Consider the following 57,671-nt stretch of genomic DNA (forward strand, 5'->3'; position numbering starts at 1 on the left):
TGTCGACTTTCCCAGCCTCCGGCTGCGCAATCACTCCATGATCACACAGCCTTCGGTGGTGCCGAGCCAACTTCGCGGGACCTCCGAGGCCGGTGGTCCTGGTGCTCAGTTGTCCTGCGGATCCTCGCTGGCGGAGACGCTGGCCTTGAACTCCGAACCGGGCCGGAACTTCGGCACGACCGAGGCGGCGACGTGCACCGGCTCACCCGTCGCGGGGTTACGACCGGTACGAGCCGCCCGCTCGACGCGCTCGAAGACACCGAACCCCGTGATGGTCACCTTCTCACCGGCGGAGACGGCCTCCTGAATCGCGTCGAAGACGGCATCGACGGCCTTGGTCGCGTTCGACCGCCCGCCCTCGATCTGCTGAGCGATTCGATCAACCAACTGGGACTTGTTCACAACAACCTCCGGACGCCCCCCGCGGGCGCGGGGTAGGRAGCAGATCGGGCATCACACTGCGCTGCACCGTAGGCATGTCCACCGGTTAGGGCAATTCCCGTGCGCGTGTCGCGCGACACAAACATGCACGTCAGCGGCCCTTCTAGATCATCCGATGCCATCGGGAGGATGCCGGCGATCCTCCGATGGACTACGTTTCGTAACATTCAATGTTTTTCGCTGACTCCTGCCGGGACCGGTACGGTGGTGGGCARCCAGCCGGGCCGGGTAGCCTCGAAGGCGGTGACGGCGTCCTGGTGGCGCAGTGTCAGGCCCACGTCGTCGAGGCCCTCCAGCAGCCGCCAGCGGGTGAAGTCGTCGATGTCGAAGGCCGCGACGAGCCCGGGCGCGCGCACCTCGCGAGCGCCCAGATCGACGGTGATCTCGATGGTGGGGTCGGCCTCGACCTGGCTGGTCAGCGCCTCGACCGTCGCGGCGGGCAGGGCGACGGCCAACAGCCCGTTACCGAGAGCGTTACCACGGAAGATGTCGGCAAACCTGGCGGAGATCACCGCCTTGAACCCGTAGTCCTGTAGCGCCCACACAGCGTGCTCACGAGACGAGCCGGTACCGARGTCCGGGCCGGCAAGCAGGATCGTGGCACCGGCGTGGACGGGGTTGTTCAGCACGAACGCGGGGTCGGCCCGCCACTCGGAGAACAGCCCGGCACCGAAGCCGGTGCGTTCGATCCGCTTCAGCCACTCGCTGGGGATGATCTGGTCGGTGTCGACGTCGCTGCGCCGCAGCGGCACCGCCCGGCCGGTGTGGGTGGTGAACGCCTCCATCGCGGGTGCGCTCCCTTCGTCGGTGTGAGGTGTCGCGGGGGCCGGCCGGGCTGCCGGTCACGAGGACCGGCCGGGATGGCCGGCCGCGGGGTCAGAGGTCCGCCGGGGCGGTCAGCCGCCCGGTGACGGCGGTGGCCGCGGCGACGGCCGGCGACACCAGGTGAGTACGACCGCCGGGCCCCTGGCGTCCCTCGAAGTTGCGGTTGGACGTGGACGCGCTGCGCTCCCCCGGGCGCAGGGTGTCCGGGTTCATCCCGAGGCACATCGAGCAGCCCGCGCTGCGCCACTGCGCCCCGGCGGCGCGGAAGACCTCGTCGAGCCCTTCCGCCTCGGCATCGGCCTTCACCACCATCGAACCCGGGACGACCAGTACGCGCACCCCGTCGGCGACCCGCCGCCCGCGCAGGACCTCGGCGGCGGCCCGCAGGTCCTCGATGCGCCCGTTGGTGCAGGAGCCGATGAACACCGTGTCCACGGCGACGTCACGCAGCGGCGTGCCCGGGGTGAGCGCCATGTAGGCCAGGGCCCGCTCGACCGAGGCCCGCAGCGCGGGATCGGCGTAGTCGGCCGGGTCGGGGACCCGGGCGGCCAGCGGCGCGCCCTGCCCCGGGTTGGTACCCCAGGTGACGAACGGGCTGAGCTCGGCGGCGTCGATGACGACCTCGCGGTCGAAGGTGGCGTCGTCGTCGGTGGCGAGGGTGCGCCAGTAGGCCACCGCCTCGTCCCAGGCGGCCCCGGCCGGGGCGTGCGGGCGTCCCCGCAGGTGGGCGAAGGTCACCTCGTCCGGAGCGATCATGCCGGCGCGGGCGCCCGCCTCGATGGACATGTTGCAGACCGTCATCCGGCCTTCCATGGACAGCGCCCGGACGGCCTCACCCCGGTATTCGATCACGTGGCCCTGGCCGCCGCCGGTACCGATCCGGGCGATGATCGCGAGGATCAGGTCCTTGGCGGTCACGCCGGCCGGCAGCGCCCCGTCCACGGTGACGGCCATGGTCTTGGGCGGGCGCTGCGGCAGCGTCTGGGTGGCCAGCACGTGCTCGACCTGGCTGGTGCCGATACCGAAGGCGAGCGCGCCGAACGCGCCGTGGGTGGAGGTGTGGCTGTCACCGCAGACGATCGTCATGCCCGGCTGGGTCAGGCCCAACTGCGGGCCCACGACGTGGACGATGCCCTGCCCGGGGTCGTTCATGGGGTGCAGCCGGACGCCGAAGTCGGCGCAGTTCTTGCGCAGGGCCTCGACCTGGGCCGCCGAGACCGGGTCGGCGATCGGCAGCAGCGTGTCGGCGGTCGGGACGTTGTGGTCCTCGGTGGCGATGGTCAGGTCCGGGCGGCGGACGGACCGGCCGGCCAGCCGCAGCGCCTCGAACGCCTGCGGGCTGGTCACCTCGTGGACGAGATGCAGGTCGATGTAGAGCAGGTCGGGTTCGTTGTCGGCACGCCGGACGACGTGGGCGTCCCAGACCTTCCTCGCGAGTGTGCGCCCCATGGCCCACTCCTTCAGGTGGCTTTCTCGGGCCCGTCCGGCAGCGCCGGGCGGGGTGACGAACATGCGGTGCGGATCACTGACCCGGGCCATCCGAAACCTCGTACACCCCCGTGCATCTCATTATTTGGGATGGCAGTATCAATGTGTGGAACAGCTTAGCGGAGTCGGTGTGCTGGACAAGGCGGCCCTTGTGCTGACCGCGGTGGAAACCTCCCCCGCCTCCCTGGGCGACCTGGTCGCCCGCACCGGGCTGACCCGGGCGACCGCCCACCGCCTGGCCGTCGCCCTCGAGGTGCACCGGCTGGTCGGACGCGACCCCAGCGGCCGGTTCGTGCCCGGCCCACGGCTGGCCGCCGGCGGCGCGGCACCGCTGCCGTGGGCCCTGCTGGCCGCCGCCGCGCCGGTACTCGCGCACCTGCGGGACGCCACCGGGGAGAGCACCCAGCTCTACGTACGGCGCGGGGACGTGCGGGTGTGCGTGGCCGCCGCCGAGCGGGCCAGCGGCCTGCGCGACACCGTCCCGGTCGGGACCATGCTGCCGATGACCGCCGGCTCCGGAGCGCAGGTCCTGCTCGCCTTCGGCGCGGACCCGTTCCCGGGCCGGGACGCCCGCGCCCTGCCCACGACCGGGGCCGTGGGCAGGGCCGAGGGCGCGCCGGCGGGGGCTGCGGAACCGCCGGCGGGCGCGGTCTTCGGAGCATCCACCCTGGAACGGGTGCGGCGGCGGGGCTGGGCCGAGAGCGTCGGCGAGCGGGAGGCCGGGCTCGCGTCGGTGTCGGCCCCGGTACGCGACGCCACCGGTCGGGTCGTCGCGGCGCTGTCCCTGTCCGGCCCGGTCGAACGGCTCACCCGCTCCCCCGGCCAGCGTCACGGGGCCGCCGTCGCCGCCGCGGCTGAGCGGCTGAGCGGCTGAGCGGCTGAGCGGCCGGTCCCACCGGTGGCCCTGGGCCCGCTCGTCGAGGCGGGGTAGCGGCCTGCGGCCTTCCAGTACCCGCGGCGGACCCCCTGTACCCGCCGCGGGCTGGCTCCGCCCAACCTGGCGCGGCCGGCGGTGACCCGGCCTCGTCGGGTCACCGGGGGTGAGAACGTCCACGCCTCGTGGGCAGCTCGTGAGCGCCTCGGACGAAGGCGTTCCCGCCCATACCTGTCGTAGTGGGCAGCAGGTGGACCGACGACGTCATCTGTCACATTTGGCGGCCCGTGCTTTCGCCATAAGCGAACGCTCGCAGCGCGGCAACGTTCAGGACGACGAGCGTCCGTCCCCTGTTCGCGATCAGCCCGTCCGACCGGAAGGTCCGCAGGTCCCGGCCGACGGACTCCCGGGACGATCCGATGGCGGCAGCAAGGTCACGCTGTGTCACGCGCAGCGTGATCGCGATACTGCCGTCCGGCTGCCTGTCCCCGTGCCGGTGCGCGAGCTCGAGCAGGTGCCGGGYGAGGCGGATGCCGGTCGGGTACGCGCCCAGTTCCGACCGGCGCCGGTCGGATTCCCGCAGCCGCCGGGTGATCGAGCTGACCAGGGCCCGTACGACCTGGGGATGGGTGGCCACGAACGTCCGGAACGCCTCGGCGGACACGACGACCACCTGCGCGGACTCCACCGCCACGACCGACGCCGACCGGGTCCCGCCGTCGATGACCGCCATCTCACCGATGAGATCACCGGGGCCGCGGTGGGCGAGCAGGGTCTCGTACCCGCTCTCGGCGACGGTCACGACCTTCACGCGCCCGGTCCGCACGATCATCACCAGGTCGGCCCGGTCGCCCTCCCGCAACAGGACGTCGCCCTGCCCGTAGTGTCGGACCGTCCCGAGCGCCTCGAGCGCGAGCCGGTCCCGCGGGCTCATCTGGGCGTGTTCGCGTTCACCGYCGAGCATGCCCACGCCCGTCCGTGTCACCTGCGGTCACGTGTTTCCTTCTGTCACAGAGCTGGTGGCGCAGAGTACCTTTTTGCTCGGGTACAAAAACGGAGGCTGCCACCGGTACAGCGCCGCGACACCGTACCGCCATGATTCTCACACTTTCCGCAATGATCGACGGACTACGCGAGCATCTCCTGCCCGCTAGTGGCGTTTCCGTCATAAGGTCCTGGTCACCGGGCCTGCACCACGGTGTCTGGCCGGGTGTCCCGGCCGGGCATCCCGGCCGGATGTACCACGGCTGATGCGCGCACAGGGGGGAGCACCGGCGATGCGCAGGCTGGGTTCCCGCTACGTTCTGCACCAGCCGCTCGGGAGGGGTGCCAGCGGCGAGGTCTGGCGGGGCGAACGGGTCGACGACGGTACCGGCGACCACGGGCTGGTAGCGGTCAAGATCCTGCGGCCCGAGGTGTCCGACGACCCGGAGATCGTCGACCGCTTCCTGCGCGAGCGCCGGGTCCTGCTGGCCTTCGACGACCCGCACCTGGTGAAGGTCCGCGACATCGTCGCCGAGGGCAGCACCCTCGCGATCGTGATGGACCTCGTGGACGGGACAGACCTGCGCGGCTACCTGCGCGCGCACGGCCGGCTCCCGCCCGCCGAAGCGGTCCGGCTCGTCGGGCAGGTGCTCTCGGCCCTGGCCGTCGTCCACACCGCCGGCGTCGTCCATCGGGACGTCAAGCCGGCGAACATTCTCGTCGACACCAGCGGCGGCGGGCCGGCCCGGGCCATGCTGACCGACTTCGGCATCGCCCGGCTGACCCAGAGCCCGTCCATGACCAGGCTCAGCGTCGCGATCGGCACACCGATGTACATGGCGCCGGAACTCGCCGAGCACACCCGGGCGAGCCCCGCCGCCGACCTCTACGGCGCCGGGGTCGTCCTCTACGAACTGCTGGCCGGACGGCCCCCGTTCGTCGCGCCGAACCCGATCGCCATGATCCGGGCACACGCCTTCGAGGCGCCATCGCCGATCGACGGGATCGACGGGCCGCTGTGGGACGCCGTGTGCCACCTGCTGGCCAAACGCCCCTCGGAGCGGCCCGCCACCGCGGAGGCGGCCCGCCTGGAGCTGCGGGCCGCGCTGGCCGACGGGAAGAAGCGGCACGGCCACGCCTTCGAGGCGGCTGGGCCGCCGGACGGCGGGACCCCGGCGGATCCCGACGCGACAGTCGTGGTCGCCTCGCGGCAGCCGCCCGACGAGGACGACGACCCGGCGACCCTGCTCTCACCGACGGCGGCATCCCCCGCGTACGTGGCGGGCCAAGAGCACGAGGACAAGGACGAGTCGGAGTACACCCGGACCGCCGTCGCCGGGCCGGCCGTCCCACCGGCGGCACGGCCATCGGTCGGGCAGCCACCACCGGGGCAGTCGGCAGCGGCACAGCTGGCCGCGCAGCCGTCGCCGCCGGTGGGGGAACACCCGCGGACGCGGTCCGCCCGCGCCGGTGTCCTGGTCGTGGCCGGTGTCGCGGCCGCCGTACTCGTCGGCGCCGGGTCGTGGGCCCTGGCCGCCGGCCTCGGCGGCGACCGGAGCCCGGACAGTACGACGGCCGCCGTGGCGGGCGGGCCGCTGATCACCACGACGGACGCACCGGACACCGCGGTAGCCACCTCTGGGCCGGGCGCCGCCGGCGGCCCGGCACCGGCGGCGGTTGCCACGGCCGCGGCGGTATCCGCGCTGCCCACCGCGAACCCCACGACGCAGGCCAGCGCCGGGCCAACCAGCGGGCCGGCCGGCCCCGGCGGCGGGCCTGGCGGTGCCCCGAGCACCGCGCCGCCCCCGGCGCCACCGTCATCACCGGCGGATTCCCGGGTGGCGGTGCCGGACGTGCGGGGCATGGTGCTGGGCGACGCGTCCGCGGCCCTGCGCCGGGCCGGCTTCAGCAACATCCCCTACGTGTACGACTGCTACCGCTCCCCCGACACGGGCAATGTGGTGCGCCAGGACCCGGTGGCCGGCACGCGGATCGCGACAACGTCCGCGGTACGCCTGTACCTGCAGGCCAACGACTGCTCGGACGTGCCGAACGTCGTCGGGATGACGCTGGACGACGCCGCGGCGACCCTCAAGAAGGTCGGCTTCACCAACATCCCCTACGTGTACGAGTGCCTGAACTCGAAACAGATCGGGGCCGTCGTCACCCAGTCGGTCGCGCCGGGGACCAGCTACGGCAGAAGCAAGCCGGTGAGCCTGAAGCTGCAGGCGAACAACTGCTGATCACCCAGGCTGGCCGTCACACCGGCCAGCCGTAACGGCCGTCGGTCAGCCGGAACGGTCGATCGGGCGCGGCCGGTTCGACCACAGCGGCGGAGCGGCCCGCAGACCCGACCGGGACTCCTCGGCGGCCCGGGAGCGGGCCTCCTCGTCCGCGCGCGGGCCCGACCGAGCATCGTCCCCCGACGACGACCGCAGGCCCGGCTCGGGGTCCTCGCCCGACCGCAGCCCCGGCCGGACGTTCTCACCGGACCACAGGCCGAGGCGGGCATCCTCACCGGAACGCAGGCCTGGCCGGCCGTTCTCCCCCGGGCGCAGGCCCTGCCGGGTGTGACGGCCGAACTCGCGGGCCAGCGGCAGCGTGGGCCGTTGCGGGACGCGAGCGCCCACCGCGGACCGGTCGAAAGCCGCCCGGACGCCCGCCGAAGGCCGCGGGTCGACCGTGCCCTGACGAGGCACCGCCGCCCACATGTCGACCTCGACGATGATCTCCCCGTCCTCGGAGGCCATCCGCAGCCGCCCGCCGTGGACCTCGACCAGGCGCCGCACGACGTACAGGCCCATGCCCGCGCCGTCGGTCTCCCGGGTGGCCGTCCCGTCCCGCTGGGTGAACGGCTCGAAGAGCTGGCGGATCGTGGCCGGGTCGAGGTCGGGGCCGGGATTGCGCACCCGCAGGATCACCTCGTCGCCCACCCGTCCGGCGATCAGCCGTACCGGCGCTCCCGGCCAGGAGTGCACCAGCGCGTTGTCGACGAGGTTCGCGACGACCTGGTGCAGCGCCTGCCGGGCCATCCGCACGGGCAGGTTGGGCGGGACGTCGACGGTGACGTTGGCGGCCGTCGTCGGCGTGTAGGACAGGGTCGCGAGGACCTCGTTGACGACCTCGGGGAGGTCCGCGACGCTGTTCTCCTCGGTGCCGGTGGCCGTCGCCGCGGTGAGCATGTTCTCCAGCAGCCGGGACAGCCGGTCGGAGTAGCTGACCGCCGAGTCGAGCATGTCGTCGAGCTGCGCCGGGGACATTCTGTCCCGCCGGCGCTTGATGGTGAGCAGGGTCCCACGGATGCCGGTCAGCGGCGTGCGGAACTCGTGGGAGACGGTGGCGACCAGGTCACTGCGGATCCGGTCGGTCTCCTCCAGGCGGGCCATCAGGCTCTGCTGCCCCTCGTAGAGCTGCGCCCGGAAGTGCTCGGCCCGCCGCCGCGCCTGCTCGTTGAAATGCCAGAAGATCACCTGCGCGGCCGCCAGCGCGCAGATGAACGCCGCGCTGACCGCGGCGAACACCCAGGACGACCCGGTGCGCTCGGCCATGACGATCTGGTCGCCCACCACGCCGTTCGCCACGAACACGAACGCGATCGCCAGCAGGTAGACCGTCCAGTCCTCGTACAGGGCGATGAGGGCCACGACCACGAAGAAGTGGAAGTACACCTCGGTCTGCCCGTGCGAGAGGTGGACGAACACCACCGAGCTGCACAGCAGCCCGAGGCTGGTGGCCAGCGCCCGCAGCCGGCGCACACCCGGCATGACGGCCGCGCCCAGCAGCACCGCGGACGGGGCGGTCGAGGCCAGGCCCTGCCAGATCCGGAAATCCTGGTACCAGGCGAAGACAACGATCGCGGGCAGGTGGACGGCCAGGACCCAGACCAGCAGCCGGTGCCGGGCGACCCAGTCCTCGGTGGGCAGGCCGCGCCCGTGCGGCATCCACTCCAGCAGCTCCTCGCCGATCTTACTGGTGACGCTCGCGGGATCCACCGCCGCGGACCGGCTGCCGGAATCCGACAAATCGACACGGCGAACCCGGCCGGCGCGCRCACCACCGTGGCGACGCCGCGCCCGGTCAGGTACAGGGGCCGCGGAGGACATCCGGGCTATCCTGCACCGATCACCATCGGACGCACCATGGCCGTCAAGGATGGTGTGCCATGCCAAGCATGCCTACCTGGGACTAGACCATCTTCACCAGTCCGCAACAGGTTCAAAAGGGGCATGGCGCGGTGCGTGCCCACTTCGACAACCTGTGGGCTGCAAGGTGGCCTTCGGAAGGGCCGCCGTAGGAGGAGGACCCTGTGCTCCCCGTGACCCTGACCGCTGCCAGCCCGACCTGCGCCGCAGCCGCCATGGACCCGACCTGCGCCGGCCCGACGTCCCCGCTCACCCCACTCACTCCGCTGCCCTCGCTCGCCGCGACGACGCAGGCGGTGGCCACGAAGGAGCCGGCCGAGGGCACCGTCCCCCGGCTGCGTCTGATCACTACCGGCCGCCGGACGGGTGAGACCGTCCACGGCCGCGGCGGCCCGAGCTCCTGCGGCTGCCGGGAGTGCGCGATGGCCCGTCATCCCGCCTCCCTCCCCCGTCTCGCGGTAGTCCGATAGCCCCGGTGGTCCGATAGCCCGATCGGGTGGTGCCGTGCCGGCCCGGCTGGCACGGCGGCCCGACAGAGCCGTCTCACAGCGCCACGGATATCGCTTCGCTCACAGCAATCGACCTGATGTCGATGACGACCTGTCAGATCAACAGGTCGTCCCGCGTGAAACCGGGTTCGGCAAGCACCTCGTCGAACAGCACCCGCTCACCTCCCTGCCTGGCCGCACACGTCGTAACGCTGCCCCGTGAGAACGCCTCGCGGAGGCTGCCTCCGGCGCGGCGTTATCGCGAGATCGCGCTGTCGGAGATCAGCGTAACCGCGCACGGATGGGCTCCACCAGAGGTCAACGCCAGAACCTGGCGAGGTATCTGGTGCGGCCGGCCGCCGCACGAGCGGCACAACGGATCGGACGCGGAACAAAGGCCGCCGACCATGATCACTCAGGTCGACGGCCTTTGCCATCCCTATTCCGATGTAGCCCCGACCGGATTCGAACCGGCGCTACCGCCTTGAGAGGGCGGCGTCCTAGGCCACTAGACGACGGGGCCGAACTGTTCTTTTCTCCATCTTCAAACGGCCCTCACTCTACAGCGAGGAACATCTGAAGCTGGGGTACCAGGACTCGAACCTAGACTAACGGAACCAGAATCCGTTGGGCTGCCAATTACCCCATACCCCAAGGCTGCCCTTGCGGGCGAGGCCCACTGTACCGCATCCGCACGGGGAGCAGGGCGGCAACCGCGCCGACGCTCCGTCGGCGCGCCGGCCCGGCTCCCCGGGCCCGCCAGCGCCGCCCGGCATACCGGCCACAGGCCGGCCACACGCCGGCCAAGCCGCTCAGGCCGCTCACCGGTCAGGCCGGTCAGGCCGGTCAGGCCGGTCAGGCCGATGTCAGCGGGCCACGACCGGGTTGGTGAGCGTGCCGATGCCCTCGACCGTGACGGCCACGGTCTGGCCGGGGTTCAGCGGGCCTACGCCGGCCGGGGTCCCGGTCAGCAGCAGGTCGCCGGGCAGCAGCGTCATCGCCGCCGACATGTAGGCGATCAGCGACGGGATGTCGTGCACCAGCAGCTTCGTGCGTGAGTCCTGCCGCAGCTCGCCGTCGACGGTGGTGCGGATCGCCAGGTCGGAGGCGTCCAGATCGGTCTCGATCCAGGGGCCGACCGGGCAGAAGGTGTCATGCCCCTTGGCCCGGGTCCACTGGCCGTCCGCCTGTTGCTGATCACGCGCGGTCACGTCGTTCGCGCAGGTGTACCCCAGGACGACGTCCAGCGCGCGGGCCGCCGGGACGTCCCGGCACAGCCGCCCGACGACGATCGCAAGCTCACCCTCGTAGTCGACCCGGTCGCTGTCGGCGGGCAGCGCGACCGGGTCCCCCGGCCCGACCACGCTCGTCGACGGCTTGAGGAAGAGCACCGGGCGCTGGGGCACGGCGTCCCCGCCCATCTCCCGGACGTGGTCGGCGTAGTTCTTGCCGACGCACAGCACCTTGCTGGGCAGCACCGGCGCGAGTAACCGCACGTCGCCGAGCGCGTGCCGGGCCCCGGTGAAGCTGAACGCGCCGAACGGATGGGGGGTGATCGTGGCCACGGTGGCCTCGCCCGTCTCGACCGAGCCCTCGACGACGCCGAAGGCCGGTTCCGTCCCGTCTGTGAACCTCGCGATACGCACCCTGCCGACGTTAACCGGCCAACCCGCGGCCGGCGAAGCCGGTGGGGCTGCCGAAACGGCCCGTTCGTCATCCAACGGGCGGCGGAGGCCACAATCGCAGGAGGGCGTGGGACCGGTTTCGCATGCCCTCGAATCACGCATACCCTCAGCCGCGCACCCCAGTGCACGCCCGCCCTCAGTGCACGTCCACACAGCGCCAGTCCGGAAGGAGCCAGGTGAGCGAGATCACACCCGTCTACGATGTCGGCGCGCCGGAGCCGAAGCCCATCGACGAGGAACTGAGCGTCAAGCTCGGCCACCTCGCCGAGGACGCCATCCTGCGCGGCAAGCCCAACGGCACCGAGCGGTGCGACAACTGCCTGTACTACCTCGACACCGACAAGGACATCACCTACTGCTGGCACCCCAAGCTGCGCATCCTCGTCGGCGGCGACTGGTGGTGCCAATGGTGGGAGGAGATCGAGGAATAACCCCAAGGGTCCGCGGCCCGTTCCCGACGGGTCCGGTCCGCGGCCTGCTCCCATCCATAGATCGTCCATACGTTGGCGGCCTGTCCCGTCAGCGAGCAGCCCGGCCGGYTGACGAATGTCAGCCCGGTCGGCGGGCGTCAGTCCAGTCCGTCCGCGAACACGGCGAGGGCCGCGGCGAGCGTGTGATCGAGCAGAGCGGCTACCTCCGGCCAGCGGGCTTCCGGCTCGTCGGTGTACACGAACGTCGCGCTCTCCGTTTCGGTGGGCCGTAGGGCCTGTACCGGCAGAACCCGCCCACCCGGACCGGCCTCGTCAACCGGTGCCGGTTCGGCATCCGCGACGATTTCAGCAAGGACGGTGAGCGCAAGCACTCCGGTTTCACCATGCCCGACCTTCTGGATGACGGCGACGAAACGCAGGGTCTGCTTCAGCACCCGCAGGCGAAGGTTCGTCCACCAGGTTCCGTCACGGAGATTGACGAAGAAGTCGGCCTCGCGCGCCGCCCGTATGATCTGCGCCCGCCACCAGTGCGCCTCGGGCTGCGGAGGTGCCCCTGTGTGCACCTTCGCCCGGGTGTCCTCATCAATCGCGGAAAACTCCGTCCGGATGCTTTCACCCAGATCCGTCAGGTAGTTCACGACAAGGTTCTGGAGCCGTCGAGCAAGATCCTCGGCCCGCTCCTTCTTGTTCTGGTCGCTGCCCTGTCGGACGGCTCGCAGCCGTCCGACGTAGGAACGGGCGACGTCCACCGCTCCCGCGCCATCCGTCTCGGGCCGGGCGGGACGCTCGAGCTCCGATCGGAGAGCCACGATCTCCAGCCGGGCGAAGAGGCGCACGAGGTCGCGCAGATCACCGTCGTTGGCGCGGTCGAGCGCGGCGATGTAGTCGGCGCGGGTGAAACGGTCGACGACCAGCGGCGCGTATTTCGACCGCAGCAGCACCAGAAGCGTCAGAGCGCGGGCGACCCTGCCGTTGCCGTCCTCGAACGGATGGATACCGATGAAGGCGTGATGCAGCCAGGCTGCCCGCACGACGGGATGGGTTCCTACCGACTCCCGGTAATAGACCAGCAGCCGGTCCATTTCGCTTTGGACGTGCTCCGGCGGGACGTACTCAAGCGTCGTGTCGTCCGGCCGGCGGACATGATTGGGGTGTTCCTTCCATGCGCCGTGACGCAGGGGTACCTTGACGGGCCGGCCGAACGCCGTCGTCGCGTCGTAGGTCGCCTGCCGGCCGCAGATCGCCGTGTGCACCCGGCGGACCAGCGTGATCGAAAGATCCTCCCCGTCACGCACCGCATCCGCGAGAAAGGTCAGGGCGCCGAACTGGGAGCGGATGATCTCAAGCACATCCTCGTCCACCCCGCCGTTACGGGCCGCCACCTCGGCCGTGAGGCCCTCGGCGACCAGCGCCTCGGTCACGCCCCACTCGACGTCGTACAGACGCTCGATGATGCCGGTCTCGATGGCGTGACGCCGCAGGCTGCGGTACCGGGCCGCGGTGAAGTCCTCGTGGCTCGCGGTGGCCACGGCTTCCTGCCAGGCCCGCTGGAGCGCGTCGACCGTGGCGAGGGCCTGCGCGAGGTCGCCGTTGACCGTCGGCACCGGACGCACCTCACGCCAGGGGATCACACGACTGTCAACCACGATCAAAGTCTACCGGCCCCCAAACGGACCGATCATGACGCATGCACGCCAGTAGGCACCGGGGAAGCCCGGACTCGTCATATCAGCCCACCCGCGATCTCCGGAAAGGCCATCGCCGACGTTGTGGGCTTCTCCCGCTGTGATCGACCTCTTCCGGAGGGCCTATGTCGAGGCCGATTCCACGTGCTACCCGCGCCGCTTCGTCCAGCATCGCACTGCCGCGCTCACGGTCGTCGCTACCGGACAGGAGCTGGCCGAGCTGCATGAGCKAAATCACGAGATCATGCTGCTTGCCGGCATTGACCGGATCCGCCTCCGCCAACCGCCTGGCAATCGCCAGATCCAGTTCATAGTAGGCACGCGCCTGATCGATTTCCCCCGATTTCACGGCCAGCGCCGCAAGCCTGTCGTAGGAGATCGACAGGTCGCGTTGCGCCTGACTATCCGTCGGATCCGCCTCCGCCTCCGCCAACCGCCGGGCGGAGGYGACCATGGTGTCGCCGCGCTCCCACGCCGCCGAGGTGATACCGATGTTCAGCAGCGCGGCGAGTTCCCGATCGACAAGCTCGAGAAATCCCCGGCTGTCCGGCGGTACCATCGGCACGACCTCGCCCAGCAGCGCGGCCACCGACGACTCGCCCGTGAGCATCTCGGCGACGTCCAACGTGAATGCGACGACGTCGTCGAACCTGTGCTGGGCACTGCGGTGGCGGGCGACCTCCACCACGTCGGCGAAATCCCCGCGTCCCGCATCGAGCCGGGCCAGCCGCATGCGCTCTGCCCTACCGTGCCGCTCTGCCCGGGTCTCGGGCTCGACGTCGACGAGCCGGGCGGCGATCCACGGGTGGACGAGCACATCGCCGTCGAGACGTAACAGCAGTGTCCGGTCCGCGAGCCRCATAACCGCCGATGAGACCATCCGACGCCGCTGATCGTCAGGTTCTTCACCCAGCTAGGYGAATGCAAGATCGTCGGCTGACATGGGAACGTTCGACACCGCCGCATGGAGCAGCAGTGAGCGCTCATCGGCGGTCACTGTCGCGAGCAGCAACTCCAGGACGATGTCGCGGCTGCCGAGCAGCAGAGCATCATCCACCGCCCGATCGAAGGTGCGATCCTCGGAGAGATCGACGCCGAGTTCGTCGGCCAGGCCCACGATCCGCTCAGTGACCTACCGTAGGTTCGCGGCGCCGTTGCGCAACAACGCGTCAACGAACTCCACCAGCCGCGGATGCCCGCCGACCGTCCGGGCCAGGGTGCGCCGGTCGGTCTCGTTCAGCGTCCGCAGGCTCGGCAACCGCAGGAGCAGAGGTCTTGCCGATACCGCCGGGCCCGGTCAGCACCACGCCGGCGACCGCGCCGTACCGCTCCACCGCGGCCCGGCCGCCGCGCAGCACGTCCAGCGCGGTACGGACCTCGCGGCGCCGCCCGACCAGATCCCCCATGGCCAGCTCGCGGACGGTGCCACCGGCCGGCGCGGCGAACGGGCGGGCAAGCGGACGCGGGTCCGCGGCCATGTCCAGCAGCGGCGGGTCATCGGCCGCGGCCAGCAGCGTCGCGGTGGCGTACTCGGGCGGGGCGAGGCGGCCCGTGGCGCGCGCGGCCGTCCGCCGGTCGGCGTCCACCTGCCGGCGGGCAGCGGCGAGGGCCGCCGGCACCGAGCCGGCCCGGCCGGTGGCCAGCTCCTCGTAGAACACCCCGGCCAGATCGGTCGCGTAACGGTCGGTGACGGTCGTCTGTATGGCCACCACCCGGTCGGCGCCACGCCGGACCAGGGTCGCGGCCAGCCCGTCCGAGCCGGCCGGCTCATCCGGACCCGCTGAGCCATCCGAGCCCGCTGAGCCGACCGGATCCGCTGAACCGCCTGGGTCTACTGAGCCGTCCAAGCCCGCTGAGCCGGCCGGGCTGTCCGGGCCGGGCGGGCTCGCGGTCGCGCCGGAGCAGGACGACAGCACGATCAGCGGCAGTGGGCGGGACGCACCCTTCAGGGCGTCCACCAGCTCCTCGGCGCGGACCGGCACCGGGTTGCCGTCCTCGTCCTCCAGCTCCACCGTGGACGCCGAGCCGTGCGCGGACAGGTGCAGCACGTGGTAGAAATCGTCGCCGTCCGTGCTCTGGCCGCTCAGCGCGTCGGCGATCTGCTTCAGTCCAGCGACCTCGAGGATCGTGACCTGCGCGGCCCCGGACCCCGCGACCCCGCGACCCCGCGGACAGCATCGATGATCGCCTGCATCTCGGCTTCGACGTCGAGCGGCGGGTTATTCGTCCGGGTCTCCTCCGGCGCGGCCACCGCCACCAGGATCTTCAGCGGGCCGGTCGCGGCCCGGCGCAACCCGGCGGCCCTGCGGGTGAAGCGCACCCCGGGCATGGTCGCGAGCAGCCGCCCGTCGGCCAGCCGCAGCAGCTCGTAGGGCAGTGCCAGCGCCGGGCCGTCGGCCTCCACCACGACGTCCACGGCCGTGCCGAAGGGAGACGTGTCGATCAGCTCGGTCAGCCGCCGCGCGGCGTCGGCGTCCAGCAGCGCCTCCCGCAACCGGTGACCGGCCTGGGACAGGCGCGCGTCCGCCTCCGCCGGGCTCCCTGGCAGCGACGCCCACACCGTGCCGAGCCCGGGCGGCAGCGCCGTAACGCGCTCCCCCAGCGACGTGCCGGACAGCACCGCGCGGCCGTCGTCCGCGGCAGCCTCGCCCTCGCTGCGGCGGCGGTACTCCGGCGAAGCCATGACCAGCACATGGTCGGACTCACGGACCTCGGCCAGCATCCACAACGGCCAGTCCTGCCGGCGTTCGTTCGCCGACAGGTCGAGCTTCGCGTCGATCTCCCGCGCCCGCAGGAAGATCCACAGATCGCGGACGACATTCTCGTACTCGGGCGACTCGTGGGCATAGGAGAGAAACACCCGCGGCGGACGATCCGTCACCGGAATATCACCATACCGGCACCGCTGCCTGCGCTGTCCCTCACGCCGTCCCCCGCCATCGCCATACAAGGGGAATCATAAGCATGCTTCGGTGACAGCCCTCTCACCGATACGGAAAACGGTCAGTTCAGATAAAAGTTGAACAAGTCATTCATATGCTGACATCGGGACTGATAATGCGCTGATGATGCGCTGCTGCCAGTCGCCCCGGACGTTGCCACTCACCCCGAAGCGCCATGAAACGGCTACTTGGGAACGATCTGCTCGCCCTGGCGGTGCAGGCCGTAGGTGACGGCGTCCTGGAGCGCCTCCCAGGAGGCGGCGATGATGTTCTCGTCGACGCCGATGGTGTCCCAGCGGTCGCGGCCGTCGCTGGTGCCGACCAGGACCCGGGTCACCGCGCCGGTGCCGGATCTGCCGTCGAGGATGCGCACCTTGTAGTCGACCAGGTCGAGGTCGGCAAGGCCCGGGTAGCTCTTCTCCAGGGCCTCACGCAGGGCCCGGTCGAGGGCGTTGACCGGGCCGTTGCCCTCGGCCGTGGACACGTGCCGCACGCCGTTGGAGACGAGCTTCACGGTCGCCTCACTGACGACCTCGCCGTCCGGCCGCCGCTCGACGATCACGCGCCACGACTCGAGGGTGAAGAACCGCCGGGGGCCTTCGGTCTCGTCGCGCAGCAGCAGCTCGAACGACGCCTCCGCGGCCTCGTAGGTGTAGCCGGCCGCCTCCCGCTCCTTGACCAGGTCGACGACCCTCCCCAGCGCCTCCCGCTGGCCGGAGAGGTCCAGGCCCAGCTCCCGGCCCTTGAGCTCGATGGTGGCCCGGCCGGCGAGCTCCGAGACCAGCATCCGCATGTCGTTGCCGACCACGGCGGGGTCGATGTGCTGGTACATGTCCGGATCGATCTTGACGGCACTGGCGTGCAGGCCGGCCTTGTGGGCGAACGCGCTCGCGCCGACGTAGGCGCGGTGGGCGTCCGGCGCGGAGTTGGTGATCTCGTCGATGGCGTGCGACACCCGGACCAGCTCGCGCAGCCTGCCCGGGGGCAGCACCCGGCGRCCGAGCTTGGTCTCCAGCCCGGCGACGACGCTGAACAGGTCCGCGTTGCCGCAGCGCTCGCCGTAGCCGTTGGCGGTGCCCTGAACGTGGGTGACGCCGGCCTCGACCGCGACCAGCGTGTTCGCGACCGCGCAGGCGGTGTCGTTGTGGCAGTGGATGCCCAGCCGGGCGCCGGTGCGGTCGCGGACGGCGGAGACAACGTCGCCGATACGCGTCGGCAACATCCCGCCGTTGGTGTCGCAGAGGACCACGACCTCGGCGCCGGCCTCGGCCGCCACCCGGACCACCTCGAGGGCGTAGTCGGCGTCGGCTCGGTAGCCGTCGAAGAAGTGCTCCGCGTCGACGAACACCCGCTTGCCCTCGGCGCGCAGATGCGCCACGGTGTCGCGGATCATCGCCAGGTTCTCGGCGGGGGTGGTGCGCAGGGCGCGCTCGACGTGCCGGCGGTCGGACTTCGCCACCAGGCAGACGACGGCCGTGCCAGCCTCCCGCAGGGCGGCGACCTGCGGGTCGTCGGCGGCGGTGGTGCGGGCCCGGCGGGTCGCGCCGAAGGCGGTGAGCAGGGCGTGCTCCAGCCTCAGCTCGGTGCGGGCGCGGTGGAAGAACTCGGCGTCCTTCGGGTTCGACCCGGGCCAGCCGCCCTCGATGAAGCCGACCCCGATCTCGTCGAGGTGCCGAGCTACCGCGATCTTGTCGCCGACCGACAGCGACAGYCCCTCCTGCTGGGTCCCGTCACGCAACGTCGTGTCATAGACGTGAAAGGAGTCGGGATCGTCTGGCTGCACGGCGTGCCTCTCAGCTGCGGATCACCTGCGGGTAGTCGGCCATCCGCGGATCGCGATCTGTGGATCCGGACCTGCGGATCCGCGGGGTGTCACGCGCCCGGCGGCGTGGGTGGGCAGCCGGCACGCGCGACGATGGCGGGTTCACCGCCGACTGCCCACTGTACGGCGCCACCCGCCCAGAAGCCCGCGATCCCCCAGCTCACGACAAAGCCCGCACCACACCCAGACCGACCTCCACCTTTTGGATCATCATCAGATGATCCAAAAGCCCCGGACGGCGGCCCGCCCAAGAGGCAGGGGCCCCCAAATAGTCGCGAAAGCGACTATTTGGGGGAGGCCCCTCAGTCGCCGGCGAAGCGGCGTAGGCGTTCGACCTGGAGGATGGTGACGGTCTGGCCCTCGGCGAGGATCCAGTTGCGCTTCTCGAACTCTCGCAGGGCCTGGTTGACCGACTGGCGTGAGCCACCCAGCAGGGAGGCGATCTCGGTCTGGGTCAGGCCCAGTTCGATCAGCGGACGCCCGGACTCCCGCATCCGCATCAGCAGCAGCTTGGCGACACGCCGGGGCAGGTCGAGGAAGACCAGGTCGGCGTTTGCCCCGGTCAGCCGGCGGACGTGAGCCACCAGCGCCCGGATGAGCTGTTCGGCGACGGCCGGGCGCTCCCGGACCAGCTCCCACACGGCGGCTCGGTCGAGGACGACGGCCTCGCTGGGTTCCAGCGCCTCGACGCTGGCCGAGCGCGGGCCGGCCTCGACGATGTTGAGCTCGCCAAGGGTGTCGCCGGGACCGGCGATGTTCAGGACGTGGTCACGGCCGTCGTCGGCGGTCGTGAGTACCTTCAGGCGGCCGGAGGCCACTACGAGCAACGTGTCAGCGGGATCACCTTCAGTAAGCACAACCTGACCGCGGCGATATCGGCGCACGACGGATCGTGCGGCGAGGCGCGCCAGGGCCGGCTCGTCCAATTCCTTCAGCAACGTGGTCGCCCGCAGCAGCGCGACTACCTCTTCCTCCTGCACACCGTGACCGTAGCGCCAATGTCGGGAAATGTGGGCGCCCGGTGCCCCCCTTGTGCAGTGATGTGCGTCGATGGAGCAAAAAACGACACAGAAGGAACAGTCAACCAAACAGAGGCACACTGCTCCCTAAACAGACACCCGCTGGGTACTCCAGCAACGCACTACATCGCRCATGGACAACACGCYGGCYACGTCGCCCCGATCGCAGACGATCAGGTGCCGGAACCCGCCACGCAGCATCGCGCCGGCAGCCTCCGTCAGCGGCCAGCCGGGATCGGCGAACACGACGTCCCGGGCGACATGATCTCCGACCAGTTCGACGTCCGGGTTCTGGCCGGCCGCCACCGACATCAGAACATCACGTTCGGTCAGGATGGTGTACCCCTCGCCGTCGACGTCCCGCACAATGGCCGCGCCCACCTTCCGGGCTGCCATCAGCCGCGCCGCCTGACGCAGGGTGTGGTTCGGGCCGATCATGAGTACCGGACTGGTCATCCCGTCGGAAACCCGCATCACGCCTCTCCCCGGGGCTTGTGCACTTGTGAAAAAGAGCCTGACAGGAGAGAGTAGGCGCGGAATGGTCCGCTGACCAGACCGTCACGACAAACAACGGTCCGTGGGCGRAACCTGGATGAAACCTGGGCAGAACCCGGATGGAACCCGAGCGGAACCCAAGTCGAACAAAGCCGGAATCCGGGCGGAACACGRCTGTATCCCGCCCGCCGGCCCCGTGGCATCCGCTCGTGCCACCCGGCCGCGACGGCCGTGCGAAAGCGTGATCACACGACAGTGCGGTCAGACGTACCGGCCAGCCGGCAGGCCGGCCGTCACGACATGCCCGGCCGACCGGGCCGACCGGGCCGACCGGGGCCAGAACTATCTCCGGCGGATATCGACCGTCCAGGCACTGGCCCGTGGCGCGACTGACGATCCGCCGGAGACGGCCCGCGGAGCCCTACGGTTCCTGGACGAGCTCGTTCCAGTTCTTGTAACGGTCGATCTCCCCGCGGGTCGCCTGGTGGAACAGCTCAAGCAGCTCGCGGGTGATCGGGCCGGGGCGGCCCGCCCCGACCGGGCGGTCGTCGATCTCGACGATCGGCACCATCTCGGCCGCCGTCCCGGTGAAGAACGCCTCGTCCGCCAGGTACAGGTCGGTGCGGACGATGTGCTGCTCGCGGACCTCGTACCCCTGGTCCGCGGCGATCTGCATGATGGACGCCCGGGTGATGCCGCCGAGCGGCCCGTCGCTGAGCGGCGGGGTGATCAGCCTGCCCTCCGAGATGATGAAGACGTTCTCGCCCGACCCGTCGGCGACGTTCCCGTTGGGGCTGGTCAGGATGGCCTCGTCGTAACCGGCCTTGAGCGCCGCGACCTTGGCCAGCGACGAGTTGAGATACTGCCCGGACGCCTTGGCCGCCGGCGGAATGATGTTGTTGTCGTTGCGGCGCCAGGTGGACACGGTGGCCCGGCAGCCGTTCTCCTCCGCGTCGGCGCCGAGGTAGGCGCCCCAGGGCCAGACCGCGACCATCACCTCGATCGAGGAGGGCAGCGGGTTGAGGCCCATCTCCCCGTACCCGAGGTAGATCAGCGGCCGGATGTAGCAGGCGTCGACCCTGTTGACGGCGACCGTCTCCTTGACGGCGGCGACGAGCTCGTCCTGCGTGAACGACGGCTCCATCATGTAGATCTTGGCGCTGCGGTACAGCCGCGCGATGTGGTCGGTCAGCCGGAACACGGCGCTGCCGCGGGCGGTGGGGTAGGCGCGGATGCCCTCGAAGACACCCCAGCCGTAGTGCAGCGTCGGGTTGAGCACGTGGATGTGGGCGTCGTCCCAGTCGACGAACTGGCCGCTCATCCAGATCTTCGATGTCGGTGTGATGGGCACGGGTGACTCCAGGCGTATGCGACGAAGCGTGTGGGCGAGTGACGATCGCGCCGATCTTCGCCGTGGTCGGGCCCCGTCGGCTGCCGTCGTACCGGATCTACGGCTCTTCAAAGAATAGCGTTTCTCCGGCCGCTTGCATCAGCTCGCGTACGGATAACCACCTTCTGAGCAGGAACGACAACGGACAGCACCGGACGGGCTGCACGGCCGTCCGGCGCAGGCCTGCCTACCGGCTCAACCGGTGTAGCCGGCGACCCGCGCCGCCAGGTCCTCCCCGACCTCCCGCGTGGAGATCTGGTCGTGCAGGTAGCCGTTGCGCGGCCGGGAACGCTCGGCCAGGGACGCGGCGACCGCCGCCTCCACCCGGGCGGCGTCCTCCGTCCGGCCCAGATGCGCCAGCAGCATCGCGACCGACAGCACGGTGGCGGTCGGGTCGGCGATCCCCTGCCCGGCTATGTCCGGCGCGCTGCCGTGCACCGGCTCGAACATGCTCGGGTTCTTCCCGGACGGGTCGAGATTGCCACTGGCAGCCCGCCCGATACCGCCGGTGATCGCCGCGCCGATGTCGGTGAGGATGTCCCCGAACATGTTGTCGGTCACGACCACGTCGAAACGCCCGGGGTCGGTGACGAAGAACATCGAGGCCGCGTCCACGTGCTGGTAGTCGACCTGGATCTCGCTGAACTCGGGGGCAACCTCGGCGACCGTGCGCAGCCAGAGGTCCCCGGCGTTGGTCAGGACGTTCGTCTTGTGGACGAGGGTGAGCCGCCGCCGGGGACGCGCCCGCGCCCGGTGGAACGCGTCCCGTACGACGCGCTCGACGCCGAAACGGGTGTTGAGGCTCTCCTCGGTGGCCACCTCGTACGGGGTGCCGCGGCGCAGGGTACCGCCGGCGCCCGCGTACGGGCCCTCGGTGCCCTCCCGCACCACCACCATGTCGATGGTGTGCTCGCCGGCCAGCGGCGTGGCCACACCCGGGTACAGCCGCACCGGGCGCAGGTTGACGTGATGGTCGAGCTCGAAGCGCAGCCGCAGCAGCAGCCCGCGTTCGAGGATGCCGCTGGGCACCCCGGGGTCGCCGACCGCGCCGAGCAGGATCGCGTCGTGCTCGCGCAGTTCGGYGAGCACCGAGTCCGGCAGGGTCTCGCCGGTGGCGTACCAGCGGCGCGCGCCCAGGTCGTAGTCGGTGGCCTCCACCTTGGGCTCGATGACACGCAGGACACGCAGGCCCTCCGCGACGACCTCTGGACCGATACCGTCCCCGCCGATGACCGCAAGCCTCATGAACGCGACTGTAATCCGTCATCCCCCACCCGCGGCGCCCACCCCCGCCCGCAGCCGTGGCGGGCCTTCGTGGCGTGTTCGCACCGTGTTCGCAGCACGATCACACCACGTTCACACCGCGTCGGGCCCACCGCGCCGGGCCCACCGCGCCGCGGGTGCGGGTCATCTGTCGGCGACGGCGTCTTCGATGATCAGGCGTACGCGCCGCAGCATCTCCCGGCAGATCGCAGGAAACATACCGAAAAATCAGACAAAATGTACGCCGAAGCTTTCGACATACATTTCCTCATGATTCTCCGCGAAAATTTTCCGCATACTTCCTCCGGACGGCCGGAAAATGCCCGGGATGGGCGCGGGGCGCGCGACACGCACGATGAATCGCCGATGGCGACAAAGGTCCTCACGTACAGTGCACCGACCACATACCACAACCGCCTCGGCAAGCAGCTCCGTAACCGGCTGGAGGTGAGCGGGCATCTCCCCCGGTCGGGCACGCGTGGCATGCGACGGCACAAGGGAGTGTACGACGCATGATCGTTGAAACAACGCCACCACCGGTCCGCTCCGCCACCCACCGCGTGACCGGTCCCGTCCGCGCGACCGGTTCCGCGGACGAGTGGTCCGACGCGCTGCGCGACGCGCTGGCCGATCCGGAGCAGCCGCGCATCGTCTTCCAGCCGATCGTCGATCTCCGGCGTGGTGTCATCGCCGGGTACGAGGCACTGGCGCGTTTCGGGACGGCCGCGGCGCCCTCACCCGACCTGTGGTTCGCCGCCGCCGAGCGCGCCGGGGTCGCCGCCCGCTTCGAGGCCAGGGTGCTGCGGGCGGCACTGGCGGCTCGCGAACGGCTGCCACCCGACTGCTTCCTCAGCGTCAACGTCATGCCGAACCTGCTGACCACCACGGAGGTTGCCTCGGTCTGGGCCGATGCCGATCTCAGCCGGCTCGTCCTGGAGTTCAACGAGACGGTCAGCGCCGAGCGGACCCCTGAGCTGGCCACCACCATCCAGGCGCTGCGCGAGCGCGGCGGCCGCATCGCCATGGACGACGTCGGGTCCGGCTACGCGGGGCTGCGCCAGATCGCCAGGGTCCACCCCGACCTGGTCAAACTCGACCGGGAGCTGGTCGCCCGCGCCGACGGCGACCAGGTGCGGCGGACGTTGACCGAACTGGTCAACGTCTTCGCCCGCAGGTTGGACGCCTGGGTGATCGCCGAGGGCATCGAGCGTGACGAGGAGCTGGCCGTGCTCGTCGGGCTCGGCGTCCCGCTCGGGCAGGGCTGGTATCTCGGCCGCCCCGCACAGAACTGGCAGCGCCTCGACCCCGCGGTCGCCAGGCGCATCCGGCTGCTCGCCCAGCGGACCGGGCGCGGCGAGGGGGTGGGCAGCCTGCTCGAACAGGTACGGATCCGCGTCGGGGACGGCCGGCCGCCGCGCCGGGGCACCTCCGCGTCGGCGGCCTGGTGGCCCGACCCGCCGGCACAGCCACACCCGGGCGGCGGTGTTGGCGCTGCTGGCGGCGGCGCGGTCGTCGTCGTGAACCGGCGCCACCAGCCGGTGGCACTGCAGCTGCCCGTCGCCCCCGGCGCCGCCGCGGCCCGGCGGGTGCCGGCCAGCATGGTCGCCCGGCCCGACGAACACATCGTGGACGTGGCGCGCCGGGCGATGAGCCGCGCGCCGGCGCTGCGCTTCGACCCGGTCGTGGTGGTCACCGAGCTGGGCCGACCGGTCGGCCTGGTCCGGATCGAACGGCTGATGCTCCGGCTGGCGGAGATGTCCGGCGGACGCCCGCGGCCACCGGAGCACGACCGTCCACAGCCGCGTGGGAAGGCCCCGGGGCAGGCCGTGGAGCTGGCGGCCACGAACCGGGCCACGGCCTGGGCCGCGAATCGGGCCGCCGACCGGGTCGTGGTGGAGCGGGCGGCGGCGCGCCCGAGCCACGGCCCGGCCGCGGGAGCGTGACCCAGATGGTCACGGCCAGAGGCCCTCAGATACCCGTGGCGGCCTGGATGCCGGGGGCAGTGCGYTGGTCCCGCGCGGCCCGGTTGACCGCGCTCACCACCGCGCGCAGGGACGCGGTGACGATGTTCGGGTCGACCCCCACGCCCCAGAACACCCTGTCCCCCACCGCGACCTCGAGATAGGCCGCGGCCCGCGCGTCCGCGCCCGAGCCCAGGGCGTGCTCGTGGTAGTCGAGGACGCGTACCTCGACGTCCCGGGTGCGCAGCGCGGCGACGAACGCGTCGATCGGCCCGTTGCCGGTGCCGCTGAGGACCTCCTCACCGCCGTGGATGCGCACCGAGACGCGGACCTCGTCGCGTTCCCCGTGCGCGGCGGTGGTCCGGGAGCCGAGCAGCTCCAGCGGGGCGTCGGAGGCGTCGCCGGTCAGGAAGTACTCCCGGGAGAAGATCTCCCACAGTTCCTCGCCGGTCACCTCGCCGCCGATGTCGTCGGTGTGGCGCTGCACGACGTGGGAGAACTCGATCTGCAGCCGACGGGGCAGGTCCAGGGAGTGCTCCGCCTTCAGCAGGTAGGCGACGCCGCCCTTGCCCGACTGGCTGTTCACCCGGATCACGGCCTCGTAGGAGCGGCCGACGTCCTTCGGGTCGATGGGCAGGTAGGGCACCTCCCACAGCCGCTGCCCGGTCCGTTCCATCGCCTCGAAGCCCTTCTTGATGGCGTCCTGGTGGGAGCCGGAGAAGGCGGTGTAGACGAGGTCGCCGCCGTAGGGATGCCGGGGGTGCACCGGGAGCTGGTTGCAGTGCTCCACGGTCCGGCGGATCTCGTCGATGTCGCCGAAGTCGATCTCCGGGTCGATGCCCTGGGAGAACAGGTTCATCCCCAGGGTCACCAGGCAGACGTTGCCGGTGCGCTCGCCGTTGCCGAACAGGCATCCCTCGACCCGGTCGGCGCCCGCCAGCACCCCGAGCTCCGCGGCGGCCACGGCACAGCCACGGTCGTTGTGCGGGTGCAGGGACAGCACGACCGCGTCCCGCCGGGTCAGGTTGCGTGACATCCACTCGATCTGGTCGGCGTAGACGTTGGGCGTGGACATCTCCACGGTCGCCGGCAGGTTCAGCACGACCGGCCGGTCCGCGGTGGGCTGCCAGACGTCCATGACCGCCTCGCAGACCTCCAGGGCGTAGTCCAGCTCGGTCCCGGTGAACGACTCCGGGCTGTACTGCCAGCGGACGTCCGTGCCCGCCAGCAGCTTCTCCGCGTACCGGGCGCACCACTGCGCGCCCTGGACGGCGATGTCGGTGATGCCGGCCCGGTCGAGCCCGAACACCACCCGGCGCTGCAGCRTCGACGTCGAGTTGTACAGGTGTACGAGCACGTTCGGCGCGCCGACGACCGCGCGGACCGTGCGTTCGATCAGCTCCTCCCGGGCCTGGGTGAGCACCTGGACGGTGACGTCGTCGGGGATGTGCCCGCCCTCGACGAGCTGCCGGATGAAGTCGAAGTCCGTCTGGCTGGCGGCGGGGAAGCCGACCTCGATCTCCTTGTAGCCCATCCGCACCAGCAGCTGGAACATCTGCGTCTTGCGCGCCGGGGTCATCGGGTCGATCAGCGCCTGGTTGCCGTCGCGCAGGTCCACGCTGCACCACCGGGGCGCCCGGGTGATCGTCCGGTTCGGCCAGGTCCGGTCGGGGAGGTCGACCGGGACGAACGGCCGGTACTTGTCGACGGGCATACCGGAAGGCCGCTGTGAGCCGGGAGACTGCGCACCCGGAGACTGCGCGCCGGGAATATGCAAACCGGGAAACTGCCGTGAAGTAGTCACTAGTTTCTACCGCTCCTGCTTCGGGAGAAAACCTGCGGCGGCCAGCGCGCACCAACAACCCCGCGACGAGGAAGCCGACCTGTCTCAGGCCCCGCCGCGGCGACTAAGAAGCAGAAGCGTGCGCATACTGCGGCGAGCTTACTACCCGACGGCTCACACCGTCCCCCACACCGCCCCGAGGGGCCGGTGAGATCAGGTCGGCAGGCCCACGACCGGCGCCGGGCCAACCCGCGGCCGCAGATCGTCGGCCCGCACGGTACACACCAGCGCGTGGGTGCCGGCCTGCCAGGCGCTCTCCTCCGGATAGATCGAGGCGACCTTCAGGCCGGGGACGCTGCCGGTGTCGCCGAAGATGGCGCGCGCGGCGGCCACGCAGTCCCTGGCGGTGGCGGCGTCCAGGGCCGGCCGGCCCGGCCAGCCGGGGAAGGGCGCGGCCAGATCGACCACCCCCGTCACCTGGTCGAGGTGCGGCTGGTCGCAGCCCACCTTGGCGGGAGTGACCTCGTGCGCCGAATCCGGCGCCCACAGCAGGCAGTCCCCCGGCCGCAGCTCGCCGAGCAGGGTGGGCTCGAGCACGAACCGCTGCGCCGGGACGGAGAGCACGGCCGGGCTCGTCGCCGGGCTGGCGGCCGCCGCCGAGTCGGCGAGACCGGGCTCCTGCATCCGGACCGGGGTGCCGGCCGAGGGTGCCGGAGCGGACACCACCGCCGCGCGCGGATTGTTGCGGAGCAGGAAGAGACCGAGACCCGCCATTCCGGCGAGCAGCGTCAGGAACGCCACCAGCCGGGTGGCGCGGCGGCGACGCGGGGAACCCGGCGTCCACATCCAGCGGTAGAACACCCGCTGCCCTTTCGACCGGACGGGTTCCACCCGGCAGCGGCCGCGCGCGGCCTCGCCGGAGGCTGCCAGGCGTTCATCGGCTGACGGCTCGATGAAGCGCGCGGAGCGCACGAAAGTGTCATCGAGGTGCAACCCCTCGAACGGGTCCCGACCGTCCCGAGCCATGGCTTTCACGGTAAACCCAGGGACTCGTTTCCCACACCATGGTCACCGAACCAGGGGCCAGGTCACCACGACCTGTGGCACACCGCGATGGACGGCGGTGACCGGGCCGTCCGGCCTCGGTGCGCAACCGGCCGGACGGCCCGGTCACCTGTGCCCTGTCGGCTCCTCGCCGGATCGGCTCCTCACCGGCTGGTCACTGGCTGTGGAGGCTGACCGACCGAGCCGCCGACGCTCCGATGATCTTGGCGATCTCGGTCAGGACGTCCACGGGCACCGTGTCGTCGAGCGAGAGCGACATCAGTGCCTCGCCGCCGGCCTTGCGACGGCTGACCTGCGCGCCGGCAATGTTGATCTGGGCCTCGCCCAGCAGCGCGCCGACCGCGCCGACCACTCCCGGACGGTCCTCGTACCGGAAGAAGGCCAGGTGTGCCTGGGGCCGGATGTCCACCTCGAAGTCGTCGATCGCGGTGACCTTCTCGACCTGCCGGGGGCCGGTCAGCGTGCCGCTCACCGACACCGGCGTCCCGTCCACGAGCACGCCACGGACGGTGACGAGGTTGCGATAGTCGGGGCTCTCCTCGAACGTCTCCAGCGCGACGTCGACGCCCCGGTCCTTCGCGAGCAGCGGCGCGTTGACGTAGGTGACCGGCTCCTCGATCACGTCGGTGAACACGCCCTTGAGCGCGGCGAGCTGCAGCACCGACACGTCGTGGGCGACGATCTCGCCGCGGACCTCGACGGTGATCGCGGCGGCGAGGCCACCGGCAAGGCCGGTGAACAGCTGGCCGAGCTTCTCCGCKAGCGGCAGCCCCGGGCGGACGTCCTCGGCCACGACCCCGCCCGCCTGCACGTTCACCGCGTCCGGGACGAACTCGCCGCGCAGCGCCAGGCGCACCGACCGGGCCACCGCGACCCCGGCCTTCTCCTGGGCCTCCGCGGTGGACGCCCCCAGGTGCGGGGTGACCACCACGTTGTCCAGCTCGAACAGGGGCGAGGAGGTGGTCGGCTCGGTGACGAACACGTCGATGCCGGCGCCGCCCACCCGGCCGTCCCGGACCGCGTCGGCCAGGGCCTCCTCGTCGACGAGCCCGCCCCGGGCGTCGTTGATGATGATCACTCCTGGCCTGACCCGCTCGAGCTCGTCCCGGCCGATGAGGCCGATCGTCTCCGGCGTCTTCGGCAGGTGGATCGTGATGACGTCACTGATCCGCAGCAGCTCGTCGAGGTCGACCAGGCGCACCCCCAGCTGGGCGGCGCGGCCCACCGAGACGTAGGGGTCGTAGGCGACGATCTTCATGCCGAAGGCGGCCAGCCGCTGCGCGACCAGCAGGCCGATGCGCCCGAGCCCCACCACGCCCGCGGTCTTGTCCGCGAGTTCGACGCCGACGTACTTCGAGCGCTTCCACTCACCGCCGCRCAGCGCGGCGTTGGCCGCCGGGATGCGGCGGGCCACCGCCGCCAGCAGCGCGACGGCGTGCTCGGCGGCGCTGACGATGTTCGACAGCGGGGCGTTGACGACCATCACACCGCGGGTGGTGGCGGTGGCGACGTCGACGTTGTCCAGCCCGATCCCCGCCCGGGCGACGACCTTCAGCGAACGGGCGGCGGCGAGCACCTCCGCGTCCACTCTGGTCGCGCTGCGCACGATCAGGGCGTCGGCCTCGGGGATCGCGCCCAGCAGGGCGGCCCGGTCGGTTCCGTCGAGATGGCGGACCTCGAACTCGCCGGACAGCAGTTCCAGCCCGGCCGGCGACAGCTCCTCGGCAACCAGGACGACGGGCACGGTGAGGCTCCTTGGGAAGACGGCCGGCGGGACGGCGGGTCAGAAGGACAGCGGACGCGACGACGGGCGACGACGAGGACACCCGAGGTACAGGGCCAGGAGGTTGTGAGCGCCGCCCAGCGTACCCACTGTGGGCCGCTGCCGGTGATGTACCGGGGCTGTCCAGCCCGGGAATCCCTGGTGTCCACGACCTGGCCAGGCGGACGCGGCGGTCGACGACAGCCGCGGATCCACCGGGCCAGGCCGCTGGGCGGGTGTCAGTCGACGGGCTCGGCGATCCAGGACATCAGCGGCCGCAGCTGGGCGCCGACCTGCTCGATCGGATGCTTCTTGCCCTCCTCGACGAGCTTGGTGAACTGCGGGCGACCCGCGTCGTCCTCGGCCACCCACTCCCGGGCGAACGAGCCGTCCCGGATCTCGCCGAGGATGCGGCGCAGCTCGTCCTTCACCGCCTGCGTTATCACCCGCGGACCGCGTGTGACGTCACCGTACTCGGCCGTGTCCGAGATCGAGTACCGCATCCGGCTGATACCGCCCTCGTACATCAGGTCGACGATCAGCTTGAGCTCGTGCAGGCACTCGAAGTAGGCGACCTCCGGCTGGTAGCCGGCCTCGACCAGCGTCTCGAAACCGGCCTGTACCAGGGCGCTCGCGCCGCCGCAGAGCACAGCCTGCTCGCCGAAGAGGTCGGTTTCGGTCTCCTCGGTGAAGGTCGTGCGCAGCGCCCCGGCCCGGGTGCCGCCGATCGCCTTGGCGTAGGCGAGCGCGAGCGCGAGAGCGCCGCCCGACGCGTCCGCCTCGACCGCGACCAGCACGGGGACGCCCTTGCCCTCGGTGAAGGTCCGCCGGACCAGGTGCCCCGGGCCCTTCGGCGCGACCATGAACACGTCCACCCCGGCCGGCGGCTCGATCAGCCCGTACCGGATGTTGAAACCGTGGCCGAACGCGAGCGCCTTGCCCGGCGACAGGTTGGGCGCGATGGACTCCGCGTAGATCTTACGGTGGGTGGTGTCCGGCGCAAGCAGGATGATCACGTCCGCCTCGGCCGATGCCTCGGCCGGGGTGAGCACCCGCAGGCCCTGCTCGGCGGCCCGCGCCCGGCTGCGGCTGCCCTCGGGCAGGCCGACCCGGACGTCCACGCCGCTGTCGCGCAGGTTGAGGGCGTGGGCGTGGCCCTGGCTGCCGTACCCGATGACGGCGACCTTACGGTTGGTGATGTTGTCGAGCGACGCGTCCGCGTCGTAGTAGATCTCGGCCATCGTGGGCGAATCTCCTCGATTCTTCGTCAGTGGGCCCGGCGCAACCGGGCCCACGGGATCTTCATGGCCCTCAGGCCGTCCGGTCGAGAGCACGCAGACTACGGTCGGTAATCGATCGCGGGCCTCGGCCGAGGGCGACCATGCCGGACTGGACCAGTTCCCTGATGCCGAACGGTTCGAGCATCCGGATGAGGGCGTCGAGCTTGTCGCGGGTGCCGGTGGCCTCCACGGTGACCGCCTCCGGAGCGACGTCAACCACCTTCGCGCGGAAGAGCTGGACGGTTTCGAGCACCTGCGAACGGACCGACAGGTCCGCCCGCACCTTGATCAGGACCAGCTCCCGCCGCACCGCGGCCAACGGCTCCATTTCGACGATCTTGATGACGTTGACCAGCTTGTTGAGCTGCTTCGTGACCTGCTCGAGCGGTAGCTCGTCGACGGACACGACGATCGTCATGCGGGAGATGTCGTCGTGCTCGGTCGGCCCGACCGCGAGCGACTCGATGTTGAAGCCGCGCCGGGAGAACAGCCCCGCGACCCGGGCGAGCACCCCGGGCTTGTTCTCCACCAGCACCGACAGGGTGTGCGTGCTCACGGCCTGAACCTCTTCCTAAGCCTCTTCATAGTCGAAGTCGGGAGCGATGTCCCGGGCGATCCTGATCTCGTCGTTGCTCGCGCCGGCGGCGACCATCGGCCACACCATCGCATCCCGGTGGACGACGAAGTCCACCACGACCGGCGCGTCGTCGATGGCCATGGCCTTGTCGATCGTGGCGTCGACCTCGTCCAGCGACTCGCAGCGCATACCGACGCAGCCGAGCGCCTCGGCGAGGCGCACGAAGTCCGGCACCCGGCGCGCGCCCCGCGGGGCACTGGACGCGGCACCGACACCGGGGCCGGCGCTGGTGCCGGCGCCGTCCGGCCGGGTGCCCAGGTCGGTGTTGGAGTACCGCTGGTCGTAGAACAGGGTCTGCCACTGCCGGACCATGCCGAGCGACCCGTTGTTGATGATCGCAACCTTGATCGGGATGCCTTCCAGCGCGCAGGTGGCCAGCTCCTGGTTGGTCATCTGGAAGCAGCCGTCACCGTCGATCGCCCACACCGTCGCCTCCGGCCGGCCGACCTTGGCGCCCATCGCCGCCGGCACCGCGTAGCCCATCGTGCCGAGCCCACCCGAGTTCAGCCAGGTGTAGGGGTGCTCGTACGAGATGAACTGCGCGGCCCACATCTGGTGCTGGCCGACCCCGGCGACGTACAGCGCTTCCGGGCCGGCGATCCTGCCAAGCCGTTCGATGACGTACTGCGGGGCGACCGAGCCGTCCGTCGGCAGGTCGTAGCCCAGCGGGTACGTCCGGCGCCAGCCGTCGATCTGCCGCCACCAGCCGGCGAGATCCGCCCGCGGCTCGCCCTGCAGCGCGGCGACGAGATCAGCGATCACCTCACGGCAGTCCCCCACGATGGGCACGTCCGCCACCCGGTTCTTACCGATCTCGGCCGGGTCGATGTCGGCATGGATGACCGCGGCCTTCGGCGCGAACGAGGACAGCCTGCCCGTCACCCGGTCGTCGAAACGGGCGCCGAGAGCGATCAGCAGGTCGGACTTCTGCAGGGCGGYCACCGCAGCGACCGACCCGTGCATCCCCGGCATGCCCAGGTGCTGCGGATGCGAGTCGGGGAACGCGCCGCGGGCCATCAGCGTCGTCACCACCGGGATGCCGGTGAGCTCGGCGAGCGTGCGCAGCTCGGCGGCGGCCCGCGCCTTGAGCACCCCGCCGCCGACGTAGAGGACCGGCCGACGGGCCGCGCTGATCATCCGGGCCGCCTCGCGGATCTGCTTGCCGTGCGGGCGGGTCACCGGCCGGTAGCCGGGCAGGCACAGCGTGGGCGGCCAGACGTCGGCGGGCAGCACCGACGTGGTCGCCTGCAGGATGTCCTTGGGCAGGTCGACGAGCACCGGCCCGGGGCGTCCGGTCGAGGCGAGGTGGAACGCCTCGGCGATCGTGCGCGGGATGTCGTCCGCGGAGGCCACCAGGAAGTTGTGCTTGGTGATCGGCAGGGTGATGCCGCAGATGTCGGCCTCCTGGAACGCGTCCGTCCCGATCGCGCCGCTGGGCACCTGGCCGGTGATCGCCACCAGGGGTACCGAGTCCATGTAGGCGTCCGCGATCGGCGTGACCAGGTTCGTCGCGCCCGGCCCGGACGTCGCGATGCACACGCCCACCCGTCCGGTGGCCTGCGCATAGCCCTCGGCGGCGTGCCCGGCGCCCTGCTCGTGACGGACCAGGATGTGCCGGAGGTGCTCGGCGTCGTACAACGGGTCGTACGCCGGGAGGATCGCGCCACCGGGGATGCCGAAGACCACGTCGGCCCCGGCGGCCTCCAGCGAACGGACCAGCGACTGCGCTCCGGTGATCTGACTGCTCATCTGATCGTCTTCCTTGACGTTCCACGGTGGTGACGGGTGGGTGGGCCGGGCACAAAAAAACCCCTCGTGCCGAAGGCACTGAGGGGCGGCGCACGCAGTCCTGAGATCGACTACGCGCGCTCCACAAGTACAAGAATCGCAGGTGTGAGGATGCCACTGAGCATGGTCCCTACCATGCCCTGACATCCACTCCCCCGTCAAGCTCATCAACACCCTCGTCACCCAACACCGCGCCCACCGCAACGCCCCCGGGCCCGCCGCGAAGCGCCCCGTCCCGACGCAACCCGCCCGCCCACCCGCCGGGTCCAGCCTGGTCCGCAGGTACGCCAGACGGAGCAGCAGACATGAACGGCCCGCGAGCTATGATGATCGAAAATAGGCGGGGAGGGGTGGTCGAAGTGACGCCAGGCGCACAGCCGGCTTCGCGCTGGCCGATCGACGGCATCCCCATCGAGGAGGGCAYCCCCGTCGAAGAGGTGTTCCGTAGTCAGGGTGTGCGGCCGGTCGGTTCACTCAGGGAGCTCGCCCACCCCGAGCTGTGGGACTCCGATGAGGACTACGAGAACTTCCTCGCCGACCTGTACGCTTCTCGACACTCGGACATCGGGTGAGCGTCCTCGTCATAGACACCGACGTCGCGTCGGCGATCTTACGAGGCCGAGTACCGGGACCGCTCGAGGCACGGCTTGCCGGACAGACACTGGCGGTCACATTTGTCACCGTCGGCGAGTTGACCAAATGGACGCTGGTCCGGAGCTGGGGATCTCACAGACTCGTTGTTCTCAACCATTTCTTACCGCCCGGGTAGGGGTGCTGCCCTACAACGCACCCGTAGCCAGAGCGTGGGGCGAACTCCAGGCTCGGGGGCAGATCCGCGGTCGGCCACGGCCGACAAACGACACATGGATCGCTGCCTGCTGTATTACAAGCGGACTGCCACTGGCCACCCTCAATATCAAAAACTTTATCGACTTCGCCGAATATGACGGCCTCCAGCTTCTCCGGAGCACATAGAGATCACCATCCTCGCAGAGGCAGCGCAAAGTCGGACGAGCCCGCTCCATCAGCCGTTCACAGGTTCTCGCCGATTCCGCCGACCGCGTCGATCTGTTCGGGTGTCAGCCCTGTGAGCAACGCCAGCCGAGATCGGTTGGTGCCGTCCAGCAGTGCCATCACCTCCCGCATCCGGGCCCGGATCTCCTCACGTCGGATCTCCAGATACACCCTGACCGCCTCGGCCACAAGATTCTTCGTCATGCCGAGGAAGTGGGCCCCGTCCGAGATCAGCCTGTCAGCCTCCGGATCGACTTTCAAAGGTGTCAGTTTTGCGGCCATGACCTCTGCCTCCGACGTCCCGAGTATCCCTAGGGCACCTGAGGCAGCAGTACGGTCAGCCGCGGATTGCGGCGACACTGGGAGGCGGACGGCGCAGGCCGCCAGCACGACGCCCGTCAACAGGCCGACCACGGTCGCCGCTACGATCCCCCGCCCCGCGCTGGACAACGGCAACGCCGCTTCAGGCGGACGCGGAACTCCGACGACGCTGCCCCGGCAAGGCGGAGGCGGTCAGGGTGTGGTGTCGAGGTTCTGGAGGAAGTGGGCGGCTATGGGGGCCGCGGACTGGGCGCCGAAGCCACCGTCCTCGACGATGACCGCGAAGGCGACGTCGCCGCGGTAGCCGACGAACCAGCCGTGGGTCGGCGGCGGGTTGCCGTCCTTGTACTCGGCGGTGCCGGTCTTGCCGTGCACCTCACCGGGGAAGGCGACGCTGGCCGCCGTCCCCTCGGTGACCACCGATCGCATGAAGTCCTGCAACGTCGGGACCACCGCCGCCGGCAGCGGGTTGCTCCGCGGCGCCGAACCGCTCACGAACGGCTGGTGCCAGGTGCCGCTGGCGACCGCCGCGGCCACGCTGGCCATCTGTAGCGGGCTCGCGTTCACCCTGCCCTGGCCGAGAGCGTCCGCGGCCGATTCCACCGCGTCCTTCGGCGTCGGGAAGGAACCGCCGACGCTGGCTATCGGCAGCGGCCGGCTGCTGTCGAAACCGTAGAGCTTCGCGGCCTGCTCCAGCGCCGAGTCGGGCAGCGAGCCCTCCAGCCGGATGAACGCGGTGTTGCAGCTGTGGGCGAACGCCTCCCGCAGCGGGATCACKCCGAACTCCTCGTTCTCGGCGTTGGCGAAGGTACGCCCGCCGACCGCCACGGTCTGAGTGCAGTCCAGCGGGGTGTTCGCGTCCTTCCCCGCGATCAGCGCGGCGGTCGCCGTGACAATCTTGAAGGTGGATCCCGGTGGATAGCGGCCGTTGATCGCCCGACCGTACCCGTTGAGCGGGTGGTTCACCAGGGCGAGAACGCCGCCGGTGCGCACGTCGACGGCCACCAGCGCGCCGGTGGGTTTGGACGCGGTCGCCATCGCGGCCTCGCCGGCACGCTGCACCTTCAGATCCAGCGTGGTCTCCACGTCCTTGCCATCGGTCATCGGATACGACCGCAGGGTGTTGACAGTCTCGTTCCGCTCGTTGCGGACGGCCACGGTACCGCCCTGTGGGGCAAGGACCGCGTCGTGGACGCGCTGCAGCCCCGACAGCGGAGCCACCTGGCCGACCAGGTTGCCGGCAAGCTCCGCGTCGCCGCTCAGCGGCTGGCCGTTGACGTCGACCAACTGGCCGCGTTTGCCCGTGGACGTCGTGCGGTCCAGCCGCAGGCCGGGGGCCAGCGCGGGGTGGATCGCGTCCGGCCGGGCCTGGACCTTCCAGTCCTTCCCCTGCCGCGCGAGGTGCAGCACACCRTCATAGCTGTACGGCTCGGGGAAGCCGGCCAGGGTGAGCGACGCCGAGTAGCCGACCGTGGCGGTCGAACCCGTCCGCTCCAGCGCGCCCGGGACGAAGCGGGCCCCGGTCACGTTCAGTCTGGTACGGGCGTCGACCATGGATGCGACGAGCTGGTCGACGCTGATCGTCCCCGGCGTGGCCACCGCGGTCACGCCGGCCCTGCCCTGCTCCTGCGCGGCCGTGGGCGCGGCGCTGGCAGGCGCGGCGCTGGGTCCGGCGCTGGCGGGCGCGGCGCTGGGCGCGGCCGTGGCGGTGCCCGTACCCGCGGCGCGGTCCGTGGTGGAGGTGGCCGTGTCACCGGACGAGGCGAGGCTCTGCCAGCTGGACAGGTACGCCTCCGCCGCGGCCGTCGCCGCCCTGTCCTGGGCGCGGTTGTCGCTGCGGACCTTCCACAGGTATCCGGCGCCGGACGCGGCGAGCAGCACGATGACGACGGCGAGGGCGATGAGCAGACGGGTGCGGCCACGGCCCCGCCGTGACGTCGACGCGGTGAACCCGCCAGGAGTCAGAGGCACCTTGGCGTGCTCCTCCCCCATTGACGATCTCAGCGGCGGCCCCGCTGATGGCGACCTGGGCCCCGCCGCCATCGACGGCCGGGCTCCGGGCGTGGCACCAGCTTACGAAGGCCCAGCCGGGACCCGCCTGTCGACGCGCCGTGAGCACAACGCGGACCGTAGGTGAAAACCGTTGCTATCACAGCGGTTTTCACCTACGGACGCGCAAGCCCTAGGTGAAAACCGGCGTGATAGTGACGTTTTCCACCTACGGCTTGCGGGTGACGAGCAGGCGGAGAAAGGGCGGCGGTTACTGGCCGAGGCGTTCCAGGAGGAGTTTGCGTACCGTGCCCGGGTCCGCCTGACCCTTCATGGCCTTCATGACCGCGCCGACCAGCGGGCCGACCGCGTTCAGCTTGCCGCCGCGCACCTTGTCGGCGATGGCCGGCTGGGCAGCGATGACCTTGTCGACCGCCTCGGCGAGCGCGCCGTCGTCCGAGACAATCTTGAGGCCGCGACCGGCCACCACCTCGTCCGGCGTTCCCTCACCGGCGAGGACACCGGTGATGACCGTGCGGGCGAGGGCGTCGGTCAGCTCGCCGTCAGCGATCATCTCCGTGATGCGGGCGACGTCGAACGGCCCGATCGCGAGGCCGATCGGGGGCACACCGGCGTCGGCGGCCCGGCGCGCGAGCTCGTTCAGCCACCACTTGCGGGCCGCCTCGGCCGTCGCCCCCGCCGCGACGGTCTCCTCGACCAGGTCGAGGACGCCGGCGTTGCGCATGTTCACGATGTCGGCGGGTGTGAAGCCGTGGTCGGCGGYGAGGCGCGCCCGGCGCTGCGCCGGCAGCTCCGGGATGGTCGCCCGGACGGCGTCGACGTACTCGTGGGTCAGCGCCAGCGGGGTGAGGTCCGGTTCGGGGAAGTACCGGTAGTCGGTCGCCTCCTCCTTGGAGCGGCCGGCCGACGTCGTCCCGGAGGCCTCGTCGAAGTGCCGGGTCTCCTGGACGACCTTCAGGCCCGCGTCCAGCCGGGTGGCCTGTCGGACGATCTCGTGCCGGACCGCCCGCTCCACCGAGCGCAGCGAGTTGAGGTTCTTGGTCTCCGACCGGGTGCCGTAGGGCGCGGCGGGCTCGCCGGGGGCGGTGCGCGGACGCAGCGACACGTTGGCGTCGCAGCGCAGCGAGCCCTGCTCCATCCGGACGTCGGAGACGGTCAGCGCCCGGCAGAGCTCACGCAGCTCGTCGACGTAGGCGCGGGCGACCTCGGGCGAGCGGATGTCCGGCTCGGTGACGATCTCGACCAGCGGGATGCCGGCCCGGTTGTAGTCGACCAGCGAGTGGGTGGCCCCGTGGATGCGCCCGGTGGCCCCGCCGACGTGCAGGGACTTGCCGGTGTCCTCCTCCATGTGGACGCGGGTGATGCCGACCCGGTGGATCTTCCCGTCGGCCTCCACGTCGAGCCAGCCGTTCTCGCACAGCGGCTCGTCGTACTGGCTGATCTGGAAGTTCTTCGGCATGTCCGGGTAGAAGTAGTTCTTGCGCGCGAAACGGCACCACGGTGAGATCGAGCAGTTGAGCGCCAGACCGATCATCACGGCGAACCGGACCGCGGCCTCGTTGACCACCGGCAGCGAGCCCGGCAGGCCCAGGCAGGTCGGGCACACCTGGGTGTTGGGCTCCGCTCCGAACGCGGTGGAGCAGCCGCAGAACATCTTCGAGGTGGTGCCGAGCTCGACGTGCGTCTCCAGCCCGATCACCGGCTCGTAGCGGGCGACGGCGTCGTCGAAGGTGGGGATGGTGGCCGTCGTGGTGGCCGTGGGTGTCAACGCACGTGCTCCTGTTCAACCGCGTCCGTCTGTACCGAAGTGGGGCCGTGATCCGCGCCGGCCGGCCGCGCCTGATCGGCGGGCTGGGCCTCGCCGGCGGGCCGCGTGCCGGTGGCGGGGTCCGGCTGGCGGGGCCGGGTGTCACGCAGGTGGATCCGGGTGGCGAACACGGCCGCGCCGACGCCGAGGACGCCCCACAGGATCAGGATGGGCGCCGACGCGACGACACCGAGTACAAGCGCGGCGACAGTCAGAACCCAGGCTGCCACCAGCAGCACCCGGTCCTCACGTCTGCTACGTAGCGCAACCATCATAGGCCTCCCTCTCGCCATCGTAGTCGGCCGACACACGCGCGATCATGATCCTCTCCGGGCGAGCCCGGGATCCTGTCACGACACGCCCGGTGCGGGCATACCCGACGCGAGCCCGCCCGTCACGGCGCGGCCGGCCCTGGCATGCCCGCGCCGCGGCCTCCGTCACCGGACGTCCGTGCCGGCGGGTCGGTCACAGGGGCGGGGCGTCGTCAAGAAAGGGACGGCCACGCCTGGCCTCCAGCGCCGCCTCCAGCGCGCCGCCGACCCGGTACAGCCGGTCGTCTGCGAACGCCGGCGCCATGATCTGGAATCCGACGGGGAGCCCGTCGGCGAGACCGACCGGCAGGCTCATCGCCGGCCCGCCGGCCAGGTTCGACGGGATCGTGCACAGGTCGGACAGGTACATCGACACCGGGTCGTCGACCTTCTCCCCCAGCCGGAACGCGACGGTGGGCGTGGTGGGCGAGACCAGCACGTCGACCCGCTCGTAGGCGGCGGCGAAGTCCTGGCTGATCAGCGTCCGGACCTTCTGGGCCTGGCCGTAGTAGGCGTCGTAGTAGCCCGACGACAGCGCGTACGTCCCCAGGATGATCCGCCGCTTGACCTCGGGGCCGAAGCCGATGCCGCGGGTGCGGCTCATGACCTCCTCGGCGCTCGCCTCGCCGTCGTCGCCGACCCGCAGGCCGAACCGCATCGCGTCGAAACGGGCCAGGTTGGACGAGCACTCGCTCGGCGCGATCAGGTAGTAGGCGGGCAGCGCGTAGGTGAAGTGCGGGCAGCTGACCTCGACGACCTCGGCGCCGAGACCGACGAGCACCTCAAGGGTGTCGGAGAAACGCGCGCGCACCCCGATGTCGTAGCCGTCCCCGGACAGCTCGCGGACCACCCCGATGCGCACCCCGCGCAGGTCACGGCTGGCGGCGGCGGCCACCACGGGCGGCGGCGCGAGCTCCACGCTGGTGGTGTCCAGCGGGTCGTGGCCGGCGATGGCGGCGTGCAGCAGGGCGGCGTCGGTCACCGTGCGGGCCAGCGGGCCGGCCTGGTCCAGGGAGCTGGAGAAGGCGACCAGGCCGTAGCGGCTCACCCCGCCGTAGGTCGGCTTGACCCCGACCAGCCCGCACACCGCCGCCGGCTGGCGGATCGAGCCGCCGGTGTCGGTACCGAGCGCGATCGGCGTCTCGAACGCGGCCACCGCCGCCGCGCTGCCCCCGCTGCTGCCGCCGGGGATGCGGTCGGTGTCCCACGGGTTGCGGGTCGGGCCGTAGGCGGAGTTCTCCGTGGACGACCCCATCGCGAACTCGTCCATGTTGGCCTTGCCAATGATGATCACGCCGGCCGCGCGCAGCTTCGCCACGGCGGTCGCGTCGTACGGCGGGTACCAGCCCTCCAGGATTCGGCTGCCGCAGGTCGTGGGCATCCCGCGGGCGGTGAAGACGTCCTTGAGCGCGAGCGGGACGCCCGCGAGCGGCCCGAGCGTCTCCCCCAGCGCCCGGCGCTGGTCGACGTCCCGGGCCGCGGCGAGGGCGCCGTCGGCGTCGACGTGCAGGAACGCGTTGATCCGGTCGTCGACCTTCGCGATCCGGTCGAGCGCGGCCTGGGTCACCTCCAGCGCGCTGAGCTCACCAGCGGCGATCGCGGCGGCGGTTCGGGCGGCGGAGAAGTGGATGACGTCGGTCACGGACAGGAACCCTCACTCGTCCATATCGAGGATGCGCGGCACCCGGAAGCGGCCGTCCTGCGTGGCGGGCGCGCCGGCGAGAGCGTCGGTGCGCGGCAGGGACGGACCGGTGATGTCGGCCCGGAACACGTTCGTCAGCGGGACGGCGTGCGTCGTCGGCGGGATGTCGCCGGCGGCCACCTCCGCGACCCGGGCGACCGCGCCGATGATCACATCGAGCTGGGGGGCGAGCGTGTCGAGTTCCTCCTCCGACAGCGCCAGCCGCGACAGGCGGGCGAGGTGCGCGACCTCGTCCCTGGTAATCGCCATACCGGTTACGACCCTCTGACTTCCCGATGACCTTCCGATCACCTCATGGCTTGCTGACCCGCGGTGGCCTGCTGACCCGCGTACGCGCCGACAGCGGACGGCGACGGACGGGAGCCGACCCCAGGCCGGCCCGCGTACGACCTGGCCCGCGTACGACGCTGTGGTCATCGTACGGTCCGACCCGTCCGATCGGCCTGTGGCGTGYCGGCCAGCGACGACTTCGTGTGCTCGGGCGATACGGTGCGAGGGTGGTCAGCGTCGTTCCCCGGCTGCGTTTCGCGCCGTCCCCGACCGGCATGTTCCATGTCGGCAACGCCCGGTCCCTGCTGCTGAACTGGGTGGTCGCCCGCCAGTCCGGCGGTTCGCTCGTGCTGCGGATCGAGGACACCGACGCCGCCCGCAGCCGCCCCGAGTGGACGCAGGGGATCATCGACGCGATGGCCTGGCTCGGCGTCGGGCCGGACGAGTACGAAGGTCCCTACTTCCAGTCGGCGAACGCCACCGCGCACCGGGAGGCGATCGCCCGGCTGCTCGCCGCCGGGCGCGCCTACTACTGCGACTGCTCGCGCGAGGACCTCCTCGCCCGGACCGGGGACAGCCACCGCGGCTACGACGGCTTCTGTCGCGACCGGGGGCTCGCCGCCGCCGAGGGCCGCGCCGTGCGCTTCCGGACGCCGGACGAGGGCGCGACGATCGTCGACGACCTGGTGCGCGGCAAGCCCGCGTTCGACAACGCCCTGCTGGAGGACTTCGTCATCGCCCGCGGGGAYGGTTCGGCGACCTTCCTGCTGGCCAACGTCGTCGACGACGTGACCATGGGCATCACCCACGTCATCCGGGCCGAGGAGCACCTGTCCAACGCGCCCAAACAGCAACTGCTGTGGGAGGCCCTGGGCACCCCGCCGCCGCTGTGGGCGCACACACCGATCCTGGTCAACGCCAAGCGGCAGAAGCTGTCCAAGCGGCGGGACAGGGTGGCGCTGGAGGACTTCCGCGCCGAGGGCTACCTGGCCGCGGCCATGCGCAACTACCTGATGCTGCTCGGCTGGGCGCCCTCGGGCGACCGGGAGATCGTCCCCTGGGAGGTCATCGAGAACGAGTTCCGGCTGGAGGAGGTCAACTCCGCCCCGGCGTTCTTCGACGTGACGAAGCTGCGCGCGTTCAACGGCGAGTACATCCGGGCGCTGACCGTCGAGGAGTTCGTCGCAGCCTGCCAGCCGTGGCTGACCGGGCCGTCCACCCCGTGGGACGCCGACGCCTACGACCCGGAGGTGTTCGCGGCGGTCGCGCCGCTCGCGCAGACCCGGTTGGTGCTGCTGTCCGAGATCGTGCCGCTGGTGGACTTCCTCTTCCTCGACACCCCGGTCGTCGACGAGGCGGCGTGGGCGAAGGCCACGAAGGACCGGGACACCGCGGCCGCCCTGCTCACGGCCACCGTCGACGCCTACACCCGGCTGGCCGCCGAGGGCGGCGACGACGGGACGGACGGGACGGACGGGGCGAGCGGCCAGGGCGAGCACGGCGGCCAGGGGTGGGACGCGGCGGCCCTCAAGGCGCGGCTGGAGGAGGTCGGTCTCGCCCACGGGCTGAAGCTGGGCAAGGCGCAGGCGCCGGTGCGGGTGGCGGTGACCGGCCGCTCGGTGGGGCTGCCGCTGTTCGAGACGCTCGCGGCCCTCGGCCCCCAGCGGACGCTCGCCCGCCTGCGCGCGGCCCTGGCCCGGCTCACCTGATGGGAGCCAGGCGTCCGGTACGGGGCACGGCTCCCGTTCTTCCCACTCCGAGGTGACGCAACGTGAATATCTGCGTGACTCACTGCCGGCCACAGCGACCCGGATACACTAGATGACCAGCACTGATACCTGCACGTGACGTTGTTGCCACCAAGCTGGCATGCACAGAATGCATCCTTGACCACATGTCGTACCTGCTACGCCTCGTCCTGCCGGACCGTCCCGGCGCCCTGGGCGCCGTCGCGACCGCCCTCGGCCAGGCCGGCATCGACATCGTCAGCCTGAGCGTGGTCGAGCGCGGCGCGCGCGGTGCCGTGGACGATCTCGTCGTCGAACTGCCCCCGAACGGGCTGRCCGACACCGTGCTGACCGCGGCCTGCTCCGTGCCCGGGGTGAGCGTGGAGTCCCTGCGCCCGTACCCGGCCGGCGGGGTCGGGATCAGAGACGACCTGGACCTCGTCGAAGCGCTGACCGCCCGGCCCGACGACGCGCTCGCCGTCCTTACCGGGTTCGTCGGCGCGGTGTTCCACGCCGACTGGGCGGTGCTGCTCGAACGGGTCGCGCCCGGCGACATCCGGGTCGTCGAATCCTCCRTCGGCGCCCCCGACCTCGGCGGTGACGAGCTGACCAGCCCGAAGAAGGTGCGCCCCGAACTGCTGTCGCTACCTCTGGACCGGGCGCGCGGCCTCGGCGCGGACAGCGGCTGGTTCCCGCCGCGCTGGAGCGCGCTCGGCATGGAGCTCGCGGTGGCGCCGGTGGGTACTCCCCCGGGAGGCAGCTCCGAGCTGGCGGTGCTCGTCGGACGGCCCGGCGGCCCGCGCTTCCGCGCCTCCGAGGTCCAGCGCCTGGCCCATCTCGCCGGCATAGCCGCCACGATCGTGCGCAACCGCCACGCCTCGCCAGCCCCCACCTGACACCCGAACAACCATCCCGCCCCGGCCACCGGCGGGGCGTGGCTCGGGCTACCCGTCGGCTGGTTGCGGTGGGCCGTCGTCCGGTTCCGGCGGGAGCGCGAGCGGGGCCGCGGCCTGCGGGCCCTGCTCCAACAGGACGGCGAAGCCGGCCTCGTCGAGGATCGGCAGCTTCCAGGCGCGGGCCTTGTCGTACTTGCTCGCCCCCGGGTCGGCGCCGACCACCACGAAGGCCGTCTTCTTGCTCACCGAGGCGGTGACCTTGCCGCCGCGGGCCTGGACGGCCTCGGTGGCGGAGTCCCGGCTCCAGCCCACCAGCGTCCCGGTGATCACGACGGTGACGCCGGTGAGCGGGCCGGGCCCGTCGTCCGCGCCGGCGTCGGCGAACCGCGCCCCACCGGAACGGATCCGTTCCAGGATGTCCTGGTGGCGCGGGTCGGCGAACCAGTCCACCACGGTCGCGGCGATGGTCGGGCCCACGCCGTCGACGGCGGCCAGCGTCTCGGTGGACGCGGCGGCGATGGCGTCCACCGAGCGCATCTCGCGGGCCAGCGCCCGGGCCGCGCTCGGGCCCACGTGCCGGATGGACAGCCCGACCAGCAGCCGCCACAGTGGCTGCCGCCGGGCCGCCTCCACCCCGCGCAGAATCTGGTCGATCTTCTTCTTGGCGAAGCCGCGCAACTCGGCGAACGACTCGGCGGTGAGGTGGAAGACGTCGCCGACGTCGCGTACCCGGCCGGCCTCCAGCAGGGCGGTCGCCGTCTCGTAGCCGAAGCCGTCGATGTCCAGGGCGCCACGGGAGGCGAAGTGGAACAGCGACTCGCGCAGTTGCGCCGGGCACGAGACGGTGTTCGGGCAGCGGACGTCGACCTCGCCCTCGGGACGCACCAGCTCGGTGCCGCACTCCGGGCAGTGGGTGGGCATCACGAAGGCGCGTTCGGAACCGTCCCGCAGGTCCACGACCGGGCCGACGATCTCCGGGATCACGTCCCCGGCCTTGCGCAGGACGACGGTGTCGCCGATCAGCACGCCCTTGCGTTCCACCTGGTCGGCGTTGTGCAGGGTGGCGAGGCCGACGGTGGAGCCGGCGACCTTGACCGGCTCCAGGCGGCCGAACGGGGTGACTCGCCCCGTGCGGCCCACGTTGACCTCGATGCCGAGCAGCCTGGTGGTGACCTCCTCGGGCGGGTACTTGTAGGCCACCGCCCAGCGCGGGGACTTCGACGTGGCGCCGAGGCGGCGTTGCAGACCGAAGGCGTCGACCTTCACCACCACACCGTCGATCTCGTGCTCGACGTCGTGGCGGTGCTCGCCCCACCGGCGGACGAACGCCTCGACCTCGGCGACGCTCGCCAGCACCTCGTGGTGCGTGGAGACGGGCAGGCCGAGTTCGGCCATCCGCTGGTACGCCTCGGACTGGGAGGTGACGTCGAAGCCGCGGTGAGCGCCGAGCCCATGCATGATCATGGACAGTGGGCGGCCGGCGGTGACCCGCGGGTCCTTCTGCCGCAGGGAGCCGGCGGCGGCGTTGCGCGGGTTGGCGAACGGTTTGTCGCCGGCGGCGACCAGCGTGGCGTTGAGCTCGGTAAAGGCCGCCGTCGGGAAGAAGACCTCGCCGCGGACCTCCAGCAGCCCGGGCACGCTCCCACCGCGCAGCCGGCCCGGCACCGCCGCGAGGGTCCGGATGTTCGGGGTGACGTCTTCCCCCGTCCGCCCGTCACCGCGGGTGGCCGCGCGCACCAGGTAGCCGTCCTCGTAGACCAGGTCGACCGCGAGACCGTCGATCTTCAGCTCGCACAGCCAGGCGTCCACCTCGGCCTCCCGGGTGACGCGGGCGGCCCACGCCTCGAACTCCACCTCCGTGAAGACGTTGTCCAGCGAGAGCAGCCGCTCCAGATGCTCCACCGGGGTGAACAGGGTCGAGATGGCGCCGGCGACCTTCTGGGTAGGTGAGTCCGGCGTGCGCAGCCCCGGGTAACGGGTCTCGATCTCCGTCAGCTCGGCCATGAGCCGGTCGTACTCGGCGTCGGAGACGGTCGGGGAGTCCAGAACGTAGTACCGGAAGGCGTGTTCGCCCAGCTCCCGGGCCAGTTCCGCCGCCCGCGCCCGCGTCCGCGCCGGGATCTCGTCGACCGCGACGCCCGGCGCCGACAGCTCGGCGTCGCCACCGGCGGGGAGCTCACCGTCGGGTCGGGGCTCGGGCCCGCTCCCCGGCGTCACGCTCCGGGAAGCGTCCGGGGAGCCGCCCGCGTCCGGGGGAGCATCCACCGTTGCCTCGGCCGCCGGCGCGCCGGCCACGCCCGGGGGGGCGTCCGGACTCGAGATGTCGAGCGGGCTCATACCGAGCCGTCCGCCAGTGCCCGGCCCGCCTTGCGGCAACGCCGCAGCGCCGCCCTGGCATAGGCGGGTGTCGCACCCGCGAGACCACAGGTGGGAGTCACCACGACCACCTCCCGAAGCTGCTCCGGGGCGAACCCCAGCCGCCGCCACATCGACCGGACGGGCTCGAAGGTACGACGGGCGTCCGACAGTTCCGACAGTTCCGCGCCCCGCGCCGGCACCACCCCGACCATCAGCGCGACCCCGGCCTCGACCGCCTCGCCGACGGCGTCGTCGTCGGCGGGCGTCAGCAGGGTCGCATCCACGCTGGCGAAGGCCGCCTTCGCCAGCCGCAGCACTCCCAGCGGCGGCGCGGACGCGCAGCAGTGCACCCCGGTGGGCACCCCGGTGGCGGCCAGCAGCGTCCGCAGCCGGTCGACGACAACACCCTCCTCCACCGCGGGGAGCACCCCGAAACCGCTGGGTGTGCGGACCTCACCGGCGAGCACCGCCGGCAGGCAGGGCTCGTCGACCTGCACGATCAGGCGGGCGCCGGGCACGGCCAGGGCGATGCCGGCGAGGTGGGCGGCGAGTCCCTCGGCCAGGGCCTCGGCGATGTCCCGGCTGGCGCCGGCGTCCTTGAGGGCCTTGTGCCCGCGGGGCAGCTCGACGGTGGCGGCGAGCGTCCACGGGCCGGCGACGGCGACCTTCAGCGGCCCGGTGTAGCCGGCGGCGACCTCACCCAGCGCGTCGAGATCGCGGGCGAGCAGGTCCCGGGTGCGGCGCAGGTCCATTCCGGGACGCGGTACCAGCCGCCACCCGGACGGTTGCAGGTCGACCGGCATGTCCGCAAGCAGACCCGCCGAACGGCCGATCATGTCGGCGCCGGGGCCGCGGGCCGGCAGCTCGGGCAGGTGCGGCAGGTCGGGCAGCTCGTCGAAGACCAGCCGGCACGCCTCGACCGGGTCGCTCCCCGGCAGCGACCCGATGCCGGTCGCCGCCCCCGGCTCCCACAGGCGGCCGGCGGCGGGCGCTGTCGCGGGCACAGCGGTGGGTGCGCCGGGGGGCACTGCTGTGGATGCGTCGGCGGGTGCGATGTCAGGCATGGTGGTGAATGGTGTCACGGGCTCATCACCGTCATCGGAATCGCCGTCCGCGGGAAACAGGTGTCGAAACAGGTGCCAAGGAGCGGGCAGAGGAGCGGGGAAAGGCCGGCCGGACCCCGCGGTACCCGCGCCCCGCGGTACCCGGGCCTCCTGTCAGCGCCCGAGCCGGATGACATGGCCGCCGCCGAGGACACGGTCACCGTCGTAGAGGACGACGGCCTGGCCGGGGGCGGTACCGCGCAGCGGCTCGTCCAGGGTCACGCGCAGCTCGTCGCCGACGCCCTCGGCGATGGCCGGCACCGCCCGTCCGTGCGCCCGGACCTGCGCCGCGCAGACCACCGGCCCCTCGTACGGCCAGACCGCCCGGTCGGCCACCAGGTGGGAGACGTCGAGTGCCTCGGCCGGGCCGACCGTCACCGTCCGGGTCACCGGAGAGATGTCGAGGACGTAGCGTGGCCTGCCGTCGGGCGCGGGCCGGCCCAGGCGCAGGCCGCGGCGCTGGCCGATCGTGAACGCGAAGGCCCCGTCGTGCTCCGCCAGCGTCTCGCCGGTGGCCGCGTCCACCACCGGCCCGGGCTGGGTGCCGAGCCGGTCCCGCAGCCAGCGGCCGGTGTCGCCGTCGGCGATGAAGCAGATGTCGTGGCTGTCGGGCTTGTCCGCGACCGCGAGGCCGCGGCGGGCGGCCTCGGCACGGACCTCGGTCTTCGTCGTGTCCCCCAGCGGGAAGATCGCGTGGGCGAGCTGGTCGGGGCGCAGCGTCCCCAGYACGTAGGACTGGTCCTTGCCAGGGTCGACCGAACGGCGCAGCACCGCCCCGGAAAGCTGCGCGTGATGGCCGGTGACCACCGCGTCGAAACCCAGGGCCAGCGCCCGCTCCAGCACCGCCGCGAACTTGATCCGCTCGTTGCAGCGCACGCACGGGTTGGGCGTCCGGCCGGCCTCGTAGGCGGCGACGAACTCGTCGATGACGTCATGCTCGAAGCGGTCGGCGAGATCCCACACGTAGAAGGGGATTCCGAGGACGTCGGCGGCGCGGCGGGCGTCCCGGGCGTCCTCGACGGTGCAGCAGCCGCGGGCGCCTGTGCGGTGCGAATCGGGCGACTTCGACAGGGCCAGGTGCACGCCCGTCACGTCGTGGCCGGCGTCCACCGCGCGGGCCGCCGCCACCGCCGAGTCGACGCCCCCGGACATCGCCGCAAGCACACGCATCCCGCTCACCCCCCGGACAGCCCGGCGAGCGCCCCCGCCCGGCGCGCCCGGTCGACCACCGGCGCGATCACGCGAATCAGGGCGTCGACGTCACTCGCGGTGGACGTCCGCCCCAGCGAGAAGCGCAGCGAGCCGCGGGCGCGGGCCTCGTCGACGCCCATGGCCAGCAACACGTGGGACGGCTGGGCCACTCCCGCGGAGCAGGCCGACCCCGTCGAGCACTCGATCCCGTGGGCGTCGAGCAGCAGCAGCAGCGAGTCGCCCTCGCAGCCGGGGAAGGTCAGATGGGCGATACCGGGCAGGGAGCCGGGGCCGGCGGGCGCACCGTTGGCCACCGCGCCCGGCACCGCGGCGAGCACCCGGGCGACCAGGCCGTCCCGCAGGGCGGCCAGCCGCACCGACTCGACCGGCTGCTCGGCGACCGCCGCCGACGCCGCCGCCGCGAAGGCGGCCACCCCCGGGGTGTCCAGGGTGCCGGAGCGGACATCGCGCTCCTGCCCGCCGCCGTGCGTCAGCGGCGCCAGTGTCAGGCCGCGGCGTACCAGCAGCGCGCCCATGCCGATCGGGCCGCCGAGCTTGTGCGCGCTGACCGTCAGCGCGTCCGCGCCGCTGTCCTCGAACGACACCGGGATCGACCCGACGGCCTGGACGGCGTCGGTGTGGAACGCGATCCCGTAACGGTGCGCGACCGCGGCGAGTTCCGCGATCGGCGAGACAGTCCCGACCTCGTTGTTCGCCCACATCACGCTGACCAGGGCGACGCTGTCGGGATCCCGCGCGATCGCCGCGGCGAGGGCGTCGGGGCGCACCATTCCGGTGGCGTCCACCGGGAGCAGTTCGACCTGGGCGTCCTGCGCCTCGGCGAGCCAGATCACGGCGTCGAGGATGGCCCGGTGCTCGACCGCGCTGACGAGTACCCGGTGCCGGCGCGGCTCGGCGGCCCGGCGGGCCCAGTACAGCCCCTTGATGGCCAGGTTGTCGCTCTCGGTGCCGCCGGCGGTGAAGACCACCTCGGACGGGMGGGCGCGCAGTGCGGCGGCCAGCGCCTCACGCGATTCTTCAACCACCCTACGTGCACGAYGGCCGCTGGCGTGCAGCGACGACGCGTTCCCGCCGTCCGCGAGCGCCGCGTTGTAGGCGGCCACAGCCTCCGGACGCATCGGCGTGGTCGCCGCATGGTCGAGGTAGGTCACATCACCGAGGATATCCGCGCACCGCCGCGAATCCGGCCGGTGCCCGGGAGTCCGCAACCCGACGCGACGACATCCCCAGCACACCCCGTCGCACCCCGGCCACCTTGCGGCGACGGAATGTCCTCATCCCGGCCGGAACCTCACCAAGGATCACGCGTCGACCAGCACGACACCCGCACGGGCGATCTCGAAGTGGAACTCGAGCCCGGTGGCCCGGCTCAGCTTCGCAAGCGTGTCGAAGGAAGGCTGGTGGTCGGCGTTCTCCAGCCTGGTGATCTGGGGCTGCGCCAGGCCGACGATGGCCGCCAGATCACGCTGGCTCAGACCGTGCTCGGTCCGGTACCGGAGCATCCTGTTGGCGACATCACGGGCGAAGGCCATCCGGTCCCACTCGTCACGGAACTCGGCATCCTCGCGCTGCTCCTCGAYGACCTGGTCGAGGAGCTTGAGATCAGAGATCTTCATACGCCGGTCTCCATATCGTCAAGTCGCTGCTCGGCCGACCTGATGGCTCTTGCGAAACCCTTCGGGTCGGTGTCAGTCTCTGGGCCGAAGGCGCCGACGACCAGGGCGGATCCGAGCTGCCGGTAGAAAGCACGCCACGGGCTACGGCCCTGTCGTGGCCGTAGTTCCCGCAGGCGCCAGGCGGTCCTGATGTCGCTGGTGTGTGGATGGCCGAGCGTGGGCCCGATGGCACGCAGCTTGTCGAGGCGGTGACGACAGCGGCACGCTCCCTCGCGGGGATCTTGCTCAGCTCGACGTCAGCGTCGGGATGGACCAGAACCTGCCATACCACCGCTCGTTGATAACACATGTGTTATCAACAGCCCGTAATCAAGTGGCACCTGAGGCCTGGATGCGCCGTCCGGCTTGGGCCGCCGTCGGCGGCTTGTCGGAACCAGTCGCGGGTAGCTGGGCACACCGAGCTGCCAGCGCGCTGTCGCGCGTCGGTTTCTGGCTGCCGGTGGGGCTGGTCGTGCTATCGCCGCGGCGCCGAACATGCCTTGCGGACAGGGGTTGCCCGGGCGGGTCCGACTGGATTTGGCCTTGCCCGCGGACCGGCCACAGCTCGAAGACGCCCAGCGTCTCGAGGTCAGCGGCGGCGGTCCCGTAGCGGACTCCCATCTGGGCGCAGACGTTCTCCGGCTGCATGTCGGGTGGGCAGAACGCGAACATCAGGCCGTGCAACTGGTGCCGGCGGTAGGCGAGCCAAGCCTCGTCGAAGGCCGGGGCGCGCTCGCCCACGGCGGACCGAAGCGCGTTGATGGCAGCTCCACCTCGTGCTTCCTGCGGTCTTCCACCGTCAGCGCACCGGTGAGGAAGTAGTTGACGTCCTCCGACCAGGGGGCCGGGCAGACCGTCTGCCAGTCGAGGAAACGCCGGCCTTCGCCGGGGACGACGTAGGTGTTGCCAAGAGGAACCATTCGGCGACCTGACGGAAGAGCGCCGACCCCACGGTCAGCCGTTCCGTGCCGCCGACGCCCCGGCGATCCCATGTCGTGCCGTGCCAGGCGGCCATCAACTCAAGGGTGGCCTGGCGGAGGCCGGTGGGCTGACGGGCTGGCAGGTCAGAAGTCGCCGGCGCGGCTGCGGAACTCCCGGAGGATCTCGACGAGCGGGCCGACCTGCTCGGGCGGGAAGCCCGGGTCGGCGAAGAGGCGCCGGTTGAGCTCGACGGTGGCGGCGGTCGCCACCTCCCGGCCGGCCGCGGTGATCTCGGCCAGGGTCGTGCGCCGGTCCGTGGGGTGCGGGATGCGGCGGACCAGGCCCTGCGAGGACAGCCGGTCGACCGCGCTGGTCACGCTCGTCGGATGCACCTGCAGGCGATTGCCGACCTTGCTCATCGGCAGGGAGCCGGCCCGGCTGAACAGCAGCAGCACGAGCAGCTCGTAGCGGGCGAAGGTCAGCTYGAAGGGGCGCAGCACCTCGTCCGCCYGGGCCAGGATGATCTGCTGGGCGCGCATCACGGACGTGACAGCCGCCATCCCGTCAGCAGCCTCGGCCCATCCGTGCGCCGTCCACTGCTTGCGCGCCTCCTCGATGGGGTCGAACGGCAGAGGTTTGGGAAAGGACACGGTCGGACGGCTCCTCCACGACGTGGCCGGTCGGCCGGAACAGCACGGGCCTCGTTTCCCGTGCCGCCGCGGACCCATCGGGCCGCCGTGGACTCCTGGGAAACGTGGGCCTCCCGGACCTGCCGGAGACCCGCCGAATCCGGGGTTCCCACCGGATCCGGCGGGAACCCCGGACGCGAGCGAATCACGACCGCGCTGCCCTGGCCAGCCAGGGCGCTGGGAAACTAGGTTTGCTCAGACATTACGACGATACCGGCCACCGACTTCGAAGAAGGCGTCACTGATCTGACCGAGCGAGCAGTGCCGGACCGCGTCGATGAGAACGTCGAAGACGTTCTCGCCGGCCGCCGCGGCCTCACGCAGCCGGCGCAGCGCCTCGGGGGCCTCCTCGGCGTGCCGGGCCTGGAAGTCGGCGAGGCGCTCGAGCTGTGAGACCTTCTCCTCCTCCGTGGCCCGGGCGAGCTCGATGGGACCCTGCGAGCTGTCCTCCGCGTCGGGGTCGAGGAAGGTGTTCACCCCGACGATCGGCAGGCTGCCGTCGTGCTTGCGCTGCTCGTAGAGCATGGACTCGTCCTGGATACGGCCGCGCTGGTAGCCGGTTTCCATCGCGCCGAGCACACCGCCGCGCTCGGAGATCCGCTCGAACTCGGCGAGTACGGCCTCCTCCACGAGGTCGGTGAGCTCCTCGACGATGTAGGAGCCCTGGAGCGGGTTCTCGTTGCCGGACAGCCCCCACTCCTTGTCGATGATCATCTGGATGGCCAGCGCGCGGCGGACGGAGTGCTCGGTCGGAGTGGTCACCGCCTCGTCGTAGGCGTTGGTGTGCAGGCTGTTGCAGTTGTCGTAGATGGCGCACAGGGCCTGCAGCGTGGTGCGGATGTCGTTGAAGTCCATCTCCTGGGCGTGCAGGGAACGGCCGGAGGTCTGGACGTGGTACTTGAGCTTCTGCGACCGCTCGGCGGCACCGTAGCGCTCGCGCAGGGCCACCGCCCAGATCCGCCGGGCCACCCGGCCGATGACGGTGTACTCCGCGTCCAGGCCGTTGGAGAAGAAGAACGACAGGTTCGGCGCGAAGTCGTCGATGCGCATGCCGCGGGCGAGGTAGGCCTCGACGTAGGTGAAGCCGTTGGCGAGGGTGAACGCGACCTGGCTGATCGGATTCGCCCCGGCCTCCGCGATGTGGTAGCCGGAGATCGACACGGAGTAGAAGTTGCGGACGCCGTGGTCGATGAACCATTCCTGCACGTCGGCCATGCAGCGCAGGGCGAACTCGGTGGAGAAGATGCAGGTGTTCTGCCCCTGGTCCTCCTTGAGGATGTCGGCCTGCACGGTGCCGCGCACGGTCGTCAGCGCCCTGGCCCGCACCTCGGCGGCCTCGGCCGGGGTGGGCTGGCGACCCTCGGTGGCGGYGAACTGTTCCAGCTGCTGGTCGATGGCGACGTTGAGGAACATCGCGAGGATCGCCGGAGCCGGCCCGTTGATCGTCATGGAGACGCTCGTCGTCGGCGAGCACAGGTCGAAGCCGGCGTAGAGCTCCTTCATGTCGTCCAGGGTCGCGATCGAGACCCCGGACGTGCCGATCTTGCCGTAGATGTCGGGACGGGGCGCCGGGTCCCGTCCGTAGAGCGTGACCGAGTCGAACGCCGTGGACAGCCGGGTGGCCTCCGAGCCCCGGGAGAGGTAGTGGAAGCGCCGGTTGGTGCGGAACGGGTCACCCTCGCCGGCGAACATCCGCGCCGGCGCCTCGCCGATCCGCTTGAACGGGAACACCCCGGCGGTGAACGGGAACCGGCCGGGCAGGTTCTCCGCGCGCAGGAAGCGCACGAGATCACCGTCGTCGCCGATGCGGGGCAGCGCCACCCGGGGTATCGAGCTGCCCGACAGCGTCGTGCGGCGCAGCGGCGTGTGGATCTCCTTGCCGCGCACCTTGTAGACCAGTTCCTCGCCGGAGTACTCCGTCACCGTCGTCGGCCAGGCGTCCAACTGCTCGCGCACGCCGGGATCCAGCGCCTTCTCGGCGCCTTCGAGCAGGGCGTCGAGCCCCGCGTGCCGGTCACCGGCGGCGGCGAGCTCCTGGTGCGCCGTGCGCAGGTGCTGGCGCCGGCGGGCCGCCTCGACCTGCTCGGCGCTGTGCCGGTGGTAGGAGCGGACGGTCTCGGCGATCTCCGCCAGGTAGCGGACGCGGGACGCCGGGAGCACCCTCGTCAGCCCCGAGGACGCCTTGACCGACACCCGCGGCAGCGTGCCGGCGGCCAGCGGCAGGCCCTTGGCCCCGAGCAGCGAGGTCAGATGCTGGTAGAGCGCGGTGACCCCGTCGTCGTTGAACCGGGCCGCGCTCGTCCCGAACACCGGCATGTCCTCCCAGGAGGAGCCGAAGGCCTCCCGGTTGCGCACCAGCTGACGGCCGACGTCGCGGCGGGCGTCCTCGGCCCCGGACCGCTCGAACTTGTTGATCGCCACCACGTCGGCGAAGTCCAGCATGTCGATCTTCTCGAGCTGGGACGCGGCACCGTACTCGGGCGTCATCACGTACAGCGAGACGTCCACCAGGTCGACGATGCCGGTGTCACCCTGGCCGATTCCCGGCGTCTCGACCACGACCAGGTCGTAGCCGGCGGCCTGGCAGGCCGCGATCACGTCGCCGATCCGTTCGGGCAGCTCACTGCCGGCGCCCCGGGTCGCCAGCGAACGGAAGAAGATCGTGGACGGGCCGTCGGCGTCCCCGAGCACGTTCATCCGGATGCGGTCGCCGAGCAGGGCGCCGCCGGCGCGGCGGCGGGTCGGGTCCACCGCGATCACGGCGGCGCGCAGCTTGTCCTGCTGGTCGAGGCGCAGCCGGCGCAGCAGCTCGTCGGTCAGCGAGGACTTGCCGGATCCGCCCGTGCCCGTGATGCCCAGCACCGGGACACCGGGCCGGGCCGCCTGGCGCACCTGGCGCGCGAGCTCGGGCGAGGCGCCGCCCTGCAACACGGTGATCGCCCGGGCGAGCGCACCCTGGTCACCAGCTGTGATCGCCGGCAGCGACGGCAGGTCAGTGGTCAAGTCGGTGTCGCACTCGGTGACGATAATATTGATCATCCCTGGCAGCCCGAGCCGCTGCCCGTCCTGCGGCGAGAAGATCCGGGCGACTCCGCGGGAGTGCAGCAGGGCGATCTCGTCGGGGACGATGACGCCCCCTCCCCCGCCGTACACCCGGATGTGGCCGGCGCCGCGCTCGCGCAGCCGCTGGACCAGATAGCTGAAGTACTCGACGTGCCCGCCCTGGTAGGACGACAGCGCCACCGCCTGGGCGTCCTCCTGGATCGCGGCCGTGACCACCTCCTCCACACCGCGGTCATGGCCGAGGTGGATCACTTCGACGCCCTGGGACTGCAGGATCCTGCGCATGATGTTGATCGCCGCGTCGTGGCCGTCGAACAGGGAGGCCACGGTGACGACCCGCACCGGATGCTGCGGGACGTGCAGGGGTGACTGACTGGCTGCGCCCATCCTCGAAACCTCCGGACCAACGGCGGGCATGCTCCCCCAYCCAATAGTTGGATGGGCAGATATTAGGATGCCCACACAATAGGCTGGACGTCCAGACCCCAGCATGATCATCATTTTGCGGAGATTCCCGGCCGCATCCGCAACGGAAGGCGACGGGAGGGCGTTCCAGCCAGCTGGCGCCCACTGGATCAGCAATGACCACCGGGCGATGACCACCGGGCACCGGACCAGCATCATCCGGAACCAGCCCCAGAGACCGGGAAACGGGATCGAACAGGGGTTCCGATGCCCGGACCCCCAGCGCACCACCAGGACCTGCAGGGGTCCGCGGCCAGCGTTCGTCAGGCTGTTCCGAGGCGGTTCCAGCTCCAGATGGCCGCCCGCGCCGGGGGTGAAACAGCAACGGCCGGACGTTCCCCGGGTGGGAACATCCGGCCGTCAGGGACCGCGGAAGGCCGCGGAAGGACACCGGTGGAACATCCGCGGACACGCTGCCGCAAAGCGGCAGCCCGGCTACCCCTTGCGCTTCTCGATCGCCTCGGTGAGCTGTGGGACGACATTGAACAGGTCACCCACGACTCCGTAGTCGGCGAACTCGAAGATGGGCGCCTCCGGATCCTTGTTGATCGCTACGATCGTCTTGGACGTCTGCATCCCGGCCCGGTGCTGGATCGCACCGGAGATGCCGACCGCGACGTAGAGCTGCGGCGACACGGTCTTGCCGGTCTGGCCGACCTGCTGCTGGTGGGGGTACCAGCCAGCGTCGGTCGCCGCCCGGGACGCGCCCACCGCGGCGCCGAGGCTGTCCGCCAGCTTCTCGACCAGCGTGAAGTGCTCGGCGGCGCCGAGACCACGGCCGCCGGAGACCACGATCTGCGCCTCGGTGAGGTCGGGACGGCCCGACTTGGCCTCGACCACCCGGTCGAGGATCTTCGCCGACTTCGCCACGTCCGAGATCGTGATGTGGACGTTCTCCGTCACCGGGGTGGTCGGCGCGGCCTCGGGGGCGGTGGTGTTCGGCCGCACCACGAAGATCGGCGTCCCCTTGGTGACCTTCGAGGTGACGATCGTGGAGCCACCGAAGATGCCCTGGGTCGCGGTCAGGTCCGCCGCGACGGCGACGGCGTCCCAGAGCAGACCGGACCCGGTCTTCGCGGCCGTCCGAGCGGCGGCCTCCCGAGCCTCCGCGGTGGCGGCCGTGAGGACCGCCGCGGGCGAGACGTCGGTCACCAGCTTGGCCAGGACCTCGGCCACCGGCGCCACCACATAGTCGACGACGTCGTCGGACTCGACGACGTACACCTTCGACGCTCCGTACTCCGCCAGGAAATCCTTGCTCTTCTCGTACGTGCCGGGAGCGCCGAGGAAGACCGCGGACGCCTCGCCCAGCGACCGGGCGAGCGTCAGCAGTTCGGCAGTGATCTTCTTCGGCTCGCCGTCCGCGTGCTCGACGAGTACCAGAACCTCAGCCATCGGATAAGGACCCCTCAGATCAGCTTCTGCGCGACGAGGAACTCGGCGGCCTTCGTACCGCCGTCGCCCTCGTCCTTGACGATCGTTCCGGTCTGACGGGGCGGCGCCGGCTGGGCGTCCACCACCGTCGACGCGGCGTTGGCAAGCCCGACCGTGGCGGGATCCAGGCCGGCGTCGGCAACGGACACGGTGGTCAGCGGCTTCTTCTTGGCCGCCATGATCCCCTTGAACGACGGGTAACGCGGCTGGTTGATCTTCTCGACGACACCGACGACCGCCGGTGTGGACGCTTCTACCAGAGCGTAGCCGTTGTCGGCCTGGCGTTCGATACGAACAGTGCCTGCCGCCGGGTCGACGGTCACCTTACGGGCCTGGGTGAGCTGCGGGAGCCCGAGCTGCTCGGCGAGCAGGGCCCCCAGCACACCGCCCCGGGCGTCAGAGGCCTCGGCTGCGGTGATGACGATGTCGGGCGACAGCGTGGAAATAACTTTCGCGAGCACGACGGACGTCTGCAGGGCGTCGGAGCCGGCCAGCTGCTCGTCGGTGATGTGCACGGCCTTGTCCGCGCCCATCGACAGTGCCTTGCGGATGGTCTCGATGGCCTTCTGCGGGCCCAGGGTGACCACTGTCACCTCGCCACCATGGGCTTCCTTGATCTTCAGAGCCTCTTCGACACCGTATTCGTCCATCTCGTTTATGACGTTGTCCACACTCTTACGATCGATCGTCTTGGTGACCGGATCGAGCTTCTTCTCTGCCCAGGTGTCCGGCACCTGCTTGACAGTAACAACGATGTTCACCACGCCTCGAGGCCTCCGTAGCCACTTTCATCGGTCTGCTTGTTCCTGACATGGTCGCACCGGCAACGTTGTCACGCTCAATGATCGCCGACGCGTCCGGTACCGCGCCCCGCCCACACCCGGAGCCACACTCCGTCCACGTTGCCACCGGAAGGCACCCACGTGTGCATTCAAGCCGACTTCTGCACAGTCCCTTCCGTCACCGTGATCGCATCACTACGTTCTGTCCCGAGGCTGAAAAAACACCCTGTCGTCACGAAAAGTCATTACACGAGCCATGAGGGCACAATGGACAGAAAACCGGAACTGATCGACTTCGTTCGGGATGATGACCCTGTATCGGACAAAGATGGATCCAGGCCCACGCTGTTCGCACGCCTGCTCGCCGAGACCTCGATCTCCGACACCCGTTTCGCCCGGCAGGTCAACGAGCGCGCACGGCGGCACCGCCGGATCGAGCTCGGGTTGGCCAGGACCACGGTGGGCCACTGGCGTCGCGGCATGCGCCCCCGCGACCCCATGGTGGCCGAGCTCGCCGCCGCCGAGATGTCGGCGCTGGTGGGCTACCGGATCACCCCGACCGACCTCGGTTGGCGGGGTGAGACATTTCGCGGGGACGACTTCGGGCTCACCGTGGCCGAGCAGCCCGCGGGCACCCTTGGAACCATCGCCGGACTCTCAGGACGCGACATGCGCAGGCGAGATCTCTTGCAGGACGGAAGCGCGTTCATAGCGAGCGCCTTCGCGGACTCGGTGCTGGCCAGCCTCACCGGCGTCGTCAGGACGGTCGACGACGACACCCCGGCCACCGCCCCGACCGCAATGATGATCAGGGACATGACCGAGACCTTCCGCAAACTTGACGCCCGGTACGGCAGCGGCGAGATCCGTGGACAGGTGGTCGCCTTCCTCCACGACCGGGCCAGGACCGCGCTGGAGGCCCGGCACACCCCGGATCTCTTCGGCGCGCTGGCCGAKCTGACCCAGTTCAGCGGCTGGCTCGCCCAGGACTGTGACCGTCAGTCACTGGCACAACGCTATTACATTCAGGCGCTCGGCCTCGCCGAACACGCCGGGGACGCCATGCTGGCCAGCCGGATCCTCTCCACCATGAGCGACCAGGCCGGACGTCTCGGCCAACTTCGCCAGAGCCTCGCACTGGCCAAGGCCGCCCTCGAGCGCTCCCGCTCCGTCGCGTCCCGCTCGGTACGGGTGATGCTGCACGACAAGCACGCCTGGGCCCTGGCCCGCAACGGCGACGAGGCCGGCTGTTGCAAGGCGCTGACCGCCATGGACGCCGAGCTCGACCGGGCTGGCGGCGACGACGACCCACCATGGTCCGCGCACTACAACGAGAYGGACGTTGCCGAGTGCAAGGGCCACTGCTTCATGCTGCTCGGGTGGACCCAGCAGGCCGAGCCCCTGCTGCTGGAGTCCCGCGCCCGGCAGCTTCCGTCCCGGACCCGCACCCGCAGCTATGCCGAGGCGGATCTCGCCCTGTCCTATCTGCGCAGGCCCGGCCCGGATCTCGAAGCCGCCCTGGACGCCGGGAACCGCGCGGTCGACCTGGCGAGCAGTCTCGACTCCGCCCGGATCACCGAGAAGCTGCGCGATCTCGACCGCGAGCTGAGCCGGCACGACGACGTCGTCGCCGTCCGGGAGTGGCGCCGGCACGCCGCGCCGCTGGTGACCCGCCCCGGCG

The 57,671-nt window shown here is 71.1% G+C and carries 47 protein-coding genes and 2 tRNA genes (1 of these 49 running past the window's edge); 9 read left to right on the top strand and 40 right to left on the bottom strand.

Annotated elements, in window-relative coordinates; genetic code table 11:
• Positions 1 to 105: 105 nt before the first annotated feature.
• The 3 genes from BL254_RS07680 to leuC all read right to left on the bottom strand — a co-directional run bounded on the left by BL254_RS07680 (position 106) and on the right by leuC (position 2,715).
• Positions 106 to 402, bottom strand: coding sequence for an HU family DNA-binding protein (locus BL254_RS07680; protein WP_013874863.1), 297 nt, complete (start codon positions 400 to 402; stop codon positions 106 to 108).
• Between the two features lie 206 nt (positions 403 to 608).
• The gene (leuD, locus tag BL254_RS07685; RefSeq protein WP_076842933.1) at positions 609 to 1,226 is read right to left on the bottom strand and encodes a 3-isopropylmalate dehydratase small subunit; all 618 of its coding nucleotides are present in this window, start codon (positions 1,224 to 1,226) and stop codon (positions 609 to 611) included.
• 91 nt (positions 1,227 to 1,317) lie between these two features.
• Entirely contained in the window at positions 1,318 to 2,715 is a 1,398-nt protein-coding gene (gene leuC / locus BL254_RS07690) for a 3-isopropylmalate dehydratase large subunit (RefSeq protein WP_076842963.1), read from the bottom strand.
• Between the two features lie 145 nt (positions 2,716 to 2,860).
• Between leuC and BL254_RS07695 the strand changes: the two genes are divergently transcribed.
• On the top strand, positions 2,861 to 3,628 hold the full coding sequence (locus tag BL254_RS07695) for an IclR family transcriptional regulator (RefSeq protein ID WP_047221347.1): 768 nt from the start codon (positions 2,861 to 2,863) through the stop codon (positions 3,626 to 3,628).
• Positions 3,629 to 3,899: 271 nt separating this feature from the next.
• On the opposite strand, the gene BL254_RS07700 is transcribed toward BL254_RS07695, so the two are convergent.
• The gene (locus BL254_RS07700; RefSeq protein ID WP_076842964.1) at positions 3,900 to 4,592 is read right to left on the bottom strand and encodes a Crp/Fnr family transcriptional regulator; all 693 of its coding nucleotides are present in this window, start codon (positions 4,590 to 4,592) and stop codon (positions 3,900 to 3,902) included.
• A gap of 313 nt (positions 4,593 to 4,905) precedes the next feature.
• On the opposite strand from BL254_RS07700, the gene BL254_RS07705 reads away from it, so the two are divergent.
• A complete protein-coding gene (locus BL254_RS07705; RefSeq protein ID WP_076842934.1) occupies positions 4,906 to 6,855 on the top strand; it encodes a serine/threonine-protein kinase in 1,950 nt (649 codons plus the stop codon).
• 45 nt (positions 6,856 to 6,900) lie between these two features.
• Here BL254_RS07705 and BL254_RS07710 read toward each other — a convergent pair whose 3' ends face one another.
• Positions 6,901 to 8,715, bottom strand: coding sequence for a sensor histidine kinase KdpD (locus tag BL254_RS07710; protein WP_076842935.1), 1,815 nt, complete (start codon positions 8,713 to 8,715; stop codon positions 6,901 to 6,903).
• A gap of 203 nt (positions 8,716 to 8,918) precedes the next feature.
• Here BL254_RS07710 and BL254_RS07715 point away from each other — a divergent pair, with 203 nt between their 5' ends.
• On the top strand, positions 8,919 to 9,224 hold the full coding sequence (locus BL254_RS07715) for a hypothetical protein (protein WP_013874870.1): 306 nt from the start codon (positions 8,919 to 8,921) through the stop codon (positions 9,222 to 9,224).
• 468 nt (positions 9,225 to 9,692) lie between these two features.
• On the opposite strand, the gene BL254_RS07720 is transcribed toward BL254_RS07715, so the two are convergent.
• The 3 genes from BL254_RS07720 to BL254_RS07730 all read right to left on the bottom strand — a co-directional run bounded on the left by BL254_RS07720 (position 9,693) and on the right by BL254_RS07730 (position 10,888).
• A tRNA-Glu gene (locus BL254_RS07720) sits at positions 9,693 to 9,765 on the bottom strand.
• 59 nt (positions 9,766 to 9,824) lie between these two features.
• Positions 9,825 to 9,896: transfer RNA gene (locus BL254_RS07725), tRNA-Gln, on the bottom strand.
• A gap of 212 nt (positions 9,897 to 10,108) precedes the next feature.
• A complete protein-coding gene (locus BL254_RS07730) occupies positions 10,109 to 10,888 on the bottom strand; it encodes a fumarylacetoacetate hydrolase family protein (RefSeq protein WP_047221344.1) in 780 nt (259 codons plus the stop codon).
• Positions 10,889 to 11,103: 215 nt separating this feature from the next.
• On the opposite strand from BL254_RS07730, the gene BL254_RS07735 reads away from it, so the two are divergent.
• Positions 11,104 to 11,358 (top strand): hypothetical protein, encoded by a 255-nt coding sequence (locus BL254_RS07735; protein ID WP_047221343.1) that lies wholly within the window; start codon positions 11,104 to 11,106, stop codon positions 11,356 to 11,358.
• Positions 11,359 to 11,495: 137 nt separating this feature from the next.
• Here the strand turns inward: BL254_RS07735 and BL254_RS07740 are convergent, their stop codons facing one another.
• The 10 genes from BL254_RS07740 to BL254_RS07785 form a co-directional block, all read right to left on the bottom strand.
• Entirely contained in the window at positions 11,496 to 12,962 is a 1,467-nt protein-coding gene (locus tag BL254_RS07740; RefSeq protein ID WP_162233154.1) for a Fic family protein, read from the bottom strand.
• Positions 12,963 to 13,086: 124 nt separating this feature from the next.
• Entirely contained in the window at positions 13,087 to 13,905 is an 819-nt protein-coding gene (locus tag BL254_RS07745; RefSeq protein WP_076842936.1) for a hypothetical protein, read from the bottom strand.
• Between the two features lie 51 nt (positions 13,906 to 13,956).
• Complete coding sequence (locus BL254_RS07750) at positions 13,957 to 14,160, bottom strand: hypothetical protein (protein WP_076842937.1); 204 nt, start codon at positions 14,158 to 14,160, stop codon at positions 13,957 to 13,959.
• Between the two features lie 52 nt (positions 14,161 to 14,212).
• Entirely contained in the window at positions 14,213 to 15,169 is a 957-nt protein-coding gene (locus BL254_RS07755) for a CHAT domain-containing protein (protein WP_083730915.1), read from the bottom strand.
• A complete protein-coding gene (locus BL254_RS07760) occupies positions 15,148 to 15,924 on the bottom strand; it encodes an SEFIR domain-containing protein (RefSeq protein WP_047221338.1) in 777 nt (258 codons plus the stop codon). Before BL254_RS07760 ends, BL254_RS07755 begins: the two co-directional genes overlap by 22 nt.
• Before the next feature lie 245 nt (positions 15,925 to 16,169).
• Complete coding sequence (cimA, locus tag BL254_RS07765) at positions 16,170 to 17,768, bottom strand: citramalate synthase (RefSeq protein WP_047221337.1); 1,599 nt, start codon at positions 17,766 to 17,768, stop codon at positions 16,170 to 16,172.
• A gap of 341 nt (positions 17,769 to 18,109) precedes the next feature.
• Complete coding sequence (locus BL254_RS07770; RefSeq protein ID WP_043603981.1) at positions 18,110 to 18,787, bottom strand: Crp/Fnr family transcriptional regulator; 678 nt, start codon at positions 18,785 to 18,787, stop codon at positions 18,110 to 18,112.
• A gap of 126 nt (positions 18,788 to 18,913) precedes the next feature.
• Positions 18,914 to 19,300 carry a cyclic nucleotide-binding/CBS domain-containing protein gene (locus BL254_RS07775; RefSeq protein ID WP_076842938.1) on the bottom strand — a complete coding sequence of 129 codons (387 nt, stop codon included), beginning with the start codon at positions 19,298 to 19,300 and terminating at the stop codon, positions 18,914 to 18,916.
• Between the two features lie 442 nt (positions 19,301 to 19,742).
• On the bottom strand, positions 19,743 to 20,672 hold the full coding sequence (ilvE, locus tag BL254_RS07780; RefSeq protein ID WP_047221335.1) for a branched-chain-amino-acid transaminase: 930 nt from the start codon (positions 20,670 to 20,672) through the stop codon (positions 19,743 to 19,745).
• Positions 20,673 to 20,906: 234 nt separating this feature from the next.
• On the bottom strand, positions 20,907 to 21,956 hold the full coding sequence (locus tag BL254_RS07785) for a 3-isopropylmalate dehydrogenase (RefSeq protein ID WP_076842939.1): 1,050 nt from the start codon (positions 21,954 to 21,956) through the stop codon (positions 20,907 to 20,909).
• Between the two features lie 530 nt (positions 21,957 to 22,486).
• On the opposite strand from BL254_RS07785, the gene BL254_RS07790 reads away from it, so the two are divergent.
• Positions 22,487 to 23,917: an EAL domain-containing protein gene (locus BL254_RS07790; protein ID WP_076842940.1), complete on the top strand. Its 1,431-nt coding sequence runs from the start codon at positions 22,487 to 22,489 to the stop codon at positions 23,915 to 23,917.
• A gap of 25 nt (positions 23,918 to 23,942) precedes the next feature.
• Here BL254_RS07790 and leuA read toward each other — a convergent pair whose 3' ends face one another.
• The 6 genes from leuA to BL254_RS07820 form a co-directional block, all read right to left on the bottom strand.
• Complete coding sequence (gene leuA / locus BL254_RS07795) at positions 23,943 to 25,649, bottom strand: 2-isopropylmalate synthase (protein ID WP_076842941.1); 1,707 nt, start codon at positions 25,647 to 25,649, stop codon at positions 23,943 to 23,945.
• Positions 25,650 to 25,931: 282 nt separating this feature from the next.
• Complete coding sequence (locus tag BL254_RS07800; protein ID WP_076842942.1) at positions 25,932 to 26,744, bottom strand: septum formation family protein; 813 nt, start codon at positions 26,742 to 26,744, stop codon at positions 25,932 to 25,934.
• A gap of 193 nt (positions 26,745 to 26,937) precedes the next feature.
• On the bottom strand, positions 26,938 to 28,527 hold the full coding sequence (gene serA, locus BL254_RS07805; protein WP_076842943.1) for a phosphoglycerate dehydrogenase: 1,590 nt from the start codon (positions 28,525 to 28,527) through the stop codon (positions 26,938 to 26,940).
• 257 nt (positions 28,528 to 28,784) lie between these two features.
• Entirely contained in the window at positions 28,785 to 29,786 is a 1,002-nt protein-coding gene (gene ilvC, locus BL254_RS07810; RefSeq protein ID WP_047221331.1) for a ketol-acid reductoisomerase, read from the bottom strand.
• 70 nt (positions 29,787 to 29,856) lie between these two features.
• Positions 29,857 to 30,381, bottom strand: coding sequence for an acetolactate synthase small subunit (gene ilvN, locus BL254_RS07815; RefSeq protein ID WP_047221330.1), 525 nt, complete (start codon positions 30,379 to 30,381; stop codon positions 29,857 to 29,859).
• A gap of 15 nt (positions 30,382 to 30,396) precedes the next feature.
• Entirely contained in the window at positions 30,397 to 32,211 is a 1,815-nt protein-coding gene (locus BL254_RS07820) for an acetolactate synthase large subunit (protein WP_076842944.1), read from the bottom strand.
• 398 nt (positions 32,212 to 32,609) lie between these two features.
• On the opposite strand from BL254_RS07820, the gene BL254_RS07825 reads away from it, so the two are divergent.
• Positions 32,610 to 32,822, top strand: coding sequence for a hypothetical protein (locus tag BL254_RS07825; RefSeq protein ID WP_083730924.1), 213 nt, complete (start codon positions 32,610 to 32,612; stop codon positions 32,820 to 32,822).
• A gap of 460 nt (positions 32,823 to 33,282) precedes the next feature.
• Here BL254_RS07825 and BL254_RS07835 read toward each other — a convergent pair whose 3' ends face one another.
• The 6 genes from BL254_RS07835 to gatC all read right to left on the bottom strand — a co-directional run bounded on the left by BL254_RS07835 (position 33,283) and on the right by gatC (position 39,664).
• Positions 33,283 to 33,546: a hypothetical protein gene (locus BL254_RS07835; protein ID WP_047221327.1), complete on the bottom strand. Its 264-nt coding sequence runs from the start codon at positions 33,544 to 33,546 to the stop codon at positions 33,283 to 33,285.
• A 231-nt stretch (positions 33,547 to 33,777) separates the two neighbouring features.
• Positions 33,778 to 35,577: a penicillin-binding transpeptidase domain-containing protein gene (locus tag BL254_RS07840; protein WP_083730917.1), complete on the bottom strand. Its 1,800-nt coding sequence runs from the start codon at positions 35,575 to 35,577 to the stop codon at positions 33,778 to 33,780.
• Between the two features lie 268 nt (positions 35,578 to 35,845).
• Complete coding sequence (gene gatB / locus BL254_RS07845) at positions 35,846 to 37,333, bottom strand: Asp-tRNA(Asn)/Glu-tRNA(Gln) amidotransferase subunit GatB (protein ID WP_371390222.1); 1,488 nt, start codon at positions 37,331 to 37,333, stop codon at positions 35,846 to 35,848.
• Positions 37,334 to 37,359: 26 nt separating this feature from the next.
• Positions 37,360 to 37,674, bottom strand: coding sequence for a hypothetical protein (locus tag BL254_RS07850; RefSeq protein WP_076842965.1), 315 nt, complete (start codon positions 37,672 to 37,674; stop codon positions 37,360 to 37,362).
• Between the two features lie 193 nt (positions 37,675 to 37,867).
• Positions 37,868 to 39,355 (bottom strand): Asp-tRNA(Asn)/Glu-tRNA(Gln) amidotransferase subunit GatA, encoded by a 1,488-nt coding sequence (gene gatA, locus BL254_RS07855; protein WP_175648318.1) that lies wholly within the window; start codon positions 39,353 to 39,355, stop codon positions 37,868 to 37,870.
• 12 nt (positions 39,356 to 39,367) lie between these two features.
• Positions 39,368 to 39,664: an Asp-tRNA(Asn)/Glu-tRNA(Gln) amidotransferase subunit GatC gene (gene gatC / locus BL254_RS07860; RefSeq protein WP_013874927.1), complete on the bottom strand. Its 297-nt coding sequence runs from the start codon at positions 39,662 to 39,664 to the stop codon at positions 39,368 to 39,370.
• A gap of 269 nt (positions 39,665 to 39,933) precedes the next feature.
• Between gatC and gltX the strand changes: the two genes are divergently transcribed.
• Both gltX and BL254_RS07870 read left to right on the top strand, forming a co-directional pair.
• Positions 39,934 to 41,394 carry a glutamate--tRNA ligase gene (gene gltX, locus BL254_RS07865; protein WP_076842966.1) on the top strand — a complete coding sequence of 487 codons (1,461 nt, stop codon included), beginning with the start codon at positions 39,934 to 39,936 and terminating at the stop codon, positions 41,392 to 41,394.
• Positions 41,395 to 41,579: 185 nt separating this feature from the next.
• The gene (locus BL254_RS07870; protein WP_076842948.1) at positions 41,580 to 42,308 is read left to right on the top strand and encodes an ACT domain-containing protein; all 729 of its coding nucleotides are present in this window, start codon (positions 41,580 to 41,582) and stop codon (positions 42,306 to 42,308) included.
• A gap of 48 nt (positions 42,309 to 42,356) precedes the next feature.
• Here BL254_RS07870 and ligA read toward each other — a convergent pair whose 3' ends face one another.
• From ligA to BL254_RS07925, 10 genes are all read right to left on the bottom strand, one after another.
• Positions 42,357 to 44,645, bottom strand: a complete 2,289-nt coding sequence (gene ligA, locus BL254_RS07875; protein ID WP_235433222.1) for an NAD-dependent DNA ligase LigA — start codon at positions 44,643 to 44,645, stop codon at positions 42,357 to 42,359.
• The gene (locus BL254_RS07880; RefSeq protein ID WP_052914233.1) at positions 44,642 to 45,670 is read right to left on the bottom strand and encodes a methionine synthase; all 1,029 of its coding nucleotides are present in this window, start codon (positions 45,668 to 45,670) and stop codon (positions 44,642 to 44,644) included. The genes ligA and BL254_RS07880 overlap by 4 nt, the downstream gene beginning before the upstream one ends.
• 213 nt (positions 45,671 to 45,883) lie before the next feature.
• Positions 45,884 to 46,939: a tRNA 2-thiouridine(34) synthase MnmA gene (gene mnmA, locus BL254_RS07885; protein ID WP_013874932.1), complete on the bottom strand. Its 1,056-nt coding sequence runs from the start codon at positions 46,937 to 46,939 to the stop codon at positions 45,884 to 45,886.
• A gap of 5 nt (positions 46,940 to 46,944) precedes the next feature.
• Positions 46,945 to 48,132, bottom strand: coding sequence for a cysteine desulfurase family protein (locus tag BL254_RS07890; protein WP_076842949.1), 1,188 nt, complete (start codon positions 48,130 to 48,132; stop codon positions 46,945 to 46,947).
• A gap of 150 nt (positions 48,133 to 48,282) precedes the next feature.
• Positions 48,283 to 48,597 (bottom strand): helix-turn-helix transcriptional regulator, encoded by a 315-nt coding sequence (locus tag BL254_RS07895; RefSeq protein ID WP_076842950.1) that lies wholly within the window; start codon positions 48,595 to 48,597, stop codon positions 48,283 to 48,285.
• A 710-nt stretch (positions 48,598 to 49,307) separates the two neighbouring features.
• A complete protein-coding gene (locus BL254_RS25810) occupies positions 49,308 to 49,556 on the bottom strand; it encodes a DUF1679 domain-containing protein (protein ID WP_139342216.1) in 249 nt (82 codons plus the stop codon).
• Between the two features lie 144 nt (positions 49,557 to 49,700).
• On the bottom strand, positions 49,701 to 50,207 hold the full coding sequence (locus BL254_RS07910; protein ID WP_076842951.1) for a MarR family winged helix-turn-helix transcriptional regulator: 507 nt from the start codon (positions 50,205 to 50,207) through the stop codon (positions 49,701 to 49,703).
• Positions 50,208 to 50,441: 234 nt separating this feature from the next.
• Positions 50,442 to 53,696, bottom strand: a complete 3,255-nt coding sequence (gene icmF, locus BL254_RS07915; RefSeq protein ID WP_076842952.1) for a fused isobutyryl-CoA mutase/GTPase IcmF — start codon at positions 53,694 to 53,696, stop codon at positions 50,442 to 50,444.
• A gap of 513 nt (positions 53,697 to 54,209) precedes the next feature.
• Positions 54,210 to 55,169, bottom strand: coding sequence for an electron transfer flavoprotein subunit alpha/FixB family protein (locus BL254_RS07920; RefSeq protein WP_076842953.1), 960 nt, complete (start codon positions 55,167 to 55,169; stop codon positions 54,210 to 54,212).
• A 14-nt stretch (positions 55,170 to 55,183) separates the two neighbouring features.
• A complete protein-coding gene (locus BL254_RS07925; RefSeq protein ID WP_043607045.1) occupies positions 55,184 to 55,969 on the bottom strand; it encodes an electron transfer flavoprotein subunit beta/FixA family protein in 786 nt (261 codons plus the stop codon).
• 288 nt (positions 55,970 to 56,257) lie between these two features.
• On the opposite strand from BL254_RS07925, the gene BL254_RS07930 reads away from it, so the two are divergent.
• Positions 56,258 to 57,671, top strand: the 5' portion of a protein-coding gene (locus BL254_RS07930) for a transcriptional regulator (protein ID WP_076842954.1). Its footprint extends 38 nt past the window's final position; 1,414 of the gene's 1,452 nt are visible here — the first part of the coding sequence; it begins with the start codon at positions 56,258 to 56,260; the stop codon falls past the right edge of the window.

This window comes from Protofrankia sp. BMG5.30 (assembly GCF_001983005.1).
In the GTDB taxonomy this organism is placed as follows: domain Bacteria; phylum Actinomycetota; class Actinomycetes; order Frankiales; family Frankiaceae; genus Protofrankia; species Protofrankia coriariae.

Excerpts from the sequence above, each read along its gene's own strand:
- BL254_RS07850 (WP_076842965.1), bottom strand. The coding sequence starts at position 37,674 with ATGGTTGCGCTACGTAGCAGACGTGAGGACCGGGTGCTGCTGGTGGCA.
- BL254_RS07920 (WP_076842953.1), bottom strand. The coding sequence starts at position 55,169 with ATGGCTGAGGTTCTGGTACTCGTCGAGCACGCGGACGGCGAGCCGAAG.
- ligA (WP_235433222.1), bottom strand. The coding sequence starts at position 44,645 with ATGAGCCCGCTCGACATCTCGAGTCCGGACGCCCCCCCGGGCGTGGCC.
- BL254_RS07800 (WP_076842942.1), bottom strand. The coding sequence starts at position 26,744 with ATGGCTCGGGACGGTCGGGACCCGTTCGAGGGGTTGCACCTCGATGAC.
- BL254_RS25810 (WP_139342216.1), bottom strand. The coding sequence starts at position 49,556 with ATGGTTCCTCTTGGCAACACCTACGTCGTCCCCGGCGAAGGCCGGCGT.
- BL254_RS07790 (WP_076842940.1), top strand. The coding sequence starts at position 22,487 with ATGATCGTTGAAACAACGCCACCACCGGTCCGCTCCGCCACCCACCGC.
- BL254_RS07705 (WP_076842934.1), top strand. The coding sequence starts at position 4,906 with ATGCGCAGGCTGGGTTCCCGCTACGTTCTGCACCAGCCGCTCGGGAGG.
- gatC (WP_013874927.1), bottom strand. The coding sequence starts at position 39,664 with ATGGCGATTACCAGGGACGAGGTCGCGCACCTCGCCCGCCTGTCGCGG.
- leuC (WP_076842963.1), bottom strand. The coding sequence starts at position 2,715 with ATGGGGCGCACACTCGCGAGGAAGGTCTGGGACGCCCACGTCGTCCGG.
- BL254_RS07835 (WP_047221327.1), bottom strand. The coding sequence starts at position 33,546 with ATGGCCGCAAAACTGACACCTTTGAAAGTCGATCCGGAGGCTGACAGG.
- ilvC (WP_047221331.1), bottom strand. The coding sequence starts at position 29,786 with ATGGCCGAGATCTACTACGACGCGGACGCGTCGCTCGACAACATCACC.